This is a genomic window from Streptomyces longwoodensis (genome assembly GCF_001514125.1).
GTDB classification, from domain to species: domain Bacteria; phylum Actinomycetota; class Actinomycetes; order Streptomycetales; family Streptomycetaceae; genus Streptomyces; species Streptomyces longwoodensis.
On record NZ_KQ948557.1, the window covers coordinates 184,787 to 242,457 of the forward strand.

Sequence of the window (57,671 nt, forward strand, 5' to 3'; positions counted from 1 at the left end):
CAACGCGCCGTGCAGCAGCTAGAGCGTGGAAAGCCGAGTCCTGCCGCAGGATGACGCCTGTCCCAACAGGCGCAACCGGCCGAGCCTGTCTGCCTCCATCGGACAGCCGACATGAGGACTTGTCCCTCGCGCCCTGTACCACCGCAGCAGCGGGCCGCAAACGGCCCGGCTCTGCCCCTCAGGGCCCGAGTCCGCACCATTGGCTCGCCGGCGATTGCCCGCCGCGCACGCAGAGACGGCTGCCGCATCCCCGCCCTCACGGCCCCGCCGCCCCGAACATGCGCTTCACAGACGCGAACTGCCTATGTGCGGATTCAAGCACCGGCGCACGGGGGAGCGGACACCCTTGAGCGCGCATGCACGCGAGTCCGTAGACCCCGGACGCGACGGCGGACCGCACCGCGGCGGGCCCGGGCCGCTGCAGCACGAGAGCGGGACGAGCGCCCTCGGACACGCTCCCCTCGCCCGCGCGGACGGCAGTTCCTCCTCGATGCTCCGTGAGGCCCGCGACCGGTCGGCACACCGCGGGCAAGGACAGCACCGCCATCCGACCTACCACGGCACAGCCGTGCTCGCCGGGGCAGCACACCACCTGGGACCGGGCGCCGTCGTCACCACCGACGTCACCCCGCTGTTCCGCCGGCATCGTCGGCACGACCACTCCGGCCCCTGGCCCGAGGGGCCCGTTGACGTCAGCGATGGGCCTGCGCGCCCTGGATGCCCACTCGCCCTCGCACGCACCTGCGGACAGCGATCCGGCCGGGCGTCCTGTCATCCCGAGCGCCGTCCGGTCACGATGCCCCGCATCAAGACACCAAGGGGCCGGAGCAGCACCTGCTGCTCCGGCCCCTTGGCCGACCCGTCGACCCGCCGGCTCAGCGGCGCTTCTTGCGCTTCTTGCCGGTCTTGCGCTTCTTGTCTGCCTCCTTGAGCGAGGGCTTGGGCCCCGGCATGTAGTCGACCGCAGGACCCTGATCACGCGTCATCGTCCGGAAGATCACGATGATCACCAGCAGGGACGCCACGGCCCCCACCGCGGCGGAGACCATGCACCCCACCGAGCCCATGCCCACCCAGAGGGCCAGGGCCCCGGCGCCGATGCCGCACCCGGCCATCCCCGCCAGGACTATGAACGAGACCGCGCCCGCGCCCAGGCGCGAGTCGCGGAACGACGAGGTCACGAACCGGAGCCCCTTGCCGTTCAGCGCGAACTCCACGCTCTCCAGCTTCAACGTCGGGTCGGCCCCTGGGCCGGGGTCGTCATCCGACATGTCTACGTGCTTGTACTTCGCCATCGATGCCCTTCTTCGTTCGTCTCTGCTCCGCCCCGGAGGAGGCGGACCGCTATCCCACCTCCATTCTACCAGTCGCATACGTGTGACATCAGCATGTCATCAAGCACTCTGCTTGATGATCACTGATTGAAGACTGGATGTACGGGGCATAAAATTCGCTCTTGCGCATACGCAACTGGAACGAAAGGGGTTGCAAATGCTATGAACATGTCAAAAACCGGACCGTGGTGGGCCGCAAGGAGGGTCGATTCTGAGTGATCCAGAGGTGCCAAACGCCGCTCTGTGCTGTAGCTTTCTCGTGCCGACGGGTACTTGGGGCGAATGAGCGGCGGTCCGAGGTGCAGCTGTTTCTCTGGAGCCGGCCCGGGAACCTGCAGGAGGTGACAGGCGTGATGAGTTTCGCTTGACTGGACAGCCTAAGAAGCGCATCATGTATGTATAGCTTGTAGCCCCAAAGATGCCTGCCAGCATGCTGAGGGCTGCGAAGACGATGGAGGGAAGCATCATGTCCAGGACTGCTGGCACCACTGCCGACGGAGGGCGTCCAGCTGCTTCAGGACGAGGAACCGCTCCCCTGGAGCGAGTGACGGTCAACCTGACGAGCAGGGCCTCCAAGGCGCTCGAAACCGCGGTGGAGCTCACCGGGGACAGTAAGACCGACAGCATCAACCGGGCATTGAGCGTGTACGCCTACGTCGAGCAGGTGCTTCACGAGGGCGGATCAATCCTGGTCCAGGGCGATCCTGACGCCGCCCCGCAGAAGCTGGTCATCTTCTAACTGCCCGCCACCTGCTGACTCTCCTGATCCGGCTGTCTCCGCCGCGCGTGCGTTCCTCTCTGCCCCGCTATCCCAAAGCCACGGCAGGACCCTGCGCGCGCAACGGTGCCCCGATGACGTCAACCTTTCCGTCCCGGGGAAAGACAGCCAGCGTAAGAGGACAGGTGCGGGGCGGTGTGCATACCGAGCCTTGCACGCCGCCCCGCACCTGGTCCGCACCCAGGAGACTGCTGCTGCGGAGACGGGGGCATCAGCGTCCCCGGTACCGCGCCGGCGCATCTGTTCACCAACCCCTGGCCTTCTGTGCCGACCCGAGGCGAGAGACACCGCCCGAAACAACCGTGAATACCAGCCGTCGGCCCGGCGTAGTACCCGGTCCGCCGCTGGCGGAAGATCTTCACCGAACCGCATGCCCGGGCCGACGCGATCACCTGAGACCCCAACGCCAACTCCACCATCTCTCCGTACCCGCCAGCATGTTTCCAGGGCGCCCGAGAAGGAGGGAAACTGCAGCAGAGACCGCCCAGCGGCGTCACCACACAGTTGGCCGGCCATGGGGACTCGAAATGGCCGCGCAGCGTGTGATGCATCCGGTCTCACAGATCCAGGGGAAGCTTGTGCAGGGCTCCCGCCTTGCGACCCCCCGAGCCGGGGCGGGAGCCCCGCCGGCCACAGCCGGGGATGACGGCGTTGTGGCGGAGGAAAGAGTCCCTGGCCCCCGCTATTGCCCTCCGGGGCGATCGCTCGGCCGAAGCCTCGCAGAGCCTTCCGCCGCGTAGGCGAGCGTCCTTCGCGACCCCCACCTTGCTGCTGCAGTCTCCGGCTGGCGTCACGCCTGCGAGGTCGCGCAAAGCGTCTCGGTACGGTGACCAGACGGGCCCTGGGGGAGTTGGACGGGCGTGGACGACTATGACGTTTTCGATCTGCAGGACAGTGATTTTGCGCCCGTTGAGGCGACAGGCCGTCGGCTCGCGCTGCTGACCCTCGAGGAAGCACATGATCTTCTGCGGTTGCTGGTGACCTTGGCGCAGGAGAGCGGGCCGGTGTCGCCTGAGGCGGACCGGCTGGCGAAGGAGATCGCCGCACGCATCCCGTCGGAGAACTGAGCATCCAGCGGTAGGGCCCCACGGCAGGGGAGAGACAGAGTGGGTACGGCAAACCGGGCAGCACTCGAGCTGCTCGTCATGGTGGGGGAGCGGCAGGAGAGCGCGCAGCACGGCTGGGTCCTGGACCTGGATGGAGTGCCGCGCGAGGGCGTGATGAACGCGGCCGCATCGTGCCTGGTGGAGCTGGCCGAGCGCGATGAGCGGGCAGAGCTGTCAGCCCGGTTGGGACGCCCGGTGCGCTGGGCGGCCCGGCTCACCCGTCAGGGCCGTGACCTGCTGCTGTATGCCCGATCCCAGCCCTTTGCCGACTATGCCGCACCGGGACCGGAATACCGCCTGGTGGAACTCATGCCGTCACAGATGGACGCAATACGGCTCTTCACCAGCCTGGCGGACCGGCTGCAGATACAGCCCCAACCGGACCTCGAGGACCGGGTGCGCGCGGCCGTGCCGGACCGGATGAGCGGCCGCTGGCGGCTGTACCTCACCGAGGAGCAGATGGCCTCAGTTGCCTACGGCCTGTGGCTGCACAAGATGGCCGGCTCGGCAGCAGAGGCCAACCGCTTCTCCCGCGACCACGGCATCGCCCACACTCCGGCACCCTGAGCCTGACAACAGCATCCACTCGCGGGGACTGGCGTGACGGTCGGCGGCGACTCACTGCCCTAGGACGGGGCCGCCGGTAACGTATCGGGCTGTCCACAAGGACCGTATGGCCGCGTCCGGCACAGCCAATGGTCCGGCAGGAAGAGCTGGTCAGACATGTGAAGCCTGCTGATGTTCTGGCAGCTCCAGGCGGCCTCGTCACCAGCCTGGACACCTCAATGACGCCTCTGTGTAGGGCCGTAGCAGGCCGGGCTCCCTGGAGCGGTTCAAAGCCGCCAGGCCAGAGACTGGCTGGGGCTTCCGACCCGGCTGCGTACACGGCCGTGTCCTGCCCGCCCGGGACGCAGGAAGCGGCTTCTTCCGCTCACAAGGCCAGCGAAAGCGTCCTGCCCCTACCCGTGGCAGGCTGCCGCTCACCTTGTATGGACCGTGCGCCGAAGTCCCCACGGCCACCAGCTCGTTGAGGGCACCACCGGGCATACGGCCCTCACACCAGTTGGCGGCTACACGACGAGGCCATGCGCTCTTCGGGCTTGAGCCCACGCAGTGTCCAAAGCCCGTACAAGGCCAGCAGCGGTTTGCCGATCACCCATTCGACGGGACGGTAGTCATCCGCCCGCACGAGTCGCTCGGCGAGATCAGGGCGCTGCCGCCGCACGTACGCCCGGGCCTTGAGCGCATGAGCCGGTTGAGAGACGATCTTGATGCGGTCGGCATCCTCCAGCAGCGGGATCACATTCGTGACGTTCTCCCATGTCGTCCTGCTCTTGTCTTCGAGAAGCAGAGTGCCGCAGAACCCGAGCACCGACCTCGCGTAATCAGCCATCAACTGGGCCTCCGCAGCGTGACTGCCGACCGCACCACCGCTGAAGATCACTCGAGTGTCTTGCGCACCGCCAGCGGCAACAGAGCGGAGACCGGCACGAACACGCCATCGGTTGACGAAGTTCGCCGTCGCTTGCGGATTGCGGTAACCCAACACCACAACAGCTTCTGATGTGCCCCCATGACCCGTCACGAGGGACCGGGACCAGCGCCAGTTCAACCACTCGCCCCAAGCCAGGACTACCGCGCCGGTGACCGCGAGCGCTGCTCTTCGTCGCATACAAGGACTCTAGGGTGGACCTCTCCTCCCGGCGGCAGAGATCGCCTCCGCTCCGGTGACGTCTGCACAACACTCCCGCTAGGGTCCCGTCATGATCAGCGAAGGCGCGCTGCGCGGATACCTCCTTAAGGAGGTCCTGGCCTGGCTGTTGCGTTCCAGCGGATACGAGGTGCTCACCGCGCAGGACGACGGTGAACAACCACCGTGGAAGACGCTGGAAGAACGCAACCACGGCCTGGTGGTACGCGGCCGGGGAGCCTGGCACCAAGCCGACACGCTTGGCCAGTTCCGGTTTGTGCCGCCGTTCTCTCTCCCGGTCCGTCTCTTCGTGGAAGCGAAGTTCACCCAGACCAAGGTGCGGCTGTCGACCGTCCGCAACGGTCACGGCGTCCTTCACGACGTCAACGAGAACGTCATGACCACCATCGCGACACACTCGGGCCCGCGCCGGCCCAGGACCCGATACCGCTACAGCTACGCCATCTTCTGCACATCCGGGTTCAGCCAGGACGCCCAGGAGTTCGCCCTCGCCCACCAGATATCGCTCGTCGACCTCTCCGTGCCGGACTTCGCTCACCTACGCGACCTGGTGCGCACCGCAGCGAAGGACGTACACACGGCGATGAAGGCGCTCCCGGCGACCGACCTTCCAACCGTCAACGAGATGCGCAACTACCTGCGCGGCCCCTTGCTGAACCTGTCGCGGCAGCCGATCGCCACCGAGCCATCGGTGACCGCCCCACTCGACGTTCTGGCAGAGAGTCTTTACAGCCGGTCCGCGCTGGGCCTCATCCTGGCTTTCCCGGCCGCCCCCTTCGTCCTCGGGCTCGCCTCCGACGACTTGTACAGCTTCGTCCGCTACGCACTTCAGCACCCCACCCACTCCATCCGGCTGCGCCGGCTCAGGCAGGCAGGTCCCCACCCGGTCTGGCAGATCCGCTCCGAGGATGACCCGGCTGCCTACGCGCTGACTTTCGGCCTGCCGGAGCAGGTCGAGGCATGGATCCTCGATCAGGAGACCAGCACCTCGTCCCGCATGCGGTGGGTGAAAGAAAGCATGCTCTCTGCCATGACGCTGTACTGGATGGACGGGGACCACGCGCACACCTTCCAGCTCCGATACAGGCCGCAGGAGATCATCGCGCAGAGCACAGGCGACCTCACGTCCTGGCCGCTGGCCGACGACCTGCCGCACCCCCCGACCGCCTGACGTATCCCGCCCAGCTCAAGGCACGCCTCCACCCGCAGCGTTGGACGACAGTCCAGCCGATCCGCGGCCGCCGAAGCAGGCGGGACAGGCGCCTGATACCGCACGACCGCCCCTGCCTGAATGTCCAAGCGCCGCGGATACGATCACACGCGTGTCCATAGAGGCTGTCACTTCCCTCGTCACCGCCACTGTCGCCGTAGTCGGCGTGCCCGCGGTCTACCTGCAGGCCCGAGCCGCCCGTCTGTCAGCCGAAGCAGCTGGACGGGCACAACTGCATCACGCACGGCAGACAAGCCAGCACGCGGCGAGCGTCGAGGTGCTGGCCGCAGCAGACGAGCTCAAACGCGCCTGCGACCACAGCGACAGCGCGGCCTGGTGGCTGACCACCATCTACGAAGACGAAGCCAGTGGTGACACCGGGCGCCGACAGCGGGCAGCAGAGCAGAGGGAGAGTGCCGAACGACGGCATGAGGAGGCACTCGATCACGCGTTTGAAGCATATGAGCGTCTGGTCAAAGCGGTGGCACGGCTGGAGCTGGAGGGCCCCGACCAGCTCATCGAATCTGCGGCCAGGCTGGCCGACCTCGGAGATCTCCTTCAGCTTCCAGGGCGCACCACAGGCTTCGACGAAGATGATCTTGTCTATGTGACCGAACACGAACAACAACCCTTCACCTGGGTCGTCAGCCAATTCGCCGAAGCTCGGCACACATTCATCCGCCACTCCCGCTCGTACTTCAACGACATCTGAGCCCGCCAACCCCATTCGGTGACCAGCCGCCAAGACCAGCCTGTGCCCCTGGACGCGCACCACACCACGCCAGAACGAGCTCCTCCAGGTCCAGAGACAGTGGACCGCGGTCGGGGAGAGGGCGGGCGGAAATCGGGGGAGGCAATGGGGGTGCTGTGCTGGCCGCCGGTCAGCGGTGGCCAGCACGCTTCTCTCAACGTGCCCACTTCATCCGCCCACACTTGGTGCGAACCCGCGTGTCGCTCATGGTCAACACGCTTCTGCGGACGCTCCAAGACCGGTGCAGGCAACCGCAGCCGACCGCTGCCCGGAGGCGGCGGCATCGACCATGACAACAGCGCCATGTATTCCCCGGCCCGCAGCGACGCCCGCAGCGCCGCCGGGCAGATAGTCCGATCGTGCACGGGGTGTCGCCGGGCCGCATGCGGCGTGCTCAACGTCGTGCTGACCATCGCACTTATCCATCGATCGGGTAGAGGCACTGCCGTCTTCGGGCGGGTCACCGTCAGGGCCCGCGAAGATCACAACCAGTTGGTGATCTCCGAGAGGACACGCTCGTGCGCTTCACCCCTGCCGTCGCTGCTGCCATCGCCTTCACAGCCGTGCTGCTGCCCGCCACCGCCCAGGCCGCTCCGGCTCACGCCCGCCACCGCGAGGCCGGCCAGAGCGTCACCCTGCCAGTGCGCGAGGCCCTGACTCACATTGCGGTAGCCGACGAGGACCGCACCGGCTATCAGCGCTCGGCGTTCAAGCACTGGGTCGACGCGGACCGGGACGGCTGCAGCACCCGCGCCGAGGTCCTCAAGGCCGAGGCCGTCACCGCCCCCGAGCAGGGGCCGCGCTGCGCTCTGTCCGGGGGCCAGTGGTACTCCCCGTACGACGACCGCTACATCCAGGGCCCGACCGGCCTGGACATCGACCACCTGGTCCCGCTCGCCGAAGCCTGGGACTCCGGGGCCTCCACCTGGTCGGCAGCCGAACGCGAGGCCTACGCCAACGACCTGGGCGACGACCGCGCCCTGATCGCGGTGTCGGCCGCATCGAACCGGTCGAAAGCGGACCAGGACCCGACCACATGGATGCCCCCGGCAGAGGGCTACCGCTGCCAGTACGCCACCGACTGGATCGCCGACAAACTCCGCTGGAGCCTGAACCTCGACGAGGCCGAAAAGGTGGCCCTGACCGACATCCTCGCCCGCTGCTCCAATGTACCGATCACCGTCACTCTCGCCCGGTGAGCCTGCAGGCAACGGCGGCGTCCCGTTGCAGCGTGGCCGACAGCGCCAGGTACCAGCCACGCCGGCACGGCACACACCGCAAGAGCGCAGCCTTATGCACATCAGGCCGCCGCGGACCCTGTCCTGCACAGTCCGCGGCGGGCGGAAACACAGGACAGGGCCGACTGCAGCGTCTGCAAGACGTGCCACCCCAGTGTGCCTCACGGGCTGGTGCTCCGGATGTGACTTGCGGCTGAAGGGCCGCCTCGCTGCACTGGACGAGAACCAGGTCGCGGCCCGTCGGGCGCCGGCGCGGTCTCCGGCTCGCCCATCCCGTCCGGGCCGACCCCCACCACCCCGTCCCTCGGTTCCCTGACAGGCAGCTCACCAGGGAACCGGGCCGTGCTCGTCGAAGAAGCCGCCGGTCGGCCCGTCATCGGGCAGCGTGGCGAGCCGGACGACCACGGCCGCGCCGTCGGCCGCGGTGCGGGTGAGGCCGGGGAACGCGGTGGTGAAATCGGTCGCACACGGCCCCGGATCGGCGGCGTTGACCAGGATGTTGCGGCTGCGCAGTTCCTTGGCGTACTGCACGGTCAGCGAGTTGAGTGCGGTCTTGGACGGGACGTACGCGGCCAACGGGGGCCGGGTTGTGAAGTAGTCCTCGGGATCGGTCATCCGGGCGATGGAGCCCAGTCCACTGCTGACATTGACGATCCGGGCGGCGGGGGAGCGGGCGAGCAGCGGCAGCATCGTGGTGGTCACGCTGATCACGCCGAACACGTTGGTCTCGAACACCTCGCGTACGGCGGACAGTTCGACACTGCCAGGGCTCTGGGCGGCGAGGTCGCCGGAGATGCCGGCGTTGTTGACCAGGATGTCCAGCCGGTCAAAGCGCTCCTCGATCCAGCGGGCGGCCGACAGGACGCTGGCGCGGTCGGTGACGTCCAGGGTGACCGGGTACACCCGCGGGCCCAGGCCGGCTGCGGCTGCCGCACCGCGGTGCGGGTCGCGCGAGGCCAGCAGGACGTTCGTGCCGAGCGAGGCGAGCTGGGCTGCGACCTCGCGCCCGATGCCCTTGTTGGCACCGGTGACCAGGGCAGTCGTGGTTTGTGTCATGAGTTCAGCCCACCATGGGGGAGGCTTGCCGTCCTGCCCAGCGGCAGCGTCCAGCGTTCATTCCAGGAATGCCTCGCCGCTGACGCGGCAGACGGCCACCGCCTCGCTCAGCGAAGAAGGGCAAGCCTGTCCGGAGGAGCCAATCACCGGCACGGCAAGCCGGAACATGATGGTGTATGCCCGCACGAGGCGGAGGACGGAGCTGGATGGGACACAATGTCACCGAGGCAGCCGAGTCGGAGGGGGAGTCTTGGACGCGGGCATTTCGCTGAGCGAGGCGTTGCACGAGCTGAGGCGCGAGCTGTACGCGGCTCAGGACGTGGGAGCCGGCCAGCAATTACGGTTCGAGGTGGAGCAGGCGCAGCTCACGTTGGATGTGGAGTTCCGCCGCGACGGCACCGGCGGCGTGAAAGTCGAGGTCGGGCTGCCCGGTGCCAAGGCCAGCGGTGAGGCTGGAGGCGGCCTGGGAAGTACTCACCGCCAGACCCTGACGCTCACGCTCCAGGTCCGCGACGAGTCGCTGGGCGGCGCACGGGCCAAGATCAGCCGCCCTGGCGCAGGCCTCGGCGACACGGACGGCGCCCAGGTGCGCAGTACCGATGCCGAAGCGCCGGATGAAACACCCGATGATTCGAAGGGGGCTGTGCTGCGGCCGTGGGAGTCATGAGATGGATCCGGACCGCCTCGCCCTGGTTCGCACCGGCGATCCGGACGGCTGCGGCTCTGGCTACCTCATCGGCCCGCACCTCGTCCTAACCGCTCTTCACGTCGTGCGTCCCGAACGACAGTGGGCGGAACGCATCGAGGTGCAAGTGGGGCATCCCCGTTACGGGGCTGGCCCGGTAGACCGACATGCCAAGGTGTGCTGGCCGGATCCACAAGGACAAGCCCCGACCGCCGACGCCCCGGACATCGCCCTGCTGTGGCTCTTGGGCAAGCCGGTCAACACCAGCGAAGCGCCGGTGCGCTGGGGCCGGCCGGATGGGATCGCGCCAGTCCCGTTCAGGGGGGCCGGGTTCCCCGCGTTCGCGGCCGATGCCGAAAACCCGGCACACTTCGAGTTTCTGCGCGGTGACTTGCCGCCCATTTCCACCTCGTCGTCGGGGTGGGTGCTGAACTGTCCCGTCTGGCCGGCCTCCGGCCGAGGCACAGAACGCCCGTGGCAGGGGGCATCAGGAGCGGCGATCTTCTGCCACAGCCGTCTGGTGGGAGTGGTGGTCGAGGATAACCAGGCCGTGGGCTACAGACGCCTGCACGCCGCCCCGGTCCACGAGGCCCTGAGTCTGCCCAGCTTCGCTGACTTCGTCACCGAGCATGGATACCCCGGCACCACGACAACGCTGGAGGCAGTCACCGCCGACGGGATAGCAAACTGCACCCGGCTGTCGCCGCACATCCGCACCCACGCCGACGAGCTGGCCCGACTCGGTGGCAAGGGCTCCTACCTGACCCAGAACAGGCTCCGGTTCGTCAGCCCGCTTGACGACTCGGACCCCAGGCGGCTGTTCAGGAAGCTGACCAGGCTGACCGTTTCCGCACCGGAGCAGGAGTCCAAACGAGGCGTCCTGCTGACCGGCCCTGCAGGGGTCGGCAAGACCCGGACGTGCTTCGAGATCGCGAGAGCCGCGCTTGAGCAGCAACCGCCATGGCAGGTGCTGCACGTGGCTCGTTCCCCCGAGGTGACGACCGACGACGTCATGGCCGCTATCCGGGACCAGGCCGGACGGCAACGAATACTGCTGATCTTCGACTACCTCGACAGCTATGAAAGTGTGAACCTCACGGCCTTCGGCGAGGCACTGAGAACGGAGGACCCAGAGGGCCGCGTCGCCTGCGTCGCGTCGGCCCGGCCCAACATGCTCGGCGTGCTCAGGGACAACGGCGTCGGCCTTCTCCTCGACGAGGTGCCCCTGCGAAGCGACCCGGACCACACGGAGAAGGTGATCAACCAGATCTTCACGGACGTCGCACCCGACTTGCTCAAGGACAAAGACTGGGGCGCGCAGCGGCTCTTGAAGATGTGCGGGCAGCGGCCGATCATCGCCCTGCTCATCGCACAGGAACTCGAGTCCCGCCCCAAGGCCCGTTCCACCGCACTCGAACTCGGCCCGCCCCGGCCTGTGGACCTGCTCATCTGGCTGCAGCAGCGCACCAAACAGGACTTCGACGAGCCGGCCAAGGAAACCCTGCTGCTGGCCTCGGCGGTTGCCGCAGCCTCGTGCGAGCAGGACCAGGACGCCGTCGAAAACGCCGTGGAACAATTCCTCGCCATCTGGTCGGACACGACCTTCCGGGAGGGACCCGAAGGTGTGGTCGGGCGACTACTGCACCTCGGCTGGCTGGTCGAATCCGGTCAAGGCCTCGATACCATCCACGACGTCGTCACAGACGAGTTCCTGAGGATGGCCATCTTCCCCAGCGGCAACACAGTCCTTGGTGACGTGCTGAAGACACTGCTGTCCGCGTTCCTGGCCAGCGTCCAGACCTTCAGCGTGGCCTCCCGTCACCTGCGGCGATGGATGGCCGATCTCTCAGACGCACACCGCAGGACAGTGGAGCGCACCTGCGCCAACTGGCTCGTGGGCAGTATCGATCAGGTGACTTCACTGATCGCCGGTGACCCGCAGGCCGGCCGATCCCTCATGCTCACCATGCTGTCGAGCCCGCCCTGGCGCAAAGGAGTGGACGACAGCTGGGACCGCCTGGCCAGGCCCTGGCTGGAGGAAAACGAGCAGCGTGAACCCGGACAGGCGGCAACCCTCCTGGCCGGAGCCGTACACAACTCCTTCGGCGGCGTGTCGGAACATCTCACAGACGCCTGCCTCGCATGGGTGGACCGGCAGTGGATCAACCGTGACGTCAGCCACCTGCTCCGTGTACTGCTCGAAGCCGACGGAGTGTCCACCAAGGACAGCGGCAAGGCCGCAGAATATGCGCTCAGGTGGCTCGAACAACAACGCACCACAACCAAGGCAGGTACTCGGCTACTGGCCTCCCTGCTGCGGCGCAAAGACCTCGACGCCGACCGCGGGGCCGCAGCGACCGCCTTCTCCCTCGGGTGGATCGGCAGGAACAAACGCAACCCGGAAGCCGGCCTGATACTGCGGCCACTGCTGCTCCACAAGGATCTCGACGAGGCATCCCAGAGCCACGCAATCAGGCGGACCCTGGCGTGGCTCGGTGCTCAGCCACCGCCTTCGGCAGCCGCGATGGTGCTGGATGCAGCGTTACGCAGTGAAAACCTCCAAGCCGACCAGGCAGGCCGTGTGACGCGGCGTGCCCACGCATGGCTGAAGAAGCACTGGAAGGACATCGACGCCTCATTCGTGCTGGAGCCCTTACTGGCCCGGTGCCGCTACGAGAACACGGACGCAACGGTCGTACTCGACCATGCGTTCGACTGGCTGGGCCTTCATGCACGGACCCGTCGGGCAACTTACGTGCTCGCCGAACTCCTCCTCCGCCAAGACCTCGGTGCCCGGCGGGCAGCATCGGCGGTCAGTGCCGCTCAGGCATGGCTGGACGAGCACGGCGCGACAGCTGACGCCAAGTTCCTGTTCAGTTCTCTGCTAGCCCGATCCGACATGGATCGGGAAGCCAAACAAAAGCTGAGCCAGAGCGCGGTGAACTGGCTCAGCCGACACGGCCTGGACCGCGGCGGTGCATATGTCATGGCTGCGCTTCTTCATCCCGAGGCCGCCGGCAAGCACGTCGACAAAGCAGCCCGCACCGTCCTGGCCTTACTCGACGACACGCATGACCCCGTCCTGGTGCGGAACACACTGGCCCATGTGCTGCGGTGTCACGGCATCGGACCCGACGCTATCCGCGATGCCGTCGAACGGGCACTGGACTGGCTGGAGGCAACCGGACGTGAGTTCGAGGCAACATACTTGTTGGGACCGCTGCTGGAACGCCGTAGATTCCTTGACGGTCATGCCTCCCGGGCTGTCGGTTTAGCACTCGACTGGCTAGACATCCATGGAACACGACAGGAAGCCTCCTTCGTCCTGGACCCGCTTCTCGGACTGACTGGTCTCACGGAAGAAGAGGCCAGGACGATCGGGAAGGCAGCGCAGGAATGGATCCACGACCACCTACCCTCCGAGAACGCTCGTTTCGTACTTCCCTGGCTGCTCCAGCGTCCCGAATTCGCCCTCAACTGGCCCAAGCCCGTTGAGACGCTCGCCTTCACATGGCTGGACCTCCATGGAGATTACCCGCACGCCTCACACGTTATCGTCCCACTGCTGCAGCGCCGAGATGCCGGACAGCCCGGCGACGCAGTCGACCGGGCGCTGAGCTGGCTTGAGAAAAACCCCACCGCCGTAGGCGCCCCCCACGTCGTCTCGGCACTGACAACAGGCCATGACATCGACCCCGACCAATACGCTGCACGCATCGACTACCTCCTCGCCCTGCTCGACGCCAGACCCGAGCATGGAGCAGCTCTACTGCAGGGCATCCGGTTCCGGCGCGACTTGGATGCAGGCCGGGCAGCTCATCTCGCTGAGTATGGGCTTCAAGTCCTGGAGGACGACGAAAAACCCTCCGACCGCGGGCTGGTCATCGGCCTGCTACGCCTCACCCTTGGCCCGGAACACCAGTGCCGCATCGTCCGCTTGGCCCTCCGCTGGCTGGAGAGTCCCACCCCGCCGACCACGAAGATCGGCGTGCTGGACGTCCTGCTGAAACGCGACGACCTCCGGGCCGACCAACTCTCCCGCGCACTAGAAGCACTGGAGCAGGCCACACACTGGATCAACGCAACCGACCCCCGGAACCTGGGCCGGCTCTTGGGATCGGTGCTCGGCAACCCGAGGCTGGACGACGCATACCGGCTCGGCGCCACCCGGCGCGCACTGGAATGGCTGGACTCCTACGGCACCCATCCTGAGGCCTCAGACGTCCTGGCCGTTCTGCTCGACCGGCTCGACCTCGCTCCCGCGGACGCTGAGGCGGTGGCGGCCCACGCTGAGGCATGGTTGGCGGCGGCCCACAGCGAGAGCTGGGGCCGACCGTCGCTCGGAGAGGCGCTGTGCCGGCACCGAGAGCGGCAGACAGCACCGGACCCACCCTCGTCGTAGCGCTGCGCGACCATGCCCCCTCCAGATGCTGACCTTGTCGGGGGTGTAGGTGGTGGTGCGACTGGATGCGCCGTCGGCAACCCAGGGCTGCGGGTAGCGGCTGACGGCCAGACGACCTGCTGCGTACAGCCTTCAGGCAGGGGCAGCCGGTCCGCAGCGCTGTCGCCTATCGATCAGACGACGGCTGCGGTCGGTGTTTGCAGTGCACCGATTGTCCGCTGGCCATCTCTGGGGCGCCGAAGGGCCTTCCCGATGAGCAAGGGCACCACAAGGCTCGCACCGGCGACCATGCCGAGCCGTTGCCGGACCTACGGCGTACCCAAGGAACGGAACAGGGCTGCCAGGGAGGCATGGGGGTCAGCAGGGGGTGCGACAATAGAGGTAGGACGGGGCAACGCCGTCGGGGTCCGTCCGGGTGGGGACAGGGCTGGTTCCTCGTCGGTGTCGAGCAGCGGGGCTAGACGCTCGCGGGTGTCGGCGAAGTTCCATCCGACGACGTCCTCGATCGAGTCGATCTGCTCGGCTACCTCGTTCGGGTCGTAGTCTTCGAGGTGATGCGCCAGGTAGGCGTCGACGTCGGCGGGAGAGTACGTGTCGATGGTCGGCCCCAGACCGAGGCCGGCCAGTGAGTCGGCATACCGGACCAGTGCTCCGGCCAGGTCTGTTTCATAGCTGGTGTCCTGATGACGGGCGATCCTCGGTTCGTGCCTGCACCAGGTGTAATCAATGACGGCGCGGATCTCAGAGATGGCCCCGGTGAGCGGGTGGCGCGCCGGCCACAGGGGAGTTGCATCCTCGACCGCTGCAGCAAGTTCCGTGACGAGTTCCGCCAGCGGCTCGATGGATGTCATGCCCACGCTGTCAACGAGCAGGGCGACACGGGACATGGCGCCGGCGAACCAGCCGCCCGGCAGCGCTGCTCCCGCCGCCTTGTAACGGTCCCCGTGGAAGCGCACGATCAGCGTCAGGGCTTCGACGAGCGAGGTCACCTCCCGGATGCTGCCGCCGGCGAGATCCGCCGCGTCGCACGGGTAGAGATCCCACAGTTCCCGCAGCCGGGCCAGCAACTCCCGTGCACACATGTCGAGAACGCTGCGGAACAGGTCTTCACCACTGGAGAACAGCCGCAGGTTGTTCTCCAGCTCGATGGCTTCGCCACGCCTGCACACAGTGATCAGATCGTCGACCGATACAGCGTTTTTGATGATGGCTGTCATCGCGCCGGGACTCACGGACAGGTACCGGATGAGGAAGTCCCGTTGGCTGGGATCAGCCAGAGCCAGTATCCGGTTGCCCGCGTGGAAACCCTTGGTGATCCACGAACCGTCGAGCCGCTCGAGCGCGGCATCAACGTGAGAGTCTGACAACGGGATTCCTCCCAGCCGCTGGACAACCTCCTGCCATGGCGCCAGCTGCGAGTCCATCAGCGACAGCGTCAGCAGCAACTGCTGGTCGACCAGCGGAAGCGCCCGGAAACTCGTGCCCCAGATCTCGAAAGGGTTCTCCAGAGCCTCGTCCAGGTCGTCGATCAGCTCTTGAGCACTCCTTGCTCTGTTGCGCCGTACGACGAGTTCCACGAGACGAGGGGAGTAGTTCCGGTGGCCGACCACCTGCTGCCACCAGGACGAGGCGGCAAGATCACGGCGAGCCTGCGGATCGGTTATGGCGAGGTGGACGTGGTTGAACAGCATCCGGCCGCGTATGTCGTAGGGGAGGCGTTCGACCGTGACATGGCAGTGCGCGAGCCGGTCCATGGCGCGTCGGGACGCATCACTGAGCCGCACTGTTTCCTGCAGGACCTGTACTCGACTCGTCATGATCAGGACCTTGGCCGTTGTGCTGCCGGTCTGCCGCTCCACTATCGACTCGATGAACTCGGACATGTCGGTCTCATGGTGGCGTGAACCGTGGTCCTGATGGTGTGTCTGGCCCCAGACGTCGTCGAAGAAGAACACCGTGGGAGTGTCGTCCTCGAGCCACGCCCACCATTGATCGACAGTCCGCGGGTCAACGATCACCCGAAAGCCGCGGTGCCACCACAGCAGCAACAGATACTCAGCGATCGTTGTCTTGCCTGCTCCGGGCGCCCCGCTCAGCAGCACACAGCCGTGCTGCTCGAGCGTGAACCTAGCGACCTCGCAGGCCTCGTGATGCACGAAACGCAGGTAGTTGCGCTCAATACGCTGGATCCTGGACTCGCCGCGAAGGAAGACCCCGTCCTGCATCATGGCGCGTACGGCCTGCGTCGAGGAGATCCACAGCTTGAAATGACGCCGCTCGACCTCTGGGTGTAAAGCGAGCACGGCATTGAGCCACCCCCGCCCGTGCACCTCCACTGTCCCGGCAACTCCCGACAGTGCCTCCCGCGTCTCCCTCTCGCTGGCAGGGGTCAGGTCGGCAGACGTGACGAAGACGTATCGGACCGGCACGAAGCCCATGCCTGCTGCTCTGCCCGCCTCCTTCCTGGCGGCCCGGAGCACTGAGCCCCTGTCCGCAGAGGGCGTGTGCTTGCACTGCGCCACCACCCAGCCCTCGTCCGAGACTGCCTTCAGGTCGATGCCCCCGTCCGCCCCCACCCGAAAAGTGGAGTACACCAACCGGTCCTGAGCGGAGAGCAAGTCACGGACGAACACTTCGAAGTCATAGGGCGACAAGCTCGCGAAGTCATAGTCTGGAGCAGCGATTCCGCTCACCTCTCACCATCTGCAGCGCACCGACTGGGGCCGGCCGCCCCCAGAAGGTCGTACCACACCACCACCACACCACCACCGGCCCTCACGGGCGGCCAGCGTCACGGCGGCCACGCTGTACGAACTGCTTGCCGAGATGCTGCGCCTGACAGGCCGGATGATCTCTTCTCAGACGGACAGTCGACTGCTGTACATCTGTCTGCGCTCACAGTGAGACACTGGTTACCGGCTGCCGTGGGACGCAGTCGCGCGAGGGGGAGCGGCGGGGGGACGGAGGAATGCGGTGAGCCGTTGGTATCAGCCGCAGGAGCAATGGCCCAGACACCAAAAATCATGGTGGAGGGAAACCATCGACCTGGCGCGGTCCGCCGGGTGGCACCTGCAGTACCTCGATGGACACGCCTGGGGCCGCATCGTGTGCGATCCAAGCGAAGACAACCCCTGCACAGTCCCGATCTTCAGCACGGGAACGAGCGGGGAATCCGCAGCCCGCACTGCACGCAGAACCGTTGAACGGTGTGACCACCTTGCGGCCGCGGAAGCCGGGCAGATCCTGGTCAGGGCCGGTGTACTGCTCGACCGGGCCGAGGCGCTCCTGGATGCGGCAAGTCGTCTGCTGCAAGCCGCGGACAAGCAAGCTGAAGCCGAAGAGCTTCTGCAAGGAGCCGCTACGGCGGCCGATGAAGCTGAAAAGCTGACCCAGGCCCTGCAGCGGGAGGCGGACGGCGACAGGCTCACGGTCGAGGCCTACGAGACGCTGCCGGAAGGCCGGCAGCTGGGATACCCGCCCGCATCAGAGGAGGTAGGCGCTTTGATCTCTGATGCGTCAACACACGCTGACGAGGCTGAGCAGCTCGCCGGGCGTCTTCCTGCCGGTGATCACAGCGTCCCTCTCCAGGAGAGGATCACACAGGTCAGGACACGTGTGACGGACCTCTCCGGTCACTTCTAGCCGCGCTGGAATGCGAACCGGTCACCTGCTGCTTAATCTGTTGGAGAAGTCCAACGAGCGGGTATGGTGATTCTAGGAGGAGGGGGTACTCCGTGGAGACGCACATTCCGCTGATCGTCCGCAACATCAGCTTGAACGACGACGCGACCATCGAGCAGCTTGCGCTCAGCCTGTCCGACTTCGGATGGCACGAGACCGGCGGACAGGTCATCGCGACGTTCTACACGTCCGCTGCAGACCCAGTCGCTGCAGCGGCAGCAGCAGCGCTCAGCATCAAGCGAGCTCTGCCGCAAGCCCGTGTGGAACGCGTCGACGAGCAGTTCGTCTCGCTCGCCGACATCGCGGCCCGGGCCGGCCTGACCCACGAAGCTGTCCGCCTGTGGGCGGCAGGAAAACGACGCGCCGCAAGCGAGCCGTTCCCAGCCCCTCGGGCAGAAGTAGGCCAGGGCCGCACAGCCACCAAGATCTGGACATGGCCCGAAGTTCTCACATGGCTCAAGACCCACTACTGCCTGGATCTCGAACCAGACACCGCCTACCTCACCCCCGAGCAGGTAACGCGCCTGAACGCCGCGCTGCAAAGCCGTCCTCAACCCCGATGGCAGCCTGCTACAGCCGGAGTCGCCCGCACCTTGGCAGTGATGAGCACTGTGCTGGAAGAGGACGCCTCACCCACTCCGACAGCCCGGCGCTTCACATGCACCGGCGGCAAGCGGTGAACTCCGTCAACACCGATCAGGCCGTGGAGACGTCGCAGGACGATCTGCGGGAGCAAGTCGCCCACCTCCACGGCCGGCTTCACCTCACGGATGTTCGTGTACAACGGCTACGAGCGGAAAGCCTGGGAGACCCGCCGTTCGACGTCAATAGCATCCAGATCCACAGCGGTCCGTGCGAAGTCCTGCTTGAGCCGCCCCGTTTCGCTGCCCGGGTCAACCAGACCGTGACACTGCGCGACCTCGACGAGCAGACACTCGCCGAAGTCGAAATAGTCCTGATCATCGACTATGCCCTCGATGAAGGACCTGACCTCCCCGAGGACGTCGTCAGCGCGTACGTGGAGCACAACACCTACTTCACGGCACACCCCTACCTCCGCGAAACCCTGCAGAACGCCACACTGAGACTCGGGCTCGAGCCCGTCATCCTGGGAGTCCTCGACAGAAACCAGCCCCGGCCGCATGAGGTCATGCTGGTGCGCCGCGCCCCGGCCCGTTCCGACGAAGCCAGCCAGTAACTTCCCCGGTTCCGCCACTCGTTCCACGGCAGGGTCTGTCCGCGACTTGCCCCGCAGCGAGAGCGCTGTCGGTCACGCCTGACCATTGAGGACCAGTGCGGAGTGCAGCGCGGCTTACGGCAGCACATGTCGCTGCCGCCCAGCCTGACAGCTCGGCCAATCACAGCGGGGGAGTTGTCTCCGATACAGCGCCCATCATGACGACGAAGGGGCGACTCCGATCACGGTCTTCGGACCATACTGGCTGCATGTCCTCATCACTTCGCCCTCCTGCACAGCGGCCCTGCGAGAGCTGTCCTTACCGACGCGATGTACCTGCGGGAATCTGGGCCAGTGAGGAGTATGCCAAGCTCCGCCGCTATGACGCTGACACTCCCGATCAACCCACAGGGCTCTTCCAGTGCCATCAGGCCGATGCTGACAGCACTGTCCGTCGTGTCTGTGCCGGCTGGGCCGGATGCCACGAAGGCCGTGGGCTGCTTGCCCTGCGGCTGGCTCTTCTTGACGGGCGTATTGATGAGGCCACGTTTGAGGCCGTAGCCGACTACACATCGCCAGTGCCACTGTTCTCCTCTGGCAGCGAAGCCGCCGCACATGGTGAGACAGGCATTGACGCGCCGACCGAGGAAGCCCGCCGTCTCATCGACAAGATCACTCGAACCCGAAGCGATCTGGTGCTGAAGCGCTCCGGGGATCACTGATCACGGCCGAGGACTGCGGAGACCACGGCGGTGCCCTTTCGCGGTAGCGGGTAGTGGCACCTGGCGCTGCTGGCTCAGGTTCCGTGCCGGGGCCGTTGCGGAGAAAAGGGCGGCGCTTGCCCGCCGACAGCAGCCGACGATCGATACACCGTGTCTACGGCTTGCCAGGGGCCCGTCGGCCCCCGCGACGAGGCTGGACGGTCTGCCCGTGCCCCGATCTGTCGTGGCTGATGAACACCGAGCGATCTCGTTCGCATGCGTGGGCATCCTGCCGGGGCGGGCCTGTTCGAACAACAGACTCCACGCGTGTGGGCAGTGGCGTGGAAAGGCGGATTACCGGACCGATGTGAGGGCTTCAATCTCATGCCCAACATCAGGAACCGGCAGGGTCTGACCTTCTGACGGTGTCCGGGACCGCGAGGTCTGGTGCGAACTGCGCGAGGGAGATCGTGGTGGCCTGTGCCAGCTGATCCGCGGTCGCAGTGCCCGAGCGGTCCACGGCCGCAGCCCACGCACCGACCGACTCCTTGGAGAAAGCCTGCACCTCACCGGAGGCCGCCATTACGGTCGGGTCCCCGATGGATTCGCCGCTGAGGAACAGGCTGAGCCCCATCAACGCCCCGTCCCATCCGGGGCCGACCCACAGCGCGCCCGCTCCGCTCTGCGCCATCTCGATGGGCACGGTGTGGTCGAGTTCGAGCGCTGTGCCGTCGCCGTCCTCTACGAGGCGCAATTCGACGATGCTCCTCGGTCCTCCCCAGGTCAGCCGCACCAGCCGCGGCGGTTCGCAGGCGAGGATCTCTCCACCGGCGTTGCCTTCGAGTTGGAAGGTCCCGCCGACGCGCAGGTCGCCGCTGATGGGCATGAACCAGCGCTTGATCCGATCGGGGTCGGTCACGGCGTCCCAGACGTCCTCAACTGCTGAGTCGTAGGTGCGGCGCAGCGATACGCCGACGCATTCGCCGGCGTCCTCCGCTCCTCCCGGGAGCCGTGCAACTGCGCGTGCGATGGCCGCGATCTGGTTCGCGATATCGATGTTCACGGGGTATCCGTTTCCTCTCGATCGATGTTCGCGGCGCTGCCGGTCTCTGATGCCCTGGCTTGGGCGATGCGGCGCTCGCGTTTGCCGCGGGCGAGCTCGGTGGCCAGTGCGTCGAGGCGCTGGTCCCACATCCCGCGGAAGCGGTTAAGCCACGCATCGAGTTCCTGCAGGGCGCCGGGATTGACTGCGTACAGCCTTCGGGTGCCCTCGGGCCGCACCGTCGCGAAGCCACTCTCGCGCAGTACCCGCAGATGCTGGGAGACCGCCGGCTGGGAGATGCCGAACTCCGCGCGGATCGTCGCGGTCACAGAGCCGGAGGTCTGCTCACCGTCGGCCAGCAGCTCCAGGATGCGACGGCGGACCGGGTCACCGAGGACGTCGAATGCGTGCACATCCCAAATATAGGAGTCTGTTTATATAAGTCAACACCTATATGCTGCAGGTGCGGCGATGTCGAGGATCGCGCGGAGCGTGGGAGGAATGATGACCGGCTTGAGCCTGAGTGAGGTGCTGGGGGAGTTGCGAGAGCTCGAGGATCCCCGCATCCGCGCGGGCAACGAGAAGCGTGGCGACGGCCACGCGGTGAATCTGAGCAGTCTGAGGGCGTTCGCCAAGCAACTGGGGACCCAGCACGAGCTCGCGCTCGACCTCTGGGCCACGGGTGACAGTGCGGCGAAACTGCTCTCCACCCTGACCTGCTGCCCGAGTGCCTTCAAGCTCGGCGACCTGGACGCCATGCTGCGCTCGGCGCAGGCGCCGAAGGTCCGGGACTGGCTCGTGAACTACGTCGTGAAGAAGAGCCCGCACTGTGAGGCGCTGCGCGCGGCATGGCTCTTGGACCCTGATCCCGTGGTCGCGAGCGCCGGATGGATGCTGACCACGACGCGCGTTGTGAAGAACCCGGAGGGCGTCGATCTCGCCGGCCTGCTCGATGTCATAGAGGCAGAGATGAAGAGCGCGCCCGAGCCGCTGCAATGGGCGATGAACGAGTGCCTGGGGAACATCGGGATCAAGCACCCAGCGCACCGCAGCCGGGCGATCGGCATCGGTGAACGGCTCGGGGTCCTCAAGGACTACCCGACGCCGCCGAACTGCACCTCCCCGTTCGTCCCCGTCTGGATCGCCGAGATGGTGGGCCGAAAGGAGCGTCGGCAGGGGCACTGATGAAGCCAGTGGCGCCCTGGTGCAGGAGAGGCGGCTGGAGACGCACCACCGTGGACGGCACCGGAAGGATCTCCACAGCAGTACGCCAGGAAACGCCACCGGAAGCACTTATTCGAGTCACGTGACCGGGATGTCCAGCAGTCTGACCTGATTCGGGAGGACCATCTGAGATGGATACGAACGAAAGGACGGCCCGCCGGAGTCTGATACGCAGAGCTGAGTGCGGCGCCAGTCCGTGAGGTCGGTGGGAGAAAACCGTGGAAAAGGTTTTCGACAGCAACGACTTCCCTGCACGGGATGCTCTTTCAGCGTGGGAAAAAGCGACCGCGGATGCGGTGATGCCGACGTCCTTCAAGTTGGTCGGTGACAATGTTTTTCGTGGGTGGGTCAGCACGATGTCGCTGGGGGCGGCTCAGGTTTCAGCGATGGCGTATTCGTCCTACCTCACAAGCAGGACCCCGAAGCTGATCCGCGTTTCAGACCCGGAGATCATTGTCTGCTGCGTTACGAACTGCGGCTCACATGTGGTCGAGCAGAATCGCAAACATACTACGCCCCGGCCGGGTGAACTCGTGTTCCTCGAAAGCTCCCACCCCTTCGAGTCTTACGCTGACGGCGGGAACATCCTCATCCACTTCCCCCGCGCGCTGCTTCCCCTGCCGGCCCGCCACATCAGTCAGCTCATCTGCCGAGCTCTTCCCGGCGATCAGGGCATGGGGCGCCTGCTGACAGCCTTCCTCACCCATCTGACAGAGGACGGCCCGAGCCACACGCCGCAGGATGCCGCACGACTGGGCAACGTGAGTCTGGACCTGGTCACCGCTGCAATGGCGCACTTCCTGGAGCGTGAGAGTGACATTCCCCCCGAATCCCGCCAGCGTGTTCTGTACACGCAGATCCTCTCGTTTATCGAGCGTCACCTGTGCGACAGTTCTCTTACTGCGGGTGAGGTAGCGGCAGCCCACCACATGTCGGTTCGCTCACTGCACCGGCTTTTCCGGCAGCACGGGGTGACTGTCCGTTCCTGGATGCGCAGCCAGCGCCTGGAACGCTGCCGCAGAGACCTGGCTGACCCTTTGAAGCGCCACACTCCGATCCAGGCCATCGGTGCACGCTGGGGATTTCCCCGCCCCGCAGACTTCACCCGCGCCTTCCGGGCTGTGCATGGCATCACCCCCAGCAACTACCGGAACCAAGTACTCCACCACGGCACTCAGGCTGGCGCACCAAGCCAAGTACCTGGCACACCTGGCTAAGGCGCTGCGGATATCCCCCTGTGATGATCGGACAGCCACAGCCGGCCGTACCGGCTGTAACGGAAAAGGGGAACAGGATGAACATGCGTTCGCGCATCGGAATGGCATCGGCCGCTGCTCTGTTCGGCGGGCTGGCAGTCACCGCAGCCACACCCGCTGACGCGGTCGGCCACCGCACAACATCAGCCGCCCAGCCCGCCGCCTCCGCCCACACCCGGCTGTGGACCGAGCGAGGGTACGGCTTCGCCGACGTGAAGAAGACCTGGACAGCACAGCCGGGCTGGCCGGGCCGATACCGCGGCACCGTCTCGGGAACCGTCCACCACTACCACGCTCCGGGCAACCGCAACGTACTCGTCGAGGTGAGCACCGACGGCAGGATCTTCAGGCTCGGTGAGACATCCGGGACACGGACATTTAGCAGGCCCTACAAGTACACCAAGCGAGTGCTGCTCCGGGTGTGTCTGCACCGCCCCGGGGCAAGCGGTGTGTCCTTCTGCAGCCGCTGGTGGTAACAACGCCCAGATGCTGCACGGCTGACACTCCGCCCCCTGTTCACCTGCCTGCGGACGGCCGCGCACACCCCACCCCCTCGCCTTCACAGTCACCCGCAGGCCAGGCAGGTGACGCGCCCGCCTTCGAGACGGCGCTACCCCGTATCTCGCATGCTCCGCCACCGGTCCAGGCAGGCCCCTGACCCGGATCCTGGCTGTTCTGGCCGACCGTGCGTACTCCTCACACGCCCTCCGCAGCCTCCTGCAGCGCTGGGGCATCCCTGCGGTCATCGCGCAGCCGTCCGCACCTGCGCAGGTGCGGACGGCTCGTGCTCGTTCCGGCGATGAGCGTCGGGGCGCCCGCTGGATCAGACCGCATACGGTTCCAGAGGGGAAGCGACCGATCGGGACCGGACACACCGCAACCCAGGATGCGTGAGGCGACGTTCAGGACACCAGGCGCTCGATGATGCGTTCCATGCCGCTGGTCCAGTTGGTCTCCAAAGCGGTGGCGGCGCCCTCCACGTCGCCATCGAGGAGGCACTGAGCGATGCGTTCGTGCTCCTCGGCCGAGCGCGCCATGATGTCCTGGTCGCCGACGACGGCACGCTCGTAGCGGTGCAAGCTCAGTTTGAGGGAGTCGATCAACTCCATCAGCCGGGTGTTGCGGCAGCCAGAGAGCAGGAACGCGTGCCACTGGACGTCGTAGCGTTCGATCGCACCGTGCTGGGCCTCTGGGGCGGAGAATTCCCGGGCGCGCTCCAGGAGCTCCGGTGCGATGCGAGTGAGGTGTTCGGCATCCGAAGAACGCAGGGCCAGACACTCCAGCGCGATGATCACCTCGGTCAAATCCCGCAACTGAGCCGCGCTGGTGGGCACGAAGCGAAATCCCCGACCGCGCTCACTGACGATGATCCCCTCGCGTTCCAGGCTGATCAGCGCCTCCCGCAGTGGTGTGCGGCTGACCCCCAGATCTTCGGCGAGCTGTACCTCGTTGATCGTCTCTCCGGGCGTGAAGCGACCCGTGCCCAGCCGTTCCAGGAGTTCGTCGATCACCTGCTCTCGCATGGGACGGCGCTCGATCGCCACGTGCCACTCTCCTCTCCTCATGCGGTCCTGCCCCTGGTGGGGCGGCCACCGGTACCGGCAAAAGAGTAGGGGACTACGCCGTGCCGGCTCCGTCGACGGTGACGACCGCGCCGCTGACGAAGGCCGCGGCGTCACTCGCGAGGAAGGCAACCGTCCGCGCAATGTCCTGCGGTGTACCGATTCGTCCCAGCGGCCGGTCCGCCGCGTCGGCATAGAAGACGTCGGCGCTCTCGCCGAGCTGCCGGGCCTCCTCCGCCAGCATGCCCGTGTTGGTGTCCCCGGGGCACACGCACACCACACGGATGTTGTCCGGCCCGTGGTCGATCGCCATCGCCCGGGTCATGTTGACCACCGCGCCCTTCGAGGCGCAGTAGGAGATAGCGCGGGCGCCGCCCTTGACGCCCCACCCGGAGCCGGTGTTGACGATGACGCCGCCGCCGTTCGCTGCCATCAGCGGGACCACCAGACCGCTGAGCACCATGATGGCCCGGACGTTGACGGCCATCACCAGGTCCCAGTCGTCGTCGGTGATCTCGCACACCGTCGAGCGGCGGATGATCCCGGCGTTGTTGAACAGCACGTCGACGCCGCCGAACTGGGACACTGCCGTATGCACCGCCTCCTCGCAGTCGGCGCGGCGGGAGACGTCGCAGCGTACAAACACGCCGCCGACGTCCTTGGCGGCCTGCTCGCCGCGCTCGGAGTCGACGTCGGCGAGCAGTACCTGTGCGCCCAGTTCGGCGAACAGGGCCGCGGTGGCGCGGCCGATGCCGGAGGCGGCTCCCGTGACGAGGGCGCGCTTGCCTTGGAGATCGATCACAGTGGGCTCCCTGGGGTGTCGTCGGGTTCTCGGGGTGAGAGGTGCGCGGGCCGGACCGCCGAGGACCGGGGATCTCGGCGGTCTCCGGCAGATCAGGGTGACAAAAGGTGCATGGCGCTGCTGCGGCGGCCGGTGATCACGCGAACGTACCCGGACAGCTCCTCATCGAGTACGGGGTCGCCGGTGTCGACCAGCAGCGGGCGTCCGCCGAGTGCGGCCAGCTTGGCCTCGGTGGCGAGGACGGCTAGGCGTTCTCGGCCGGCTGTGCGCAGCAGGTCCGGACTAACCTGCTGGTTGCCGCGGCCGAGCAGGAAGCCCTGGCCGCCGATGGGGGACAGGGCGATCCACAGGTCGGGCTGGGCGAGCAGCTGGTCGGCCCGGGCGTCGGCCAGTATGACGCGGGCGGCGGCGCACGGGCCCGCGGACTCCACTCGCAGGACGTCCACGCCGGCCAGCGTGGCATCGTGTGCGCCGAGCGCGGCGGCGACGGCACGGGTGGTCGTCCCGGGGCCGAGGACGACCAGTGCGCCGGCCCCGACGCGCTCGGCGAGTCCGGCGGCGATGCCCGCCACGGCGTCGGCGTCGGGCGCGGAACTTCCCATCTTGCGCTGCTGGATGCGCACCGGCTCGTCCGGTACGGTCAGCCATCCGTAGAGCCGGGTCACCACGCGGCCCGCCCGCAGTGCCTCCTCGTTCCGGTCCATAACCTCCGCGGCCTTCACCCCGCTTCGTCCGCCGGTCCAGGCGGCGGCCGCCTGACCCGCGGCCCGCGGATGCACCCCGAAGACCGCGGAGTGCATCTTGACGCCCGCAGGAATCCCGACGACGGGAACCCCGCGGGGACCACAGCTGTCACGGGGCCGGTGCAGGATGCCGTCCGGTGCTCCGGTTCGTGGTGAGCCGGTCATAGTGGCGGACGCCCGGGCCGCGGCACGCAGCCCGCCGGGCATCGCGTCCAGGATGTCGCGGGCTGTACCGTCGCCGCCGGCGAAGAGGAGAAGACCCACGCCGGCGCAGAGCAGGGCGGCCACGGCGCGTGCGGTGTCGGCGGCGCTGGTCGGACCAGGCCCGGGGTCGTAGACGCACTGCGCGGACAGTCCGGCCGCGTGCACTGCGTCCTCGCCCATCGCGCCGGCCGCGGTCAGCAACCGCGGCGCGGCGGTGCCCGGCGGCAGCCGGGCCATTAGTTCCATGAGGGCCAGCGCCGCCCGCCCGGTCGCGGCCGGCGCAGCGCCCAGCTCCCGCGCACGCGCCTGGACATCTGTGCCGTCGCTCCCCTTCAGTGCGACCCGCGCGCCGAGTCCGGCGATCGGGTTGACAACCAACCCGATCGCCGGCCCGGTGGCCGCCCCCTCAGCGGCCACCCCCTCCGAGGCATGGCCCCCGGTCCCCGGAAGGGAGATCATCATGTGCCGTCCTGGGACGTCTCGCCCAGCACCTTGCGCCGGTAGCCGCGCCAGGTGACTGCCCAGGCGTGCGGGTCGTCGAGCGAGCCCTCACGGTTGCGGTGGACCGGGGCGCGGTGCGGGGAAGTGCGGACGGTGTCCGGATCGTCGTACGCCTCGCGCGCGACCTCCGCCAGGATCGCGGCGTACTCGTCGAGATCGGCGCGGGAGTAGGACTCGGTGGGTTCGAGTGTCATCGGTTCGGGGACGACGTAGGGATGGTGGCTGGTCCAGTAGTGCGTGCCGAAGTCGGCCATGCGCAGCCCGAGGTCCCCGGTGTGCACACCGGTCTCCTCGTTGAGCTGCCGCCAGCTGTAGCGCGCCTGCTCCAGCCGCGGCTGTCCCTCGGCATACGGCAGGGACACCCCGTGGATGCCGAGCACCTTGTGCACCAGGTAGTTGTTGTTCAGCACCGCCGTCTCGGCGACCTCGCGCAGCCCGTCGGCTCCGAGCGCCATGATCCACGCGTACGCCCGGACGAGGTTCGGCACGACGCCGTAGAAGGGCCGTGTCTTGCCGATGGACTCGGGCCGGTCGTCGTCGAGCCGGTAGCGGGTGCCGTCGAACTCCACGGTGGGCCGGGGCAGGTACGGAGCCAGCTCCGCCGTCACGGCGGACGCGCCGGCGGCGGGTCCGCCGCACATGTGCGGTGTGGAGAACGTCTTGTGCAGGTTGAAGTGGCACAGGTCGAAACCGGCGTCGCGGGCTCTGGTGATGCCGAGCAGACCGTTGGCGTTCGCCTGGTCGTAGGAGCAGAGTCCGCCGGCGTCGTGCACCAGGCGGACGAACTCGTCGATCCGCGGGTTGTAGATCCCGGTGTCCTCCGGATTGGTGATCAGCAAAGCCGCCGTCCGCGGGCCGACCGCGGCCCGCAGTGCCTCGATGTCGGGGTAGCCGTCGGCATCCGGTGGCAGTGTGATCACCCGGAAGCCCGCCGTCTTGGCGCACGCCGCGTTGGACGGGTGCGAGAAGGACGTGGTGATGACCTCGTCGCGCGTTCCCGACTCGCCGCGTGCCGCCAGACACGCGCGGATCATCGACACGTTGGCCCAGATGGCCGCCGAGCCCGCGGCCGGCTGCAGGCTGACCCGGTCCATCCCGGAGATCTCCGCCAGTAGGCGTTCCAGCCGGTAGATGATCTCGAGGACGCCCTGGGTCGTGTTCCCGTCCTGGGCGGGGTGCAACTGCGCGATCCGGGGGTCGCGGACAAAGGTGTCGTTGACCTTCGGGCTGTACTTCATCGTGCACGTGCCCTGCCCGACATCGACGTTGAGGTCGGCGCCGAGGTTTTCCTGGGACAGACGCAGGTAATGGCGCAGCACCCGCTGCTGGCCGATCTCCGGGAGTCCCGGCGGAGTGCGGCGCAGCAGAGCCGAGGGCAGGCGTTCGGCAAGATCGCCCGCCGCAGCGGCGACGTCGGGATCCGGGGCCGGCACCAGCACGCCGCGCTCGCCGGGCGCGTCGAGTTCGAAAATGAGTTTCTCGTCCCAGCGGGCCTGGTGGAAGCGGCGTGTCGCCGGCTTGGCGGCGACACGCGCCTGCGCCACGTCCGGTGTGCCGACGCCGGTGGCGTCCCCGTTCACTGCGCGCGTCACTTCACGAGCTCCTCGAGGGCGGTGGCCAGGTCGTCGATGTCGGCCTTGGTGTGGACTTCGGTGACGCAGTAGCGCGATGCTCGTTCGTTCACGGGCGTTCCGCCGTGGATTCCGCGCTCCAGCAGGGACGCGGCGATCTGCGCAGCGGTGCGCTCACCCTGGTACACCACCGTGAAGTCGGCGAAGTGCACGGCCTCCGGGTCGGGCAGGGCGATGCCGGGTACCTCGGCGATCCGCTGCTGGGCGTAGGCGGTGTTGGCCAGGATGGTCTGGCCGATCTCCCGCATGCCGTGCGGGCCCATGAGCGCCAGGTACACCCCGGCGGCTATGCCGTGCAGTGCCGCGGCCGTCCCGACCCACTCGTTGCCCTCTTCCCGCCGCGCGAAGGACGTCCGTTCGTAGGCGACGTCGCCGAAGCCGTACTCGCCGTCCACGCCGGTCGGGACCAGGCCGAACAGCCTGCTGGGGTACTCCGCCACGAGACGTTCGTCGTCGAGGCTGCCGATGAATCCGGCGTGGTTGCCGCCGAAACTCGGGTGCAGGCCCAGCGGTTGCAGGTCGCCGCACGTCAGATCGGCGCCGTAGGAGGCGGGCGGCGCGAGCACACCGAGGCTCAGCGGGTTGACGTCGACCACCGCGAGCGCTCCGCACTCGTGGGCGAGCGTGACGAGTTCGGGTGCGCACGGCTCGATGCGGCCGGAGGCGTCGGGCACCGCCGTGTACACCGCCGCCACGTCACCCGCGGCGAGCTCGGCGCGGACGGCGTCCGGCGAGGCCGGCACGCGCACCAGTTCGTACGCGTCCTGGACGTAGTCATGGATCCGCGACAGCCGGTCGGCCGGGATGTCGCCGGCCAGCACCAGCCGGCGGCGCCCCGTGTACCGGCCTGCCATACGCAACGCGGTCGCGGCGGCCTGGAATCCGTCGTATGTGGGGACGTTGACCACTTCGGTGTCCAGCAGCTCGGCCATCAGCGACTGGTACTCCCACAGTGCCTGGAAGCGGCCGTGGTCCTCGTACGGCTCGCCGGCGTACGCAGTGAGGAACTCGCTGCGGTTGACGACTTCGTCGACCACGGCCGGCACGTGATGGCGGTAACAGCCGTGCCCCAGGAAGCTGCGGCCCGGCCGGACAGCAGTATTGCGGGCCAGCAACTCCTCCATGTGCGCACTGAGTTCGGCCTCTGAACGGAGCGGGGCCGGCAGCGCCAGAGGACCGTCCATGCGCAGGTGCTGAGGTATGGAGACGAGGAAGTCCTCAACGGAGCCCGCGCCGATCTCGGCGAGCATCGCCTCCCGCGCCGGAGGTGACGCGTTGGGAATGTAGGGGTGGGTGGCACGAGGGGGCACGTCCATGCGGCGCCTTCCGGGATTTCGGTCCGATGCCTTGACGAACACTGTGCACTCTGAGTTCTGTATACAGCATTATTCATTCAGAGTGCAGGAGGCAAGTATGAGAGACCGGGACGTGGGAAGCACATCACGTCGCCAAGTGCTGGCCACAGCCCTCTCAGGAGGCGCGCTCCTGGCAGTCGGAGCCACCGGATGCGCCACGGGCGGCGGGGCGCATCCGAAGGCGAAGCCCCTCACGACGGCGTCCGGCGCCGCACCCAAGGGGAAGATCACAATCTGGTCCTGGGACGTGGCGGCGAAGGCGATGACCCGCCTCGGGAAGTCCTTCGAGCAGTCCCACCCCGGCACCACAGTCAAGGTGGTGGACATCGGCTACGACAACGCCTACGACAAGATCACCGTCGGACTCGGCGCCGGCAGCGGGCTGCCGGACGTGATCACCGTCGAAGGCTACAAACTGCCCTCGTACATCGCGGCCTACCCCGACGGCCTGGTCGACATCACCGACAGAGCGGCCCGGTATCGCACCTCGTTCAGCCAGGCCGCATGGGCAACGGTCACCGACACCAGGGGTCACGCCTTCGCCCTGCCATGGGACAGCGGCCCCTGCGGCCTGTTCCACCGCACCGACTATTTCCGCCGGGCGGGTGTCGACCCGGGGGAGCTGACCACCTGGGACCGGTTCATCCAGGCCGGCGTCACCATCAAGGCCCGGACCGGCCACAGGCTGCTGGTCATGGACAGCCGCGAAGACACCACGCTGTCCATGCTGCTCCAGCAACAGGGCCAGGGGTGGTTCAAGGACGGCAGGGTCGCGGTGGACACCCCGGCCGCCGTGCGTGCCCTGACCCTGATGAAGCAGCTCGTCGACCGCGGACTGGTCGACTTCGAGAACGGCTGGGACGGCCTGGTGTCGGCCACCCACGACGGCAAGACGGCGACCACGCCCACCGCGGCGTGGTGGGACGGCACCCTCACCAGCGAGATGCCGGACCTCAAGGGACGCTTCGGTGTCGTGCCGCTGCCCGCCTTCACTGACGGCGGCGTGCAGACCTCCAACTCCGGTGGTTCCACCCTGGCAGTCACCAGCCAGAGCAAGAACCCCGAACTGGCCTGGACCTTCATGGAGTTCCTGCTGGCCGACCCTGCGAACCAGGCGTCGATGCTGCACCAAGAGGGCCTCTTCCCCGCGTACCTGCCGGCCCTTAAAGATCCGTCGCTCAACGACCCCGACCCCTACTACGCCGGCAGCCAGAAGACGATGGCGCTGTTCGCCGGCCTGGTGCGCGACATCCCGCCCGTCCGGTACACAGGTGACGACGCCAAGGCGGGCGACATCATGAACACCGCGGTCAACAAGGTCCTGCACAACGGCGCGGACCCGGCCGGTGTCCTGCACTCGGCGGCACGCCAGATAGCGGCAGCCACAGGCCGCAAGCTGGCGGGCTAGGAACCCCGACATGACAATCACGCCCACCCGGCGGCGGGCCGCGCCCACGTCACGACCGGCTCGCGGATCCGCCCCACGCCGACGGCGCACAGGGCTCGTCGCCTGGCTCTTCGCCGGCCCCGCCGCACTCCTGTTCGCGATCTTCTTCGCCTACCCGCTCGGTGCAAGCCTCTACCAGAGCTTCACCGAACGGCGCGGGGGCGTCGACGTGTGGGTCGGCCTCGCCCAGTACCGCCGCCTGGCGCACGATCCCTCATTCGCTCACTCGATGCTGAACGCGGGCCTCATCCTGACCGTCCAGGTACCGGTGATGATCGTCCTCGCCCTCGTCCTGGCCGTTCTCCTCAACCAGTCCTGGCTCCGCGTGCGGGGCACATGGCGGGCCGTGTACTTCCTGCCCGCAGTGACCACCCTCGTCGCCTACTCTGTCGTCTTCCAGGTACTGCTCAAGACCGACGGAGGCCTGGCCAACCAGGCTCTGCACGCACTCGGCCTCGGCCAGGCGGACTGGTTGAACTCTCCGGGCTGGGCACGCGTGTCCGTCATCGGCTCGATCACATGGCGCTGGACCGGATACAACGCGGTCATCCTGCTCGCCGGGCTCCAGGCCATCGGCAGAGAGCAGTACGAGGCAGCAGCGCTGGACGGCGCCGGCGTGCTCCGGGTGTACACCAGCGTGGTTCTCCCGCAGCTGCGGCCGGTCGTGCTCTTCTGCGTCATCACGTCCTCCATCGGCACACTGCAGCTCTTCGACGAGAACTACGTTCTCACCAGAGGCGGCCCCGGCGACGCCACCCTGACCCCCGTCGTCTACCTCTACAAGATCGGGTTCCAGCAGCTGGACTTCGGGTACGCCGCCGCCATTGCCTGGGTCGTCGTGGCCGTGATCGCAGCCGTCTCCCTGGTCCAGTTCGCCCTCTATGGCCGGGAGCGTGACAGGTGAACCACAAGACCAGTCCGGTGACCGCGCTCCGCCGCACCGCCGTGTATGTCGTACTCGTCGCCGGAGCACTCGTCAGCCTGATCCCCTTCTACTGGATGGCTGTGGCCGGCACCCATACCAGCGACGAACTCTTCCACTCACCGCCGCCGTTCCTGCCCGGCGGAGCCCTACTGCACAACCTGATGGGTCTGCAGCGGTCCATCGGCTTCGGGCGGGTGCTGCTCAACAGTCTGGGCATCGCCCTCGTCTACACCGTCCTCAGCTCGCTGCTGTCGGCGATGTGCGGCTACGGCCTGGCCAAATACCGCTTCCGGGGTCGCGGACTCCTGCTCGGCGTCGTCCTGGCCACCATGATGATCCCCTTGCAGGTCCTGCTCGTCCCGCTGTTCCAGATGATGTCCAGCCTCGGATGGATCGACACCTACCAGGCAGTCGTCCTGCCGTTCCTCGCCAACTCCTTCGGCATCCTGCTCATGCGGCAGAGCTTCCTCGACTTCCCCGACGAGATCCTGGAGTCGGCGCGCATCGACGGCGCCGGCGAACTGCGCACCTTCTACCTGGTCGTCATCCCCACCGCACGCCCTCAGCTGGCGGCACTCATGGTCTACACGTTCATGGCGCAGTGGAACAGCTTCATCTGGCCGCTGCTGATGCTCAACACACAGGACAAGTACACCGTGCCGGTGGCGCTGAACACCCTCACCGGCCTCACCCACGTCGACTACGCAGGCCTGATGCTCGGCTCGCTGCTCGCCACACTGCCGCTGCTGGCCCTCTTCCTGGTGTTCCAGCGCCAGTTCGTCGCCGGCCTGCTCGGCGGAGCTCTGAAGGGATGACCGCCGTGCCGCACACCCATCCATCCGCCTCCCGGCTGCCCGGACCACCGGGCCTGCTGTACGGCGGGGACTACAACCCCGAACAGTGGCCCGAGGAGGTCTGGGCCGAGGACGCCCGGCTGATGGGCGAGGCCGGCGTGACCATGGTCACCGTCGGCGTGTTCGCCTGGGCCCGCCTGCAACCGGCCCCGGACCGATGGGACTTCGCGTGGCTGGACCGTGTGATGGACCTGCTCCACCAACAGGGCGTCGCCGTAGACCTCGCGACCGCGACCGCGGCGCCGCCAGCATGGCTGGTCAGGGCCCATCCCGAGATGCTGCCCGTCACCGCCGACAGCGTGCGGCTGGAGTTCGGCTCGAGGCAGCACTACTGCCCGTCCTCGGCCATCTACCGTGCGGCCGCGACCGATCTGGTCCGAGCGCTGGCCGAGCGGTACCGCGACCATCCGGCGCTCACCCTGTGGCACGTCAACAACGAGTACGGCGACCACGTCACCGAGTGTTTCTGCCCCGAGTCGGCCGCAGGCTTCCGCAGATGGCTCAAGAGACGCTACCGCACGGTGGAAACGCTCAACACGGCATGGGGGACCACCGTCTGGTCGCAGGCATACAGCTCGTTCTCCCAGATCGAGCCGCCGCGCACCGCCCCCGGACCGGTCAACCCCACACACCGGCTGGACTGGCGGCGATACTCCTCCGACGTCCTCCTGGAGTGCTACCGGGCGGAGAAGGAGGTCCTCAACGAGCTGAGCCCCCACGTGCCCGTCACCACGAACTTCATGTCCATGCTCAAGGAGTTGGACTACTGGGCCTGGGCCGCCCACGAGGACATCGTGTCCGACGACTCCTACCCGGACCCGGCGGACCCGAAGGCCCACATCGGCGCCGCCATGAACTACGACCTGATGCGCTCACTGGGCGGTGGGCGTCCGTGGCTGCTCATGGAACAAGCGCCCTCGGCAGTCAGCTGGCGCGAGGTGAACCTGCCCAAGCCGGAGCGGCTGCGGCGGCTGTGGTCCCTGCAGGCGCTCGCCCGGGGAGCCGACGGCATCCTGCACTTCCAGTGGCGGGCCTCGGCGGCGGGACCGGAGAAGTTCCACAGCGCGATGCTGCCGCACCGCGGGACCAGGGCCCGGGGATGGGCACACACCGTGCGGATGGGAGCCGAACTGCGCCGGCTGGCCGAGGTGGGCGGGACCAGACTCGCCGGCCCGGCCGCGATGGTCCTGGACTGGGAGAGCTGGTGGTCCCTGGAGGGGGAGGACCACCCCTCCCGCCGCATGCGCTGGCCGGCTCTGCTCCGCCCCTGGTACGAGGCGCTGTTCACACGCGGCGTCACCGTCGACTTCGTGCCACCCGGCGCCGATCTCGGCGGACGGCGGATCGTGCTCGCACCGAACCTGCACATGGTGGACGACGCGGGTGCGAGGTGGCTGGCGGACTTCGCCATGGCCGGCGGTCACGTGGTGTGCGGACCCTTCAGCGGAGTCGTGGACCGCGACGACCACATCCACCCCGGCGGGCCGCCCGGCCCCCTGGCCCCACTCCTCGGTGTCGCGGTCGACGAGGTATGGCCCATACCCGACGGTGGATGGACGCGCGTGGAGATGAACGGTCTCGGCCTGCGGGCAGCCCTGTGGAGCGAATGGCTCGACCTCGAAGGCGCCGTCCCCGTCGCGTCGTACACCTCCGGTGAACTCACCGGCCTGCCCGCCGTCACCCGCAGGGACCACGGGGCGGGTGCCGCGTGGTACATCGGCTGCCATCTCGGCTCCGGAACAGGCGCCGTACTGGATGTCGCCCTGGCCGCGTCCGGCGCCATCCCAGGCGGCCCGCAGCCGCCGCCCGCACCCGGCGTCGAGGTCACACGCCGGGTGGCCGCCGACGGGACGTCCTACCTCTTCCTCCTCAACCACGGGCAGGACACTGCACACCAGCCCGTCACCGCCCCCGGTGTCGACCTGCTCACCGGCACCGCTGTCGAGAGCTCCCTCACCCTCGCGCCGTCGGACGCCGCCGTCATCCGCACATCCCCGCAAAGGAACCGCACATGAGCCGACTGAGCAGGCGCACTTTCCTCGCCGCGACAGCAGCCGTCGGAACCACGGCCGCGGCCTTCCCACCAGCTGCCTCGGCCGGGGACACCGCCCAACCTACTGGCCGGCCGGGCGGCCCACATGACTACACCAACATCCTTGACCTCCGCGGCGTTCCCGCCGCGGCCCACCCGGGAGACGCCAACGACAACAACCCCATCAACATCTTCGCCGACCTCGGCGCCTGGCACGCCTACGCGTTGCCCACCGAGTCCGACCCGGCCTCGCACGGCGCATTCACCGGCCCGCTGCACATCGCGCAGGAGTACCCGTGGTGGCTGAGCGCCGGATTCAGCCGCCTCCGGCTGAGCGAGTCCGGCCACGACCTGGACCTCTCCGCCGGAGGCAAGCCGGTATTCACCTCATTGCCGGGGGCGCTGCGCCAGGAGTACGACCTCGGGTCGGGTCTCACCGTACGCCTCGACCTGGTCTTTGCCGGCAGCCGCACCGCGCTCGTCCAGGCGCTGCTGACCAACCACGGCGCGGCACGGCGCACCCTGCACGCCTCGTGGACCGGTTCCCTGCTACGCCCTGCGGACGCTCCGCAGAGCTCCGCGGCACACCTCGGAGCAGCACCCGACGGCGTGAGGGTGGACTTCGCCCGGGTGCGCCAGACGTGGGACTTCCTGACCGACGGGACCGAGCGGTTCGCCGTCACGCACCGGCGGCCGGTGCGCACCGAGGTGGACGGCGACACCTACCGGACCGAAACCATCGAACCCGTCGTCCTTAACGCCGGACACACCGCTGCCCTGCACTGGACGGAGACATACACCTTCACCGAGGTCGAGCGAGCGCGAGAAGCCAAGACTGTCGTCCGCGCGTTGGACGAACCAGGGCGGGTCTTCGCCGCGAACGCCGCGCGGTGGAAGGGCTACATCACGCGCGCCGTCGCCGGCGTCCCCGACGAGCGGCGGCGCACCGCGGTCAAGTGCGTGCAGACGCTCGTCACCAACTGGCGCAGTCCCGCGGGCCGTATCCTCCACGACGCGGTCACCCCCTCGCTGTCGTACAAGTGGTTCAGCGGTGTGTGGGCCTGGGACACGTGGAAGCAGGCGGTGGGTACCGCGAGGTTCGCACCGGACCTGGCGGCGGCGCAGATCCGCTCGGTGTTCGACCACCAGATCCCGCACGACTCACCGGTCCGCCCGCAAGACGCCGGGATGGTGCCCGACTGCATCTTCTACAACGACCCCGGCACCGGAGGCGGTAACTGGAACGAGCGCAACTCCAAGCCGCCGCTCGCCGCCTGGTCCGTGTGGGAGGTCTACCGTGCCGGCCGCGACAAGGCGTTCCTGCGCGACATGTACCCAAGACTGCTGGCCTACCACGACTGGTGGTATCGCAACCGCGACCACGACCACGACGGACTCGCCGAATATGGCGCCACCGTGGATCCCGGCAACGACAACGCCGCGAACACCCGGCAGGCGGCAGCGTGGGAAAGCGGCATGGACGACGCCCCGCGGTTCAACGCCAACCTCGGCACCACGGTGGTCACGAACACCTCGCGAACCGACGGCTCCACGCTCGGCTACTCGCTCACCCAGCAGTCGGTGGACCTCAACTCCTACCTGGCCGCCGACAAGCAGTACCTGGCCCACATCGCCTCCGCGCTCCGCCACCGAGACACTGCCCGCACACTTCGCTCCCAGACCGCGGTCGTGCGCCGCGCCGTGTGCTCCACGATGTACGACGCGGACAGCAGCTGGTTCCACGACACGGACCTGGCCCAGGGCACACGTCTCACATCGCGAGGACGCGGTATCGAAGGCGTCATTCCCCTCTGGACGGGCACCGCCACCGCGCGCCAGGCCGCCGCCGTACGCCGCCTGCTGCTGGACCCGGACGAGTTCGCCGCCTTCCTGCCGTGTCCCACCGTCGCACGCAGCTCACCGCACTTCGATCCCGAGGGCTACTGGCGCGGCCTCGTCTGGCTTGACCACGTCTACTTCACGGTCGAGGGCCTGCGGCGCTACGGCTATGAGGACGACGCTCGCGCCATCGTCAGGCGTCTGCTGGCCAATGCCGCGGGGCTCGCCGGCGACGCGCCGATCGCGGAAAACTACCAGCCATTGACCGGGCAGGCCCGCAACTCCACCAACTTCAGCTGGTCGGCGGCGCTTCTGCTGCCCATGCTGACGGTGTGAGAAAGTCCTGCCGGGGCCCGGAGCCGGAAGGCGGCCGGGGCCCGGCAGGACGCCTTGACGGATCAGGAACTCGGCGACACCTGGACCGTCGTGGTCAGGTCGTCGTCGTCCGACTCGTGCACGACACTGATGCGCGTCCCGGTGTCGGGGACCGACACGCCCAGCTGAGGCGCCGCCGCGTCGGTGTAGACGCCGGTGTGGTCGTCGAAGGACGGCACACCCGGCTCGCTGCGGATCCATGTCCGCACTCCGGCTTTGTGCAGCGCGAACGGCGTTGTGCGGTGCAGCGAGAAGGGCGCGTCGAAGCTCTGCGCCCGCGCGTTGACCGCGGTCCCGTCGGCGAAACGGACCTGCGCGGGATGGGCGTCGACCGGAAGGATCAGGCCGTGGCCCGGGTGGTCGGCGGTGTTGTTGTCACTGAAGGCGGTATCCCACAGCCAGACCAGCACTCCCTGCTGGTACGGGTACGTGTCGATCACGTCTGCCTTGCCCGCGACCCCGCGGTGGCCGAAGTTGTACGGGCCGGTGCGCAGGAAGGCGCCGTAGCCGGCGTAGCGGCGGTTCTCCACGAGGTAAGCCCGCGCGTGGTGTTCGACGGCGACCCGGCCCTGCACGATTCGGAAGCCCGTCGCGGTCCAGCCCTGTCCGCCGTTCTCCGCGCCGTCGTTGAGAATCGTGTCGGCGCCCGCGGTGACGCGGACCGCGTCCACCAGGACGCCCTTGCCGTGGGTGTTGCCGTCCGAGGTGACGTGAAAACGCAGCCGGACCTGCTGCCCGGCATAGGCGTTCAGCGGGATGTGCAGCCGCGCCCAGGTACCGGAACTCCCGCTCAGGCCCGGGGTGTTAGCGGTGGTGCTCCCGATCGGGGTGCCGTTGACCGTGCCGCCGAGCGTGGTCCAGGTTTTCCCCGCGTCGACGGACGCCTCCACGGAGAAGAAGTCGTAGCCGGGCTCGGTGTCGTACCACGCGGCCGTGTCGAGCGCAGCGGGTCCGGTGCGGTCTACGAGGTCCACGGTCCGTTCCAGTGTGCTGTCCAGGTTGTCGCCCGTACCGCTCCACCACTGTGCCGTGCCCTGGTACGGGTCGGCGAGATCGGTCTCGCTCCGCCCGTCCGGGAGATGGACCAGGGTCGCCTGCGCGTGCCGGGTGTTGTACGCGCTCACGCCGAGCACATGCCGGGAGCGCGTCGCGGCCTGCGCCTCGTCGTAACCGAGCCACCCCAGCTGAAGTTTGCTGTACGGGTCCAGGTCGCCCGGATACGCGCCGGTAGTGTTGCGGCCGCGGCCCAGGTAGGACCCGGAGGACATCAGCGACCAGAAGTTGACGCTGTTGTCCCCGCCGGTCAGCGGGTACATGTCCGGCAGGCCGAGGTTATGGCCGTACTCGTGGGAGAACAGGCCGACCCCGCTGTTCTCACCGGCCTGCACGTAGTCGTAGACGTACACCCCGGTGTCGCCGACCTGGGCACCGCCGAGCTTCGCGCCGGCCGGGCCGGTCGTTCCCGCGGGGTCGGGGAACTCCCAGGCGCGGTGCGCCCACAGGGCGTCGTCGCCCTGCGCGCCGCCGCCCCAGGTCTGGTCCACGCCGGCGTGCACCACGATCACGTTGTCGAGGTAGCCGTCCGGCTGGCTGAAGTTCCCGTCGTGGTTGGCGTCGTAACGGTCGGTCGTGTCGTACTGGGTGAGCTGCGCCTTGATGTCCGCGTCACTGCGGCCGTTGGCGCGCTGCTGCTCGTACCACGCGTTGACCGCGTCGCCGATGAACTCCTGCGCCTGCGTCCACGCGCCGTTGCCTTGGGGCCCCTTGTCGCTGCCGTAGCGGGCCTCGTTGTAGGGCACGGTCACCCAGTCGCTGACAGTGCCCTCGATGTCATAGCGGCCCGCGGACTGCGTGCGGTAGTAGTTCCGGACGGAGTTGGTGCCGGGCGTGTCGTCGAAGAACATCCTCCGGTAGTAGGACTGGCTGAAGTCCGGTTCCCAGTAGGTGTGGGTGTCGTCGCGGCCGGGTTTGGGGATCTGGCCGTGTCGCGGGCCGGGTGTGCCGCCGTAGCGGACGTGGCCGTTGTAGAGCGTGGTGTCGTCGACCTTGTCGCCGAACTGCGCCAGGATCACGAACACCTTGTCCGTGCGCTGCCGCGCGAGCTGGACATAGTCGTCGCCGATCTTTGCCCGTGCGGGGGCCCTGCCGTCGGAGGCCCGGGCGAGGGTTCCGGCGTTCAGCCGCTGCATGGCCTGTGCTCGCAGGGCCTGCTGGCGGTGCGCCGGCGCGGCAACCGGGGGCTGGGGCGCCTCGGCGCCCGTGCTGCGGTGAGCGGTAGCCGCCGGCTTGGACGGGGGTGTTTTCTCCTGTGCGGCAGCGGGGGAACCGAGCATGGCCGCGGCTATCGCACTGGTGGTGAGCGCGGCCAGGAGTCCGGTTGCGGAGGGTCTGCGCATCTGCAGCACCTTCAGGTCGAGGGCGGTGGACTGATGGCCGGTAATATTTCACATGTCATACTGCTTAACTAGTCTCAAGTGCCGGTGAGGACGAGTCGGTTCATTAACCGGTGGGGTGCGTGCGGCCCGTGAATCCCGAAGCTGCGGTGGCCGGTGTGCCTTCTGCGGCATGCGGGTCGGGCCGCAGGACGGACCCCGCGCTCATGAAGGGCAATCTCTTGGGCGGCCAGGCGTGACCGGCCCTGGAGCGACAGCTCCGCACGTGGCTGGGCCTGATCATCCAATTCGTTGGCCGGACCGCACCCCTCATGAGGATGTGTTGGCATGCGGTCACCGACCGCGGCATCTGGTCCACAGCTGCAGCTCGACAAGGCCCCTACGCCGGCCGCCGCCTGGACGCCCGCGAACCCTTCACCAGCGATACCTGCTAGCCCGAGGTGCATCTGGACTGCCACCCTCCCTTTTCCGGCTAGCTCTACCTCGACGGCTGCTCCAGCAGGACCTCCCCGATGAGCTCCAGCACGTCACCGCGGGCCTCTTGCAAGGGAACTCCGCCACGCTGCTGGGCAATTGAAAACGATATGCACAAAAGGTGGCCTTGCTGCTCTTTAGGGAGATTTTGGGCGCCCATGGTTCCAACTGCTGCTGTTCGCCACGGCGTCAAGCGGCTCATTGCACGCGCGGGGTCTCCTCGGTCCCTAGTCGGTGAACATCGACCGGGCCATGCAGGGCCTCGTACTCACGAAATCTTGTGGCGAGAGCGCGTGAGACGAGGTCTCCTCCAACCGCCGGTGCCGCCGGAGGCGGTTATTGCTCCGATGGCACCGGTGGGTCGGACTGGCCCCTGACCGTGAAGGGTGCTACTCATGCGCCGTCCGCAACTGGCAGAAGCTGCACGCGGAATGACACAATCCGCTGTGCAGGTCGCCAGCCGTGCGATGAACCGGGGCCGCCGGGTGATCGAGGCCGCCGACATCTGGATCCAAGATCATTACTGGGCTGTCGTGATCAGCGTGCTGCTGGTTCTCTGCACCGGAACCGCCCTGCTACTGGAATGGCGGTGGGCGGAGGTCACCGAGTTCGCCCGGCAGATCGCTCCCGTACTGACCACTGTGTCAATCATCGCCAGCACGCTGCTGAGTGTCCTGGCCTGGTTCCGCAGGCGTCGTCACCGGCGTCTCGCCGCGCAGGCCGCGGCGAACTCCGCCAGCAACAGCGGCGGCTGATGGAACGCCGCAGCGAACACCCGGAGCGCCTGCTGCCTGCCGACGACGGCAGACAGCAGGCCTCCGGTCTGCCCAAGGACATGCTGGAGCTTTACGAGGAGCTGCAACCCCGACTGCGCCAGCAGGTGCGCCGGCAACTGGAGCCCTCCTGCGACAGCGTTGACGTCGAATACATACTGCAGAGCGCCTGGGATAAGGCTGTCGAAGCCTGGACCAGCAGCCCGCTCGATCATCGGACGGGACAGCGTGTCCGTCATACTCTCGCACGCGCCATTAGTGAGGCACTCAGCCAGCTTCAGAGCCGGAATGTTCCCGGAACCCCACCCCATGCGCAGACGCAAGCTGACAGACTGCGCCGCTTGCCCCCCGCCCGGCGCCTTGAGGTCGCTGTGTGCTGGGTTGTGGAGGCGACGGCTCAGGTCCTCGGACACTGCCAAGTCGAGACGATGGATGCCGAACGGACCTTTCGCGATCTCGGCCTCGTCACCACGGATCTCCGCCATCTGCGGGAGCAGCTCACACAGATCACCGGGCTGCCTCTCGAGCCGTCGTCGACGAGCCCATCCTCCACACCGAAGTCCGTGGCGTGCCTTCTCCTTGCTCGCCTTACACCTTCCGAGGACGACCTGCCCGAGCCGACCGACCAGTTCGAGGACCTCTACAGAGGCTTCCATCCCCGGCTTCGCCGGTACGCCAGTCACATTCTGGGATCCGGCTACAGCAACGATGTAGACGATGTGATGCAGACGGTCTGGATCGCCGTACTGGGGAACTGGTGCCGAATCCGGCAGATGGAGTACGTCGAGGCGTACCTCTTCAAAGTCACTCGCAACGAAAGCCTGCGGATCCGCCACGCCACCATACGGCGGTACAGCTGTTCCTCTCCCACCGAGGACGTCCGGCTGTTGCAGTTCGCCGAGCACAAGATGCGGCTGCAGCCGGACGAGATCGACCAGGTGCTCCAGAAGGAATGGCTCAGACGCTGCATCGCCGAGGAGATCGCGCCTCACCTCTCCCCGCAACAACTTGCCATCCTGCTCCTAGCAGCGGCGGGACACGGCAACGAGCGCATAGCTGAGGCTCTGGGCGTGGCTCCGGGCACAATCCGTGTGCAGCGCCACCGGTTGCGCCGCAAGCTGCAGGCCGTGCTGCCCCAGGCGTTCTGGAGCAATGGATAGTGCACTGAGGCCCTCGGCGGCCCAGGGCTGCCGAGGGCCTCAGCATGCAGGAGCCGGGCGTCCCTATCCTTTGGCGAGAGCGGGGAGCGCCAGACTCTCCTCCAACCAGTGGCTGGAATCGAGGCAGACACTGACGTAGCTGCCTGTCTCATTGTGCATAAGTGCTGCAGCATACCGAATCGTTTACACCCACAGAGTAAAAGACCTCGGTGGCGCACCGCCCTACAGGCTGTTGAGATCTGGCGTGGCTTGCTTACGGAAGGTGCACTGGCAGAACGACTGGCGCCACAGTGTGGGAAGTTGCTGCCCGGGTCAGGGCTTGGAAGGGACCTCGATGGATTGCGTGCAGGCGTGGCCGCTTCGCAGGTTCGAGCGAGCACGACAGACAGCCCCGAGAAGGTGCTCAAGGTAGGAAGCCTCGCACTCACAGACCACTGCCCGCCATTCCTGCCGCCGGGGGAGGGCCTTCCGGTGATCGGCCTCAACGCAGAGGGGATGGGCTCCGCCCCGATCGGGCGGAGCCCACCCTTTCGACACTGCCTTCTCTCCCTGCCGAGCGCCAGCGAGTACCCGCAGCGAAGCAAGACACTGATGCCAGGCCAGGGCGGCACGCCGGCCTTGTACCCGCTAGGCCGTGTTTTTTGACAGTCGGCTGTGTTTCTCGTCCCGCATCGTGATGGTGTCGGTGTGGGCGAGGGCATCTGATGAGCAGTGGGCTGTGCTGGAGCCGCTGTTGCCTGTCGCGGTGTGGGGGCGGCCGCTGTGGGCCCGGCGAAAGCTGATAGACGGGATCCGGTGGCGGGTACGGACCGGTGCTCCGCGGAGGGATCTGCCGTCGGAGTATGGCCGTGGCAGACGGTCTACGGCCTCTTCGCCGCTGGCAACGCGACGGCACCTGGCCCGGCCTGCTGACCCGGCAGGCCTGGGCGGACCCAGACAGGCTGATCACGTGGGAGGTCAACGTCGACTCCACGACCTGCCGGGCCCATCAGTGCGCCATAGATGTCCGCCGCTACAGCCAGGCCCAGAAGGAATCGTCGGGCGGAAGCGGCGCCGAGCCCGAGGAATACGGCCTGGGCCGGTGTTGGGGGAGGCTCGCCACCAAGATCTATCTGGATTGCGAGTAAGGCCAACGGCCACTGAACTACCGGTCACCGCGGGGCAGCGCGGTGACCGCCCTCAGTTCGCGCTCGTCTTGGAAGGCATCCGGTTGCTCGGCAGCGGACCGGGCCGTCCCCGGCTCCGTCCGGTGCGAGTGCGGGGCGACACGCCTTGCTCCTCTCGTGCCGACCGGGCCTACCTTCAAGAGCGCGATGCACTATCCCGGATGCTGCCGGCCAGGCGGCCAACCGCAAGCGGCGGGGGAAGGTCGGCGGCCAAGCTTCGGCCTTCGACCGCGAGGACAAGGTGTGACCGGCTTGAACTGTCCGTCCCACGTGCCATGCTGACCACGGCCGGGGTCGACAGGGGTGAGGGAGAGGCAACGACGGGGGCTCAATACTTCGGCGCCGACAGCGAGAACGGCGACCGTGTCGATGACCCCTCCGAGGATGCGCTGTTCATGATGATGAGCGACCTCAACGACTCCGACAACACTTTCGTGGTCGTCCAGCCCGACGAGGACGATCCAGTGTGGTTCACCTCAGTGGCCGTCCTGGACGAAGGCGGCTATGAGATCGTCCGCCGTGACACCACCCGCAACGAGCACGAGGTCACCACGGCGATCAGCATCAACGTCATCGCCCGTGACCTAACGGTTTGGGTGGCCGCCCGAGACTTCCACGGACGGCCACCCAGACAGATCAGCACGGTCTAGAACACGGCCTAGGCGAAAGCCCGGTCGTACTCGTGCCGCGACCACTTGGTCACATGGCTGACCTGCTCGCCTGTAGGTACGCAGTCCGTTGCCGGCATCTCAGGCACAGAATGGCTCTGTGCCCTCTCGCTCTTAACCCCATACGAGGTGCGCGAGCGCTCCGACAGCATCATGTTCTCAATGATCAAGGGCACCATCAGCAGCAGGAGAGCCCTTGTCATGATGCAGAGCTGCCGCATCGTCGGCAGAGCGAAGTAGTACCGGTCATACGCCGATTGGAGCGGCACGATCTGTGTGAGATAGGTGCCGGCGTCGAACTTCTGCACGGTCAGCCACGTCCGCAGCTCAGGACTGACGGGTCCCGTCAAGCCCGGCCGGTACGCGAACACCCACCGGCAGGACTGCGGATACCGAATGGCCAAGGCTGGGTTCTCGGGCTTCGGGCCGACGAGTGTGAGATCTCCATTGAGGAGATTCCAGAGCCGTGGCAGCTGCTCGATTCCCGACCTTATCAGGAAGAGATCCGAATGCGTTGCCGGTGTCCCGCTCTCACTGACATGCACGTTGAACTTGTAGCGCGTAAAAACGCGCCCGCCCTGACCAACGCGTGGTTGTCGCTCCAGAACCTCCCTTCCCTTGCTCTTGATCAAGAGGAAGCCGATCACCAGCGGAACGCTCATGATTGCCATCGAAACAAGCGAGAAGATGATGTCGATGACTCGCATGACGGATGGCAGCTTGACGAACTCCACATCTTCTGCCAGATTTTCCATGCGCTCATGCCACCATGGCTCGAACTCGGGGTGAATTGTTTCGGCCCGGTCCTGGCGGCGCTTGAAGGTGCGGCGAAAGTTGGAGGATACCGCTCCGGCGGTCACGCCGGCTCCGGCGAAGATCAGCACCTGTGCAATGTCATTGATTGCGTTCAGGTGCGGTGCTACGGCGAAGTACATCACCATGAAGACGATCCAGAGGGAAATCAGGTCCCCCAGGAGTGACACTCCCATCTCCGCAGCGGTGCGAAGGGGAGTCCTCCTTCTTGCTGCTGTCTCGCACGGAGGAGAGCCGGCGGGAACTCCCTGATGCGATGCGATGGCGTTACGGCGTGCGACTTCGATCTTCGCCTGGAGGAGGAGCTCATCTACCTCTGCCTCCGTCGCGAGAGAGCTCGTGACCTCATGGAGACGTGCCTCATAGGCGTTTACGCGGTCGGCTTCTTCGTCCGTCAGTTCGGCCTCGCTGTGCTCGGCCGACCCCACCACACCGCCTCCGGAATTCCGCATCCAGTTCTTCATTTCAGCTTCCCCTCGGCATCCCCCATTGACCTAGCCAGCTCCGGGTATTCCTTTCCAAGGGCGGTAGCCAGCTTTTTCCTTGCGTGACGGAGATTCGAGCGCACTGTAGCCGGAGTCTTTCCCAGCTGCTTGGCAATCTCCTGTGGCTCGAATCCGTCGATCGTCCAAGCCATCACCTGCCGCTGAATCCCTGACAAGTGATTCTCGACGAAATTAACGATGAATTCCCACTCTTCGAGCGTGCTGCCCAACGAATAGGAATCGTCTGATCCGCGACGTGCAATGAAATCAGTGCGCGCCGACCGGTCGACCCTGTTTTCCTTTATGTCGCTGCGCAGGAAATGGTGTGCTGCAGCTTTGCGGCACCAGGGACGTGGTGCCTGTACGGTGTGCCAGTTCTGCAGGAGATCGATAAGAGCGGACTGTGCTGCGTCTTTGGCTTCCTCGAGGGTGGCGCCCAACACGATTACATGTCTCGTCAGGCAGGTGAACTCGGAGCGAAAGAAGTGGTCGTACTTCTTTTGCTCATTGTCCGTAAGGGGCTGAATTTTTTTCTTGGGACGACGGCGGTCCTGCTTCGGCAAAACGGCCGCGCCTTGGAGCGCTGCCTCCTGGCCGAGCGGCATGCCGCTGCCGTCGTCCGGGTCGCGTGTCCCCCTAGGCCACCGCACGAGACATCCCTGTCCCAGTCCGCTTCACGTTCATACCTACGAGGGGCGACGACACCGCCGAACGTGCAATCAGAGACCAAGATTTTTCGCCGCCCGTATGCAGCGAGGCGCTTGTCGTAGCCGCTGCTGCACTTCGTGGAAGGCGTCAGTGCCGTCCGCGGTACAGCGTCACGGCCGCTGGTCACCCTGTTGACCAGGCACTTCCTTAACCGCAGGTGCAGGGAAAGGGGCTGCCAGAGGACAGGCCACCGGATCACAGCGGGATGCCAATGACTCTCGAAGTCACCGACAACGGCCGCAGACTGCCCGCACGGTGATGCTGCGGGGAGGGGGGATCACCCTCGACACGAACGCGCGGAAGGGATCGATGGTCGATCCGATATGGGTGCGCGGGGGAGCGGGCACGCATCGAGGCACGTCGTGCGCGCTTGATCTGCCGCTGCGGTCCGCGTACCGGTCGGCCCAGCCAGCTCTTTCGGCAGTTCGCTGAGAGTGCCACGGCACAAGGTGTCCGGCCGGCCCTCGACTCGGCGCATCGAGAGCAGCCCTGCCTCAGAGGTGCGAATAACAGATCCCAGTCCCCCAACCTCCAGGACGACCCCGCACTGTGCCACGGGGTCCTGAGCAAGGTGATCGCCGCGCCGGTACAGTCGCTCGGCACGTCTGGCCGGAGGGCGTCAACTCCCCTCAGGGGGCGCTTGGTTGCGTGTCCAGGGGAGGAGCGCGAGAGAGGTACTCCACATCGTCCTGTTCCCGTATAGCGGTGGTGTTCAGGCAACCGTAACCTTGCCCCTGGTAGCTGTGGGTAGCCTTACGGGCGCTGTTGGTCGTGGCGGACGGAGTAATCCGTCCGTTGCTCTGCGGCAGCGCACAACCGGCCACTAGAGTTGCTGCGCACCATCCGGGCAGATCGGGGGATCGGGAGGGACTGAGGTGGTGCATGGGGGGAAACCCTTGTGGCGCAGGAGCAGCAAGTGCGGCAACGAGAGCGAGTGCGTGGAGGTCGCGGTGGGACGTGACTGGGTCCTTGCCCGCGATTCGAAGGCCCTTGCCTGGCCCGCTCTGACGTTCACCGCCGGTGTCTGGTCTGACTTTCTAGACGCCGTGAGAGCAGGGGAGTTACAGGACCTGTGACATTCTTAACCAGCCAGAGACACAGGGAAAGGGACCGGATGGGCGCCGGGACGTCGGCCGTTCAGTGTCTGGGCAGGAATGCCCGCAGCCGGTCTGCGACCGTAGGCGGAGCGATCACATTCACCCTCGCCGTCGGTTGTGTCGCCACCCTGGCAGCAGCAACAGCGTCCATGCTGGTGGACAGCGTCTTCTTCAAACGGGTTCTGTGGGTTTCCGTGGCCGTGATCGTGGCGGTCAGTGCCGGCCTGTGGCGCGCAGGAGTGTCTCCTACGGTGCCGCCACCGGATTCTGATCGTCTTCCGTACGGCTCTCAGGCGGGTTCTGCGCCGTAGCGCGTACCGCCCGTCGGCGTAGTATCGCCTGCCCCACCCGCCAGGCCGTCGCACCCAGAAGACTGGCGACTGCGAGTGTCAGGGTGCTTGTGCCAGCCGGCGGCCAGGGCAGCTTCAGACGGGCTGCGTTGTGCACGACGAACACGACGCCCGCCACGATGCCCGCCACGAGGGCCGCCAGGGCTATCAGGAATGCTGCTCCAGCGAGAAGAAGTATCCGCAGTTTGTTCGTCCAGTCCGGTTCGGGCAACCGCAGGTGCCCTGACCGGGCATGTTCCCGCGCGATCAGACTCTGCGCCTGCGCGGGATCCTTGCTGGCCTGTTCCTCAGAGGCCTCTTCGGTCTTGCCGCCCGCTGACTCCGTATCACCGGGCGTGCTTGTCTGTACCCACTCCAGCATGCGCTGCCATATCGGCCTGGAGACCACGCTTCGGCCCTCCCCTGTCCCTCGTCACCCCGGCTGTTAGTGGACGCCGAGGTCCTGCCGGACACGGCTGATCAGGTCGGCCGACTCTGGCTCGTCGAGTGCCATATCGGTGATCGTTCGGAAACACTCCTGGTAACGGGCCAGCAGGCGCAGGTCCTCGCCGCCGGTCATGCTGCCGGCGGCATGCTCCAGATACAGAAGATCGTCATCATCGGCAAAGCCCAGCAGGACGAAGCTGCCCAGCGTGCTGTAGTGCGCTCCAGCCTCGAACGGCAGCACCCTCACGGACACCTTGGGGCGGCTTCCGAGTTCGAGCAAGAAACTCAGCTGCTCCGCAAGCACCTCCTTGCCGCCGACCTGACGCCGTACGGCTGCCTCGTCCAGTACGAACACGCAGGCAGGCCTGTCCGAGTCATCGAACATCCGCTGCTGCCGTTCCATGCGCAGATCCACCACCCTGCGGAACATGTTCTCCTCCAGATCACGGGGACCTAGGAGAGCCTCGGCGTAGGCGCGGGTCTGCAAGTGCCCCGGCACCACGATGGGGTGATACGTATGCAGGGATTCCGCGGCACCCTCATACCCCAGGTACTGGGCGTACTGCGGAGTGATGACCTCGTGGTAGCTCGACCACCAGCTCGGCCCCTTGCTGCCCCGTGCAGCCTGCTCCAGATCTTCGACCTGCTCCGGGTCATCCACCCCGTACAACCCCAGCAGTGCACGAAGATCACTGACGGACACGCCGACTGTGCCGGTCTCGACCCGGATCAGCTTCGACTGGGACCATTCAACCTGCTCGGCGGCCTCCCGCTGGCTCAGATGCGCCTGCTCACGCGCCCGGCGCAGCGCAAGACGTAGCTTGCGCCGGTTCAAACTGGGGTCAACCTGCTGTGTCATCGCCGCTCCTTCTCTGCGCACGTACCCCAAACCTCATCGGCCATGCACAGAAAGTTCCTAGCTCTTTGCCTATCTCATTATGCTCCAACCTTTCTGCATAGAGCCAAACACCACTGAGGGGAGCGTCACACACCGCGAAGGCACCTGCAGCGACCCAGACCGCAGCACCACCTGCTTTGCTCAACGTCACAGCCTGAACCTGCGCTCCCGAACAGCCGTCTTTTTCGCACCGTCAGCGCGCACAGGAGCGCGAGGGGGCGCGCAGACTCACGGTGCGCAACCGACCGCACGCCGGAGCACGCCCCACAGATGTGCTGCGTACCAGCGGGGTGCTTCCACCGCGTCGCCGCTGATACCTGCTCGCGGTGCGACAACGGATTGTCAGGGCCCAGCAGCCGTTGGGAGCGCATGCCCACCCTCACGGCCGTGTCGTACGACGAAGGGTGGGGATCGGTGGCCGCCGCTTCTAGGGGGTGTCTTTCCGATCATCCGATCGTTGGGCTGGTCGTGAGGGATGGGGAGATGACTGACGCCGCGTGGGCGGTGATCGAGCCGTTGTTGCCGCCTGCGGGCCGGGCCCGGGGCAGGTGGCGGGATCACCGCCAGGTGCTGGAGGGCATCGTGTTCAAGTTCCGTACCGGGGTGCCCTGGAGGGATCTGCCGGAGCGGTTCGGGCCCTGGCAGACCGTGCACGGACGTTTCGCCCGCTGGGCTGCCGACGGACCCTTCGACCGGCTTCTGGCCGCGGCCCGGCAGCGGGCGGAGGTGGACTGGCTGGTCGCGCTGGACTCCACGATCGTGCGGGCCCATCAGCACACCGCGGCCAAAGGGGGCTCGAGGAACGCGGCCTCGGACGCTCCCGCGGCGGGCTGACCACCAAGATCCACCTGGCCTGCGACGGGCGGGGCCGACCACTGGCCTTCACGGTCACAGCCGGCACCCGCAACGACTGCACCCAGGCCGAGACGGTCACCGACAAGATCCGCGTCACCCGGCCCTGGCCGGGACGGCCTCGCGTCCGCCCGGAGCGGGTGGTCGCCGACAAGGGCTACTCGGCCCGGACCTTCCGCGCCTACCTGCGCAGACGCGGCATCAAGGCGACCATCCCCGAACGCGTCGACCAGCTCGCGGGCCGACGCCGTCGCCGCGAACGGCCCTGTGGCTTCGACCGAGCCGTCTACCGGCGCCGCAACGTCGTTGAGCGCTGCTTCCACCGTCTCAAGCAGTGGCGCGGCATCGCCACCCGCTACGAGAAACAGCCCGGCCGCTACCTCGCCGCCATCACCCTGGCCAGCACACTCATCTGGCTCCAGTAGTGATCGACAAGACGCTGCCTAGGCCGTGTATCGGAAGTGAATCCGCTCATGAGTCCGTGCGAGTACTCCGCAGGTGCGCCGGCACGGCCCACCACTGGTCCGGGCGGTCCACGACCGGGGCGTCGGGGCCGCTCTCGCCGTACCGGGCGAGGCGCAGAAGGTAGGCCGCGATGCCTGCCGCGCCCTGCATCCACGTCGTCTGGGGCGGCAGCAGCGGCGGGTCCTCGCGGTGTTCCAGAAATCGCCAACGGGCGCCTGCATCATCCCTGATGACCCGGTCGACCAGCGCATTGCCCATCCGGTGCGCGGCCCGCAGCAGGGTCTGCCTCCGCTGCGGCGCCCGGCAGTCCTGGGCGGCGTCCAGCAGGACGTCTCCGACGCCTGCCGTTCCGCAGCAGCGGCCGTCGTTGTCCCAGAAGCCGGGACGGAGGCGTTGCGGCAGGCCCGAGGTGAGGATCGAGGTCATACAGCGGTGCCGCAGTTCGTCGACGTCATGGCCCGCCACCTCGGCGACCCCTGCGTGCGCCAGTGCGGTGAACAGGTGCGAGGTGCCCGCCGGGCCGTGGCACCACGTGTACGTCACCGGTTCCACCTCCCGTTTCGACGGCGGGATCGTGTGCGGGACGACGAAACCGGCGTCCTCCAAGGACCCCACCGAGAGGACGTGCCGGGCGCCTTCCACCGCGGCCTCGATGAAGTCCTGACGGTCCAGGGCGGTGCCCGCGACCGCCAGTGCGGCCGCGATGCCGGCGGTTCCGTGCGAGTAGTTCGGTGCCCTCGACGGCCTCCCCGGCGTCATGCCCCAGTCGAGGCCCGCTTCCGTCCGGTCCGCCGCCCGCAGCAGCGCCTCGCCTCCCGTCGTCGCGATCGCCTCTGCGAACTCGCTCTTCGCCCAGACCGCCGTCATCACGACGCCCGCGGTCCCCATGATGACGTCGGTGAGGGGCGCGTCGGAGCCCGGTTCGAAATCGAGGGTGGTCTTCCATCCGTCGCCGGTCGCCAGGGCGGCCAGCCGCCGCAGTGCCACCGCTTCCTCGCCCGGGGCGAGCAGTCTGAGCGCCGTCGCGTCGCCTGCTAGGCCGTCGTACAGCGAGGGTTCCGTTCGCTGCCCGGCCTGTGCCGACAGCCTGGTCACGATGCCGGTCGCCAGTGCCGCTTCTCGCGCGTTCAGCTCCCGGTACTGCGCGATCTCGGCCAGCACCGGGGCCAAGCCGGCGATCCCCGCGTACAGCGAATCGCGGTCCTGTGGCGGCGACACGGTTTCCGGACCGCCCTTTACCACCGCCTGCACGAGCCATGGGCCCTCGGCCTCGCGCACGTGGTCCAGCACCCACGACCAGGCGGCCTCGCCCACGTCCCGATATACGTCGCTCCTCATCCGGTCACGCTACAACCCCCCGGATGAGCAGGCCCGTTCGGCGGGGTGTCGGCGGTCTGTCGGTTCCGGCGGTCCTGGGTACCGGCTTCCGCGGCTGCCTTCAGGTCACGCAGCCCTGCTTTAAGGCCGTCGCGCGACGGGTGCCGATCACAGCCACTCGTTGATAGCAGCGATCAGGACGGTCGCCTCGTAGCGGACCGCCAGCTTGTCGTAGCGCGTGGCGACGGCGCGGTGCCTCTTGAGGCGGTTGATCCCGCACTCGACCGCGTGGCGCTTGCGGTAGTCGGCCGGGTCGAAACGTGGTGGTCGGCCGCCGCGGGAGCCGAGCTTCTGGCGGTTGCGTGCCTGGTCGGCCTTGTCGGGGATGGTGCAGCGGATTCCGCGGCGCCGCAGGTAAGCGCGGTTTCTGCGGGAGGCGTACGCCTTGTCGGCGCGGACCCGACGGGGACGGACACGTGGCCGACCCGGCCCTATGCGGGGCACGCGGACTTTCTCCAGTACGGGTTCGAACTGCGGCGAGTCCCCGCGTTGCCCGGCCGTGATCACGATCGACATGGGCTTTTGGCCCTGTTCGACGGCGAGGTGCAGCTTGGTGGTGAACCCGCCGCGTGAGCGTCCCAGTCCGTGGTCTCCGGGCTCGGCGAAGACACCGCCCGGTGGTTCCTTCTGCAGGCCACCCTGCCTTCGGGCTCCGGCCGCGTGCTGGTGGGCGCGGCAGACCGTGGAGTCGACGCTCAGGTCCCACGTGATCGCACCCTTCACGTCGGCCAGGGACTGGAGCCGGGTAAGGATCTGCTGCCAGGTTCCGTTCCGCTGCCACCTGCGGAAGAGGTCGTAGACCCGGCCCCACGGTTCGTACTCGACGGGAACGTCCCGCCACGGAACCCCGGTCCGAACTCGGAAGCGTATGCCGTCGATCAACTGCCGCCGGGACCAGACGGGCGGCCGCCCCGCCCTCATACCCTTCGGTAGCAACGGCTCTAACACGGCCCACTGCTCGTCCGTGAGATCACCCCGACCCATGAACTGTGATCATTCACAGCCCAAGATCCACTTTCGATACACGGCCTAGTTGCTGCAGGAGGCGGCGGATGAAGGTGCCTCACTGCCTTCTCCTCGGCGCCCGCGTCGAGCAGTCGTCGAGGCGGTGTCCGTTTCCAGGTCGGTGCGGCCCAGGGCCCGCCGGCATTGGCGGGCAAGGTCTTGTACCTGGTGACCTGCACGACAGAAGGCGGCCTGCGTCTTCAGGCGGTGAGTGGCGTAGTCGCCGCTCTTGCTGCACGGGTAAACCGCTCGCCGCTGGCTGAAACGATGGCTTCCCGTCTTGCCGACCATCGGCGGTCCGCGGGGTCAGTGTTCGCCGAGTGCCGAGAGGTCCGGCAGAGTCATTTCCGCCCAAATCACCTTGCCCTGCGGCGTATACCGGGTGCCCCAACGCTCGGTCACCTGGGAGACCAAGAACAGACCCCGGCCTCCCTCGTCGGTTGTTGCGGCGTAGCGCAGATGCGGCGAGGTGCTGCTGCCGTCGGCCACCTCGCAGATCAGCACACGGTCACGGATCAGCCGCACGTGGATCGGGTCGGAGCCGTAGCGGACGGCATTGGTGATGAGCTCGCTTAGCACCAGTTCCATGCCGAAACCCAGTTCCGCCAAGCCCCACTCGTCAAGCTTGCCGGAAACCGCAAGGCGCATCCCTGACACAGCTGCCGGGTCCTGCGGCACGTCCCAATCGGCGATGTTCTCCGGTGGGAGCGCACGGGTACGCGCGATCAGCAGCGCCACGTCGTCCTTAGGGCGCTCGGGCAGCAGCTCGTCCAGCACCGCCTGGCAGCTCTCCTCCGGCAGCCGGCCGGGATGCCCTGATAGCGACCGGCGCAGCAGTTCAAGCCCCACATCCAGGTCCCGCGTGCGGTCCTCGATGAGCCCGTCGGTATACAGCACGAGCTGGCTGCCCTCGGGCAGCTCCAGTTCGGCCGTCTGGAACGGCATACCGCCCAGGCCCAGTGGCGGTCCCGCGGGTACCTCGGGGAAGATGGCGCTGCCATCGGGATGAACAAGCGCGGGCGCCAGGTGTCCCGCGCGCGCCATGGCACAGCGGCGCGTCACCGAGTCGTAGATTGCGTATAGGCAGGTAGCACCGACGATTTCCGCCGACTCCGGGCACGTCTCATTTTGGTCGATGCGGCCGACGAGGTCGTCCAAATGACTGAGCAGCTCGTCGGGCGGCAGATCGAGCGTGGAGAAGTTGTGCACCGCGGTCCGTAGTCGGCCCATCGTCGCGGCCGCGTGCAGCCCGTGCCCGACCACATCGCCGACGGCTAGCGCCACCCGGCTGCCTGGCAGCGGAATCACATCGAACCAGTCACCGCTCACCCCGGACTGCGCGGGCAGGTAGCGGTAGCCGACGTCAAGGGCGTTCTGTTCCGGCAATGCCCGCGGGAGCAGGCTGCGCTGCAACGTGACGGCCAGCGCGTGTTCGCGGGTGTAGCGGCGGGCGTTGTCGATGCTCACCGCCGAGCGTGCCACCAGCTCCTCCGCGAGCGACAGCTCCTCCTCGTCGAAGGGGCCCTGCTTGGAGCGATAGAAGTTCGCCATGCCCAAGATGACGCCACGAGCCTTGATCGGGGCGGCGATGAGCGAGTGGATGCCGTAATCCAGGATCTGTCGGGTGCGATGCGGGTCCTGCGCGTGCCAGCCATGCGCGGCTGACAAGTCGCGCACCAGCTCAGACCGGCCGGCACCGTAGCCGCGGGCCTGAGGCGTCGACGGCAGGAAGTTGATCAGCCGGCCCTGCTCATAGAGCGGATGGTCGTCGCGGATACCGCGCACGACCACACGCCGCATGTCAGTCGCCGTAGGGGTGGGCTCCTCACCTTGAAGTACGGCGTCAGAGAGATCCACTGTCACGAAGTCGGCGAAGCGAGGTACGGCGACCTCTGCCAGCTCGTCAGCGGTGCGGGCCACATCGAGGCTGGTACCGATACCAATACCAGCGTCATATAGAAGTTCTAGCCGCTCTCGGGCGACTGTCGCGCGTCCGGAGACCATCTGCAGCTCGGTCGAGTCGCGGAGCGTGGCCACAGTCCCCTTGGGGCCTTCGCCGCGGTCGGTAGGCCGCTGGTTGACCGCCAGCAGCCGTCCTCCGGCAAAGTGCAGCTCGTCGTCGGCATCACATCCGGAGGCGAGCAGCTCCACCATCGCCGGGTCGAGGCCGCTCAGCTCGCTAACGTTGCGCCCCTCAACATCGGACGGCAGGTCCAGTAGACGTCTGGCCTCATCGTTGGCGAGCAGCAGACGCCGGTCGTCATCGAGAATGATCACGCCCTCCCGCACTGAGTGCAGCACCGCGTCGTGGTGCTCGTACATGCGCCTCATCTCGTCCGGAGCCAGGCTGTGAGTCTGCCGTCGCAGCCGTCTGCCCATCAGTGCCGTGCCGCCGGTCGACATCAGCAACGCTCCCGCACCGGCGCCCAAAATGATCGGAAGCTGCCGGTTGACCTCGCCGGTGACGCTCTTGACCTTCAGGCCGGCTGAAACAAGGGCGATCACCTTGCCGACGTGGTCCCGCACGGGCACCGTCGCCTGCATTTCGTGGCCGAGCGGGCCGTACACGCTCTCTGTGTAAACCCGGCCGGCCAAGGAAGGGCCGATCCGGCCCACAAACTGCTTGCCGATCCGGCTCGGTATCGGATGGGTGTAGCGAACGCCTCTCTTGTCCATCACCACGATGAAGTCCACGCCTGCGGTCTTCCGCCCCGCCTCGGTAAGCGGCTGGAGCACCTCGGATGGGTCGGGTCCGGCCAGCGCCTGCTGGATACCCGGCGAGTGAGCAAAGGTCTGCGCCACGGCTACGGACCGGTGCTTGGCTTCCGCGGCCATGTCCCGTTCCGACTGAAGCACGAGAGCGATGACAGCGCCCACCACAAGGAGAATCACCAGGACCGCCTGGAGGAGGACGGCTTGTCCGGCGACGCTGCGTGAGCTCTTGCTGACCATCAAGCGCTTATACGAGCGCCCGAAGCGTCCAGCTTGGCGTGACATATGACATTTTTACACCGGTCGAGTGGCGAATGGCTAGGTTCTCCCTGCCCTGGCATCAGACCGCTCCGCCTCCGGGCTGCACGCTTCAGCGGCTGCTTCATCCTGGTCAGCGAGGCTGGCGATGTCGAAATGGGTGCTTTCCACGGTGTGGGAATCAGGCTTCGAGGAAGGCCGCTGCCGTTGTACTGGGCAGGGCCGGGGAGACGGCACGGCGGACTATGACAAGGAGCCGTTGCGCCGATGACAGGGTCGGCTTCTACGGCGCTACCGTCGGTGAGGCGCAGTTTCACCGTCCGGTCGGGGTGACGGCTGCCAGAGTGCAGCCCCAGCGGATGGCGGGCGAGGAACTGACACGGCTCGCATTGAAGGCCCGAACGTGTGAGCCGGCCACGGCGCAGTCGTCCAGGCCCAGGACTCACTGGTGTCGGCGGAAGCGGCGGGCCCGGGGTGCGGGGCGAGTGAGTGCTTTGGAGAGTTCGGTGTCGTCATGGTCGGGGAACGGCATTCCGGCGGCTTGGTGATGGGTTCGGGACTGCTGGAGGGCGCGGAGGACGTCTTGGCGCCGGCCGGTGGCGCCGTAGAGGCGGGCTAAGCGGAAGCTGGCCTGAGCGGCACCGACGTGGTCGGTGGGGCCAGCGAGGGCTTGTTCTGCCAGCTCGATGGCGTCGCTGAGGCGGTTTGTCTCAGCGACGAGCAGGGCCTGCACGGTCAGAGCCCTGCTGAGGCCTCGGTGGTCGCCGCAGGCCTCAGTCTCCCTGAGCGCGTGGCTGATCGACTCGGCGGCGGCCTGGTCGCCCTCGTAGAGGGCCATATCGGCGAGCCCCAGTGTGATCCAGGTGTGCCCGCGGTGGTCTCGGACGGCGTGCAGGAGCTGGGCGGCCTGTTCGTAGTGGGCGCGAGCTGCGGGCCATCGCGGATCCTGTTCGGGACCGCTGGTGGCGTCATGCCCGGGCCAGGGCCCTTCATACCAGCGGCGAGGAAGCGGACAGCCGTCCACCGTGCTCTCCTTCTCGGTGTCGGCGCGAGTGCGTAGCACCCAGCCGACGCCGCGGACTTCGTCATTGGCTGCGAACAAGGCCTGCGACGCGTCGAGTTGGGCGAGGGCTTGTGTGTAGCGAGTCCAGTGCCGGTTGATCACCGCCTTTTCCCGCAGGGCCCAGGCCAGTCCACGCTCAAGCGGCAGGGCCCTGAAGAGCCTCTCGGCCGCGATGAGCCGTTGCATGGCTTCCCTCAGTACGCCCTGCTGGCGTAGCAGAATTCCCAGGTTGCCCAGGGCGTCGCCCTCGCCGCGTGCGTCGCCCGAGCTTTGGAAAAGAGCGATCGCTTCCCTGAAGCACTCCGCGGCTCTGCCCACGTCACTGCCGCTGTCACGCAAGGCTTCGCCGAGATTGCGCAGCAGAGCGGCACGGGCCCGGCCATCTCCCAGATGGCCGGCCGCATCCAACGCGAGCTCATGGACCTGGCTGCTGATGTCCCAGCGCCATTGGTGCTCAAGAGCGATACTCATCGCGTCGGTGATCTCCCAGCACAGTTCCCACCACCCGCGAGCATGGGCATGGGCGACAGCTGCCACCAGCACGACCCGCTCGGCTTCGAACCACTCGACGGCCTCCCACACATCTGCCGCCACAGCGTCGCCCGGCGGCAACTGCCGGACCGCCCCGTCACGGCCGCTGTGCCGGGCACCGGCTGGCCGTAACCGAGTGTCGGCTACGTCGGCCGCGCTGAGCAGGGCGCCCAGCAGACGCCGCACGGCGCGGTCGGCCTCGTCCGCGGGATGCTCGGCCGCCAGCTCCTTGGAATACCCGCGCGCGAGATCGTGCAGCACAATGCGCTGGCCCTCTGACGTGCCGCGCCGAGCCTGCACCAGATGCGCAACGACCACCGAAGGCGGCTCCCGCAGCCCCTGCCGAGGGCACAGCGGTCACTGGCACAGAAACAC

46 protein-coding genes and 1 pseudogene are annotated in these 57,671 nt (G+C 67.3%); 27 read left to right on the plus strand and 20 right to left on the minus strand.

Annotated features, from left to right (window positions below; translation table 11 throughout):
• Window positions 1-875: 875 nt before the first annotated feature.
• A complete protein-coding gene (locus tag AQJ30_RS23915) occupies window positions 876-1,295 on the minus strand; it encodes a hypothetical protein (RefSeq protein WP_067237644.1) in 420 nt (139 codons plus the stop codon).
• 583 nt (window positions 1,296-1,878) lie between these two features.
• Here AQJ30_RS23915 and AQJ30_RS23920 point away from each other — a divergent pair.
• From AQJ30_RS23920 to AQJ30_RS23930, 3 genes are all read left to right on the plus strand, one after another.
• Complete coding sequence (locus tag AQJ30_RS23920; RefSeq protein ID WP_067237647.1) at window positions 1,879-2,073, plus strand: hypothetical protein; 195 nt, start codon at window positions 1,879-1,881, stop codon at window positions 2,071-2,073.
• An 899-nt stretch (window positions 2,074-2,972) separates the two neighbouring features.
• Window positions 2,973-3,179, plus strand: coding sequence for a DUF6417 family protein (locus tag AQJ30_RS23925; protein WP_067237649.1), 207 nt, complete (start codon window positions 2,973-2,975; stop codon window positions 3,177-3,179).
• 39 nt (window positions 3,180-3,218) lie between these two features.
• Complete coding sequence (locus AQJ30_RS23930) at window positions 3,219-3,785, plus strand: DUF6417 family protein (protein WP_211279112.1); 567 nt, start codon at window positions 3,219-3,221, stop codon at window positions 3,783-3,785.
• A gap of 487 nt (window positions 3,786-4,272) precedes the next feature.
• Here the strand turns inward: AQJ30_RS23930 and AQJ30_RS23935 are convergent, their stop codons facing one another.
• Window positions 4,273-4,890, minus strand: a complete 618-nt coding sequence (locus tag AQJ30_RS23935) for a YdcF family protein (RefSeq protein ID WP_067237651.1) — start codon at window positions 4,888-4,890, stop codon at window positions 4,273-4,275.
• Window positions 4,891-4,981: 91 nt separating this feature from the next.
• On the opposite strand from AQJ30_RS23935, the gene AQJ30_RS23940 reads away from it, so the two are divergent.
• The 3 genes from AQJ30_RS23940 to AQJ30_RS23950 all read left to right on the plus strand — a co-directional run bounded on the left by AQJ30_RS23940 (window position 4,982) and on the right by AQJ30_RS23950 (window position 8,089).
• Entirely contained in the window at window positions 4,982-6,100 is a 1,119-nt protein-coding gene (locus AQJ30_RS23940) for a hypothetical protein (RefSeq protein WP_067237654.1), read from the plus strand.
• 151 nt (window positions 6,101-6,251) lie between these two features.
• A complete protein-coding gene (locus tag AQJ30_RS38495; protein WP_159052370.1) occupies window positions 6,252-6,851 on the plus strand; it encodes a hypothetical protein in 600 nt (199 codons plus the stop codon).
• 557 nt (window positions 6,852-7,408) lie between these two features.
• The gene (locus tag AQJ30_RS23950; protein WP_079084245.1) at window positions 7,409-8,089 is read left to right on the plus strand and encodes an HNH endonuclease family protein; all 681 of its coding nucleotides are present in this window, start codon (window positions 7,409-7,411) and stop codon (window positions 8,087-8,089) included.
• Between the two features lie 363 nt (window positions 8,090-8,452).
• On the opposite strand, the gene AQJ30_RS23955 is transcribed toward AQJ30_RS23950, so the two are convergent.
• Window positions 8,453-9,184 carry an SDR family oxidoreductase gene (locus AQJ30_RS23955; protein ID WP_067237658.1) on the minus strand — a complete coding sequence of 244 codons (732 nt, stop codon included), beginning with the start codon at window positions 9,182-9,184 and terminating at the stop codon, window positions 8,453-8,455.
• Between the two features lie 250 nt (window positions 9,185-9,434).
• Here AQJ30_RS23955 and AQJ30_RS23960 point away from each other — a divergent pair, with 250 nt between their 5' ends.
• Both AQJ30_RS23960 and AQJ30_RS38980 read left to right on the plus strand, forming a co-directional pair.
• Complete coding sequence (locus tag AQJ30_RS23960; protein ID WP_067237661.1) at window positions 9,435-9,851, plus strand: trypco2 family protein; 417 nt, start codon at window positions 9,435-9,437, stop codon at window positions 9,849-9,851.
• A gap of 1 nt (window position 9,852) precedes the next feature.
• A complete protein-coding gene (locus AQJ30_RS38980) occupies window positions 9,853-14,271 on the plus strand; it encodes a hypothetical protein (protein ID WP_211279090.1) in 4,419 nt (1,472 codons plus the stop codon).
• Between the two features lie 308 nt (window positions 14,272-14,579).
• Here AQJ30_RS38980 and AQJ30_RS23970 read toward each other — a convergent pair whose 3' ends face one another.
• Window positions 14,580-16,964, minus strand: a complete 2,385-nt coding sequence (locus tag AQJ30_RS23970) for an nSTAND3 domain-containing NTPase (RefSeq protein WP_067237666.1) — start codon at window positions 16,962-16,964, stop codon at window positions 14,580-14,582.
• 280 nt (window positions 16,965-17,244) lie between these two features.
• Here AQJ30_RS23970 and AQJ30_RS23975 point away from each other — a divergent pair, with 280 nt between their 5' ends.
• The 4 genes from AQJ30_RS23975 to AQJ30_RS39475 all read left to right on the plus strand — a co-directional run bounded on the left by AQJ30_RS23975 (window position 17,245) and on the right by AQJ30_RS39475 (window position 19,851).
• On the plus strand, window positions 17,245-17,913 hold the full coding sequence (locus AQJ30_RS23975) for a hypothetical protein (protein WP_067237669.1): 669 nt from the start codon (window positions 17,245-17,247) through the stop codon (window positions 17,911-17,913).
• Between the two features lie 92 nt (window positions 17,914-18,005).
• Window positions 18,006-18,632 (plus strand): hypothetical protein, encoded by a 627-nt coding sequence (locus AQJ30_RS23980; RefSeq protein ID WP_067237671.1) that lies wholly within the window; start codon window positions 18,006-18,008, stop codon window positions 18,630-18,632.
• Window positions 18,629-19,150, plus strand: a complete 522-nt coding sequence (locus AQJ30_RS23985) for a hypothetical protein (RefSeq protein ID WP_159052371.1) — start codon at window positions 18,629-18,631, stop codon at window positions 19,148-19,150. The genes AQJ30_RS23980 and AQJ30_RS23985 overlap by 4 nt, the downstream gene beginning before the upstream one ends.
• A 248-nt stretch (window positions 19,151-19,398) precedes the next feature.
• The gene (locus tag AQJ30_RS39475; RefSeq protein ID WP_079084246.1) at window positions 19,399-19,851 is read left to right on the plus strand and encodes a DUF6283 family protein; all 453 of its coding nucleotides are present in this window, start codon (window positions 19,399-19,401) and stop codon (window positions 19,849-19,851) included.
• Window positions 19,852-20,224: 373 nt separating this feature from the next.
• Here the strand turns inward: AQJ30_RS39475 and AQJ30_RS23990 are convergent, their stop codons facing one another.
• Both AQJ30_RS23990 and AQJ30_RS23995 read right to left on the minus strand, forming a co-directional pair.
• On the minus strand, window positions 20,225-20,893 hold the full coding sequence (locus AQJ30_RS23990; protein ID WP_245727046.1) for an SRPBCC family protein: 669 nt from the start codon (window positions 20,891-20,893) through the stop codon (window positions 20,225-20,227).
• Window positions 20,890-21,294, minus strand: coding sequence for an ArsR/SmtB family transcription factor (locus tag AQJ30_RS23995; protein WP_211279108.1), 405 nt, complete (start codon window positions 21,292-21,294; stop codon window positions 20,890-20,892). Before AQJ30_RS23995 ends, AQJ30_RS23990 begins: the two co-directional genes overlap by 4 nt.
• A gap of 82 nt (window positions 21,295-21,376) precedes the next feature.
• On the opposite strand from AQJ30_RS23995, the gene AQJ30_RS24000 reads away from it, so the two are divergent.
• From AQJ30_RS24000 to AQJ30_RS38500, 3 genes are all read left to right on the plus strand, one after another.
• Window positions 21,377-22,057: a DNA alkylation repair protein gene (locus AQJ30_RS24000; RefSeq protein WP_107119694.1), complete on the plus strand. Its 681-nt coding sequence runs from the start codon at window positions 21,377-21,379 to the stop codon at window positions 22,055-22,057.
• Between the two features lie 257 nt (window positions 22,058-22,314).
• Window positions 22,315-23,313 carry a helix-turn-helix domain-containing protein gene (locus AQJ30_RS37185; protein ID WP_159052372.1) on the plus strand — a complete coding sequence of 333 codons (999 nt, stop codon included), beginning with the start codon at window positions 22,315-22,317 and terminating at the stop codon, window positions 23,311-23,313.
• A gap of 77 nt (window positions 23,314-23,390) precedes the next feature.
• Window positions 23,391-23,828: a hypothetical protein gene (locus tag AQJ30_RS38500; RefSeq protein ID WP_159052373.1), complete on the plus strand. Its 438-nt coding sequence runs from the start codon at window positions 23,391-23,393 to the stop codon at window positions 23,826-23,828.
• Window positions 23,829-24,254: 426 nt separating this feature from the next.
• Here AQJ30_RS38500 and AQJ30_RS24010 read toward each other — a convergent pair whose 3' ends face one another.
• From AQJ30_RS24010 to gcvPA, 5 genes are all read right to left on the minus strand, one after another.
• A complete protein-coding gene (locus AQJ30_RS24010) occupies window positions 24,255-24,896 on the minus strand; it encodes a GntR family transcriptional regulator (protein WP_079084248.1) in 642 nt (213 codons plus the stop codon).
• Window positions 24,897-24,969: 73 nt separating this feature from the next.
• Window positions 24,970-25,716, minus strand: a complete 747-nt coding sequence (locus tag AQJ30_RS24015) for an SDR family NAD(P)-dependent oxidoreductase (RefSeq protein WP_067237683.1) — start codon at window positions 25,714-25,716, stop codon at window positions 24,970-24,972.
• Between the two features lie 92 nt (window positions 25,717-25,808).
• Window positions 25,809-27,080, minus strand: coding sequence for an ATP-NAD kinase family protein (locus AQJ30_RS24020; RefSeq protein WP_245727048.1), 1,272 nt, complete (start codon window positions 27,078-27,080; stop codon window positions 25,809-25,811).
• A gap of 41 nt (window positions 27,081-27,121) precedes the next feature.
• Window positions 27,122-28,756: an aminomethyl-transferring glycine dehydrogenase subunit GcvPB gene (gcvPB, locus tag AQJ30_RS24025; protein ID WP_245727049.1), complete on the minus strand. Its 1,635-nt coding sequence runs from the start codon at window positions 28,754-28,756 to the stop codon at window positions 27,122-27,124.
• The gene (gene gcvPA / locus AQJ30_RS24030; protein ID WP_067237686.1) at window positions 28,753-30,111 is read right to left on the minus strand and encodes an aminomethyl-transferring glycine dehydrogenase subunit GcvPA; all 1,359 of its coding nucleotides are present in this window, start codon (window positions 30,109-30,111) and stop codon (window positions 28,753-28,755) included. Before gcvPA ends, gcvPB begins: the two co-directional genes overlap by 4 nt.
• Before the next feature lie 286 nt (window positions 30,112-30,397).
• Here gcvPA and AQJ30_RS24035 point away from each other — a divergent pair, with 286 nt between their 5' ends.
• From AQJ30_RS24035 to AQJ30_RS24055, 5 genes are read left to right on the plus strand one after another with little or no spacing between them, the layout of a single operon-like run.
• Window positions 30,398-31,558, plus strand: coding sequence for an ABC transporter substrate-binding protein (locus AQJ30_RS24035; RefSeq protein ID WP_159052374.1), 1,161 nt, complete (start codon window positions 30,398-30,400; stop codon window positions 31,556-31,558).
• 10 nt (window positions 31,559-31,568) lie between these two features.
• Complete coding sequence (locus AQJ30_RS24040) at window positions 31,569-32,501, plus strand: carbohydrate ABC transporter permease (RefSeq protein WP_079084249.1); 933 nt, start codon at window positions 31,569-31,571, stop codon at window positions 32,499-32,501.
• Window positions 32,498-33,337 (plus strand): carbohydrate ABC transporter permease, encoded by an 840-nt coding sequence (locus AQJ30_RS24045; RefSeq protein WP_067237692.1) that lies wholly within the window; start codon window positions 32,498-32,500, stop codon window positions 33,335-33,337. Before AQJ30_RS24040 ends, AQJ30_RS24045 begins: the two co-directional genes overlap by 4 nt.
• Entirely contained in the window at window positions 33,334-35,391 is a 2,058-nt protein-coding gene (locus AQJ30_RS24050) for a beta-galactosidase (RefSeq protein WP_067237695.1), read from the plus strand. The genes AQJ30_RS24045 and AQJ30_RS24050 overlap by 4 nt, the downstream gene beginning before the upstream one ends.
• A complete protein-coding gene (locus AQJ30_RS24055; RefSeq protein WP_067237697.1) occupies window positions 35,388-37,583 on the plus strand; it encodes an MGH1-like glycoside hydrolase domain-containing protein in 2,196 nt (731 codons plus the stop codon). The genes AQJ30_RS24050 and AQJ30_RS24055 overlap by 4 nt, the downstream gene beginning before the upstream one ends.
• Before the next feature lie 62 nt (window positions 37,584-37,645).
• Here the strand turns inward: AQJ30_RS24055 and AQJ30_RS24060 are convergent, their stop codons facing one another.
• Window positions 37,646-40,018 carry an immune inhibitor A domain-containing protein gene (locus AQJ30_RS24060; RefSeq protein WP_245727051.1) on the minus strand — a complete coding sequence of 791 codons (2,373 nt, stop codon included), beginning with the start codon at window positions 40,016-40,018 and terminating at the stop codon, window positions 37,646-37,648.
• Window positions 40,019-40,884: 866 nt separating this feature from the next.
• Between AQJ30_RS24060 and AQJ30_RS38505 the strand changes: the two genes are divergently transcribed.
• The 5 genes and pseudogenes from AQJ30_RS38505 (at window position 40,885) to AQJ30_RS39495 (ending at window position 44,238) form a co-directional block, all read left to right on the plus strand.
• Complete coding sequence (locus tag AQJ30_RS38505; RefSeq protein WP_159052375.1) at window positions 40,885-41,244, plus strand: hypothetical protein; 360 nt, start codon at window positions 40,885-40,887, stop codon at window positions 41,242-41,244.
• On the plus strand, window positions 41,244-42,422 hold the full coding sequence (locus tag AQJ30_RS37190) for a sigma-70 family RNA polymerase sigma factor (protein ID WP_159052376.1): 1,179 nt from the start codon (window positions 41,244-41,246) through the stop codon (window positions 42,420-42,422). The genes AQJ30_RS38505 and AQJ30_RS37190 overlap by 1 nt, the downstream gene beginning before the upstream one ends.
• A gap of 676 nt (window positions 42,423-43,098) precedes the next feature.
• Window positions 43,099-43,218 (plus strand): annotated as a pseudogene (locus tag AQJ30_RS39485) (hypothetical protein); the annotation flags it as partial.
• Between the two features lie 46 nt (window positions 43,219-43,264).
• On the plus strand, window positions 43,265-43,549 hold the full coding sequence (locus tag AQJ30_RS39490) for a hypothetical protein (protein WP_067237709.1): 285 nt from the start codon (window positions 43,265-43,267) through the stop codon (window positions 43,547-43,549).
• Between the two features lie 314 nt (window positions 43,550-43,863).
• Window positions 43,864-44,238: a hypothetical protein gene (locus AQJ30_RS39495; RefSeq protein WP_067237711.1), complete on the plus strand. Its 375-nt coding sequence runs from the start codon at window positions 43,864-43,866 to the stop codon at window positions 44,236-44,238.
• A gap of 8 nt (window positions 44,239-44,246) precedes the next feature.
• On the opposite strand, the gene AQJ30_RS24090 is transcribed toward AQJ30_RS39495, so the two are convergent.
• Complete coding sequence (locus AQJ30_RS24090; protein WP_079084251.1) at window positions 44,247-45,533, minus strand: sugar transferase; 1,287 nt, start codon at window positions 45,531-45,533, stop codon at window positions 44,247-44,249.
• Window positions 45,530-46,159 (minus strand): RNA polymerase sigma factor, encoded by a 630-nt coding sequence (locus tag AQJ30_RS37195; RefSeq protein ID WP_079084252.1) that lies wholly within the window; start codon window positions 46,157-46,159, stop codon window positions 45,530-45,532. Before AQJ30_RS37195 ends, AQJ30_RS24090 begins: the two co-directional genes overlap by 4 nt.
• Window positions 46,160-47,212: 1,053 nt before the next feature.
• Here AQJ30_RS37195 and AQJ30_RS39500 point away from each other — a divergent pair.
• Window positions 47,213-47,338, plus strand: coding sequence for a DUF397 domain-containing protein (locus AQJ30_RS39500; RefSeq protein ID WP_245727077.1), 126 nt, complete (start codon window positions 47,213-47,215; stop codon window positions 47,336-47,338).
• 267 nt (window positions 47,339-47,605) lie between these two features.
• On the opposite strand, the gene AQJ30_RS38510 is transcribed toward AQJ30_RS39500, so the two are convergent.
• Window positions 47,606-48,097, minus strand: coding sequence for a hypothetical protein (locus AQJ30_RS38510; protein ID WP_159052377.1), 492 nt, complete (start codon window positions 48,095-48,097; stop codon window positions 47,606-47,608).
• Between the two features lie 36 nt (window positions 48,098-48,133).
• The gene (locus AQJ30_RS24100) at window positions 48,134-48,994 is read right to left on the minus strand and encodes a helix-turn-helix domain-containing protein (RefSeq protein ID WP_067237718.1); all 861 of its coding nucleotides are present in this window, start codon (window positions 48,992-48,994) and stop codon (window positions 48,134-48,136) included.
• A 507-nt stretch (window positions 48,995-49,501) separates the two neighbouring features.
• On the opposite strand from AQJ30_RS24100, the gene AQJ30_RS37210 reads away from it, so the two are divergent.
• Window positions 49,502-50,310 (plus strand): IS5 family transposase gene (locus AQJ30_RS37210; protein WP_425424170.1). Its coding sequence is split into 2 segments (ribosomal slippage): window positions 49,502-49,814 and window positions 49,814-50,310, totalling 810 coding nucleotides; the frame shifts between segments, so codons are not numbered across the junction.
• Between the two features lie 46 nt (window positions 50,311-50,356).
• On the opposite strand, the gene AQJ30_RS24115 is transcribed toward AQJ30_RS37210, so the two are convergent.
• From AQJ30_RS24115 to AQJ30_RS24130, 4 genes are all read right to left on the minus strand, one after another.
• A complete protein-coding gene (locus tag AQJ30_RS24115) occupies window positions 50,357-51,688 on the minus strand; it encodes a lanthionine synthetase LanC family protein (protein WP_067237721.1) in 1,332 nt (443 codons plus the stop codon).
• Between the two features lie 147 nt (window positions 51,689-51,835).
• Entirely contained in the window at window positions 51,836-52,711 is an 876-nt protein-coding gene (locus AQJ30_RS24120) for an IS5 family transposase (RefSeq protein WP_067237724.1), read from the minus strand.
• 327 nt (window positions 52,712-53,038) lie between these two features.
• The gene (locus AQJ30_RS24125) at window positions 53,039-55,684 is read right to left on the minus strand and encodes a SpoIIE family protein phosphatase (protein WP_067237726.1); all 2,646 of its coding nucleotides are present in this window, start codon (window positions 55,682-55,684) and stop codon (window positions 53,039-53,041) included.
• A 460-nt stretch (window positions 55,685-56,144) separates the two neighbouring features.
• Window positions 56,145-57,614, minus strand: a complete 1,470-nt coding sequence (locus tag AQJ30_RS24130) for a tetratricopeptide repeat protein (protein ID WP_067237729.1) — start codon at window positions 57,612-57,614, stop codon at window positions 56,145-56,147.
• Between the last annotated feature and the right edge of the window lie 57 nt (window positions 57,615-57,671).

Excerpts from the sequence above, each read along its gene's own strand:
- AQJ30_RS23915 (WP_067237644.1), bottom strand. The coding sequence starts at position 1,295 with ATGGCGAAGTACAAGCACGTAGACATGTCGGATGACGACCCCGGCCCA.
- AQJ30_RS23935 (WP_067237651.1), bottom strand. The coding sequence starts at position 4,890 with ATGCGACGAAGAGCAGCGCTCGCGGTCACCGGCGCGGTAGTCCTGGCT.
- AQJ30_RS23940 (WP_067237654.1), top strand. The coding sequence starts at position 4,982 with ATGATCAGCGAAGGCGCGCTGCGCGGATACCTCCTTAAGGAGGTCCTG.
- AQJ30_RS23955 (WP_067237658.1), bottom strand. The coding sequence starts at position 9,184 with ATGACACAAACCACGACTGCCCTGGTCACCGGTGCCAACAAGGGCATC.
- AQJ30_RS38980 (WP_211279090.1), top strand. The coding sequence starts at position 9,853 with ATGGATCCGGACCGCCTCGCCCTGGTTCGCACCGGCGATCCGGACGGC.
- AQJ30_RS39475 (WP_079084246.1), top strand. The coding sequence starts at position 19,399 with ATGTCCTCATCACTTCGCCCTCCTGCACAGCGGCCCTGCGAGAGCTGT.
- AQJ30_RS24000 (WP_107119694.1), top strand. The coding sequence starts at position 21,377 with ATGACCGGCTTGAGCCTGAGTGAGGTGCTGGGGGAGTTGCGAGAGCTC.
- AQJ30_RS38500 (WP_159052373.1), top strand. The coding sequence starts at position 23,391 with ATGAACATGCGTTCGCGCATCGGAATGGCATCGGCCGCTGCTCTGTTC.
- gcvPA (WP_067237686.1), bottom strand. The coding sequence starts at position 30,111 with ATGGACGTGCCCCCTCGTGCCACCCACCCCTACATTCCCAACGCGTCA.
- AQJ30_RS24040 (WP_079084249.1), top strand. The coding sequence starts at position 31,569 with ATGACAATCACGCCCACCCGGCGGCGGGCCGCGCCCACGTCACGACCG.
- AQJ30_RS24050 (WP_067237695.1), top strand. The coding sequence starts at position 33,334 with ATGACCGCCGTGCCGCACACCCATCCATCCGCCTCCCGGCTGCCCGGA.
- AQJ30_RS24055 (WP_067237697.1), top strand. The coding sequence starts at position 35,388 with ATGAGCCGACTGAGCAGGCGCACTTTCCTCGCCGCGACAGCAGCCGTC.
- AQJ30_RS24060 (WP_245727051.1), bottom strand. The coding sequence starts at position 40,018 with ATGCGCAGACCCTCCGCAACCGGACTCCTGGCCGCGCTCACCACCAGT.
- AQJ30_RS38505 (WP_159052375.1), top strand. The coding sequence starts at position 40,885 with ATGCGCCGTCCGCAACTGGCAGAAGCTGCACGCGGAATGACACAATCC.
- AQJ30_RS37190 (WP_159052376.1), top strand. The coding sequence starts at position 41,244 with ATGGAACGCCGCAGCGAACACCCGGAGCGCCTGCTGCCTGCCGACGAC.
- AQJ30_RS39490 (WP_067237709.1), top strand. The coding sequence starts at position 43,265 with ATGGCCGTGGCAGACGGTCTACGGCCTCTTCGCCGCTGGCAACGCGAC.
- AQJ30_RS39495 (WP_067237711.1), top strand. The coding sequence starts at position 43,864 with ATGCTGACCACGGCCGGGGTCGACAGGGGTGAGGGAGAGGCAACGACG.
- AQJ30_RS24090 (WP_079084251.1), bottom strand. The coding sequence starts at position 45,533 with ATGAAGAACTGGATGCGGAATTCCGGAGGCGGTGTGGTGGGGTCGGCC.
- AQJ30_RS37195 (WP_079084252.1), bottom strand. The coding sequence starts at position 46,159 with ATGCCGCTCGGCCAGGAGGCAGCGCTCCAAGGCGCGGCCGTTTTGCCG.
- AQJ30_RS24100 (WP_067237718.1), bottom strand. The coding sequence starts at position 48,994 with ATGACACAGCAGGTTGACCCCAGTTTGAACCGGCGCAAGCTACGTCTT.
- AQJ30_RS24115 (WP_067237721.1), bottom strand. The coding sequence starts at position 51,688 with ATGAGGAGCGACGTATATCGGGACGTGGGCGAGGCCGCCTGGTCGTGG.
- AQJ30_RS24120 (WP_067237724.1), bottom strand. The coding sequence starts at position 52,711 with ATGGGTCGGGGTGATCTCACGGACGAGCAGTGGGCCGTGTTAGAGCCG.
- AQJ30_RS24125 (WP_067237726.1), bottom strand. The coding sequence starts at position 55,684 with ATGGTCAGCAAGAGCTCACGCAGCGTCGCCGGACAAGCCGTCCTCCTC.